The organism is Calyptranema fuscum S582 (genome assembly GCF_055793305.1).
This window is the reverse complement of record NZ_JBSLYH010000023.1, coordinates 1-57,671: the sequence shown is the minus strand read 5'-3', so window position 1 is coordinate 57,671 and position 57,671 is coordinate 1. Positions and strand designations below refer to the sequence as shown.

54 protein-coding genes are annotated in these 57,671 nt (G+C 47.2%); 29 read left to right on the top strand and 25 right to left on the bottom strand.

Translation table 11 applies throughout. From position 1 onward, the window contains the following. Positions 1 to 35: 35 nt before the first annotated feature. The gene (locus ACR6Z4_RS16635; protein ID WP_479718418.1) at positions 36 to 2,159 is read left to right on the top strand and encodes a protein kinase domain-containing protein; all 2,124 of its coding nucleotides are present in this window, start codon (positions 36 to 38) and stop codon (positions 2,157 to 2,159) included. 25 nt (positions 2,160 to 2,184) lie between these two features. Here the strand turns inward: ACR6Z4_RS16635 and ACR6Z4_RS16630 are convergent, their stop codons facing one another. The 14 genes from ACR6Z4_RS16630 to ACR6Z4_RS16565 form a co-directional block, all read right to left on the bottom strand. After that, complete coding sequence (locus ACR6Z4_RS16630) at positions 2,185 to 4,371, bottom strand: ATP-binding protein (protein WP_479718417.1); 2,187 nt, start codon at positions 4,369 to 4,371, stop codon at positions 2,185 to 2,187. A gap of 623 nt (positions 4,372 to 4,994) precedes the next feature. Beyond that, complete coding sequence (gene gntB / locus ACR6Z4_RS16625) at positions 4,995 to 6,236, bottom strand: guanitoxin biosynthesis L-arginine gamma (S) hydroxylase (protein ID WP_479718416.1); 1,242 nt, start codon at positions 6,234 to 6,236, stop codon at positions 4,995 to 4,997. A gap of 440 nt (positions 6,237 to 6,676) precedes the next feature. Next, positions 6,677 to 7,804 carry a capreomycidine synthase gene (gene vioD, locus ACR6Z4_RS16620; protein WP_479718415.1) on the bottom strand — a complete coding sequence of 376 codons (1,128 nt, stop codon included), beginning with the start codon at positions 7,802 to 7,804 and terminating at the stop codon, positions 6,677 to 6,679. A 26-nt stretch (positions 7,805 to 7,830) separates the two neighbouring features. Further along, positions 7,831 to 8,973 (bottom strand): histidine decarboxylase, encoded by a 1,143-nt coding sequence (locus ACR6Z4_RS16615; protein WP_479718414.1) that lies wholly within the window; start codon positions 8,971 to 8,973, stop codon positions 7,831 to 7,833. A 105-nt stretch (positions 8,974 to 9,078) separates the two neighbouring features. After that, positions 9,079 to 9,597, bottom strand: coding sequence for a GNAT family N-acetyltransferase (locus tag ACR6Z4_RS16610; RefSeq protein WP_479718458.1), 519 nt, complete (start codon positions 9,595 to 9,597; stop codon positions 9,079 to 9,081). Positions 9,598 to 9,708: 111 nt separating this feature from the next. Further along, positions 9,709 to 11,358: a protein kinase domain-containing protein gene (locus tag ACR6Z4_RS16605; protein ID WP_479718413.1), complete on the bottom strand. Its 1,650-nt coding sequence runs from the start codon at positions 11,356 to 11,358 to the stop codon at positions 9,709 to 9,711. Next, positions 11,355 to 12,137, bottom strand: a complete 783-nt coding sequence (locus ACR6Z4_RS16600) for a PP2C family serine/threonine-protein phosphatase (protein ID WP_479718412.1) — start codon at positions 12,135 to 12,137, stop codon at positions 11,355 to 11,357. The genes ACR6Z4_RS16605 and ACR6Z4_RS16600 overlap by 4 nt, the downstream gene beginning before the upstream one ends. A gap of 9 nt (positions 12,138 to 12,146) precedes the next feature. Beyond that, on the bottom strand, positions 12,147 to 12,803 hold the full coding sequence (locus ACR6Z4_RS16595; protein WP_479718411.1) for a vWA domain-containing protein: 657 nt from the start codon (positions 12,801 to 12,803) through the stop codon (positions 12,147 to 12,149). A 418-nt stretch (positions 12,804 to 13,221) separates the two neighbouring features. Next, on the bottom strand, positions 13,222 to 14,883 hold the full coding sequence (locus tag ACR6Z4_RS16590) for an RluA family pseudouridine synthase (protein ID WP_479718410.1): 1,662 nt from the start codon (positions 14,881 to 14,883) through the stop codon (positions 13,222 to 13,224). Positions 14,884 to 15,176: 293 nt separating this feature from the next. Further along, positions 15,177 to 15,626 (bottom strand): hypothetical protein, encoded by a 450-nt coding sequence (locus ACR6Z4_RS16585; RefSeq protein WP_479718409.1) that lies wholly within the window; start codon positions 15,624 to 15,626, stop codon positions 15,177 to 15,179. A gap of 385 nt (positions 15,627 to 16,011) precedes the next feature. Next, positions 16,012 to 17,616 carry a hybrid sensor histidine kinase/response regulator gene (locus ACR6Z4_RS16580; RefSeq protein WP_479718408.1) on the bottom strand — a complete coding sequence of 535 codons (1,605 nt, stop codon included), beginning with the start codon at positions 17,614 to 17,616 and terminating at the stop codon, positions 16,012 to 16,014. Next, on the bottom strand, positions 17,613 to 19,064 hold the full coding sequence (locus ACR6Z4_RS16575) for a sensor histidine kinase (RefSeq protein WP_479718407.1): 1,452 nt from the start codon (positions 19,062 to 19,064) through the stop codon (positions 17,613 to 17,615). The genes ACR6Z4_RS16580 and ACR6Z4_RS16575 overlap by 4 nt, the downstream gene beginning before the upstream one ends. 204 nt (positions 19,065 to 19,268) lie before the next feature. Next, positions 19,269 to 20,096 (bottom strand): class I SAM-dependent methyltransferase, encoded by an 828-nt coding sequence (locus ACR6Z4_RS16570; protein WP_479718406.1) that lies wholly within the window; start codon positions 20,094 to 20,096, stop codon positions 19,269 to 19,271. 391 nt (positions 20,097 to 20,487) lie between these two features. Next, a complete protein-coding gene (locus ACR6Z4_RS16565; RefSeq protein ID WP_479718405.1) occupies positions 20,488 to 21,843 on the bottom strand; it encodes a pentapeptide repeat-containing protein in 1,356 nt (451 codons plus the stop codon). A 464-nt stretch (positions 21,844 to 22,307) separates the two neighbouring features. Here ACR6Z4_RS16565 and ACR6Z4_RS16560 point away from each other — a divergent pair, with 464 nt between their 5' ends. Then, complete coding sequence (locus ACR6Z4_RS16560; protein WP_479718404.1) at positions 22,308 to 23,414, top strand: DMT family transporter; 1,107 nt, start codon at positions 22,308 to 22,310, stop codon at positions 23,412 to 23,414. 296 nt (positions 23,415 to 23,710) lie between these two features. Next, positions 23,711 to 25,063 (top strand): guanine deaminase, encoded by a 1,353-nt coding sequence (guaD, locus tag ACR6Z4_RS16555; RefSeq protein WP_479718403.1) that lies wholly within the window; start codon positions 23,711 to 23,713, stop codon positions 25,061 to 25,063. A gap of 18 nt (positions 25,064 to 25,081) precedes the next feature. On the opposite strand, the gene ACR6Z4_RS16550 is transcribed toward guaD, so the two are convergent. Beyond that, the gene (locus ACR6Z4_RS16550; protein ID WP_479718402.1) at positions 25,082 to 26,143 is read right to left on the bottom strand and encodes an aromatic ring-hydroxylating dioxygenase subunit alpha; all 1,062 of its coding nucleotides are present in this window, start codon (positions 26,141 to 26,143) and stop codon (positions 25,082 to 25,084) included. Between the two features lie 465 nt (positions 26,144 to 26,608). On the opposite strand from ACR6Z4_RS16550, the gene ACR6Z4_RS16545 reads away from it, so the two are divergent. From ACR6Z4_RS16545 to ACR6Z4_RS16525, 5 genes are all read left to right on the top strand, one after another. After that, on the top strand, positions 26,609 to 27,391 hold the full coding sequence (locus tag ACR6Z4_RS16545; RefSeq protein WP_479718457.1) for an ABC transporter permease: 783 nt from the start codon (positions 26,609 to 26,611) through the stop codon (positions 27,389 to 27,391). Positions 27,392 to 27,406: 15 nt separating this feature from the next. Further along, positions 27,407 to 28,675, top strand: coding sequence for a cyclic nucleotide-binding domain-containing protein (locus ACR6Z4_RS16540; RefSeq protein ID WP_479718401.1), 1,269 nt, complete (start codon positions 27,407 to 27,409; stop codon positions 28,673 to 28,675). A gap of 362 nt (positions 28,676 to 29,037) precedes the next feature. Continuing rightward, positions 29,038 to 29,793, top strand: coding sequence for a MinD/ParA family ATP-binding protein (locus ACR6Z4_RS16535; RefSeq protein ID WP_479718400.1), 756 nt, complete (start codon positions 29,038 to 29,040; stop codon positions 29,791 to 29,793). 6 nt (positions 29,794 to 29,799) lie between these two features. Further along, entirely contained in the window at positions 29,800 to 30,831 is a 1,032-nt protein-coding gene (glsA, locus tag ACR6Z4_RS16530) for a glutaminase A (RefSeq protein ID WP_479718399.1), read from the top strand. Positions 30,832 to 30,937: 106 nt separating this feature from the next. Continuing rightward, positions 30,938 to 33,244 carry a PAS domain S-box protein gene (locus tag ACR6Z4_RS16525; RefSeq protein ID WP_479718398.1) on the top strand — a complete coding sequence of 769 codons (2,307 nt, stop codon included), beginning with the start codon at positions 30,938 to 30,940 and terminating at the stop codon, positions 33,242 to 33,244. Between the two features lie 30 nt (positions 33,245 to 33,274). Here ACR6Z4_RS16525 and ACR6Z4_RS16520 read toward each other — a convergent pair whose 3' ends face one another. Beyond that, positions 33,275 to 33,577 (bottom strand): DUF2283 domain-containing protein, encoded by a 303-nt coding sequence (locus ACR6Z4_RS16520; RefSeq protein WP_479718397.1) that lies wholly within the window; start codon positions 33,575 to 33,577, stop codon positions 33,275 to 33,277. Positions 33,578 to 33,822: 245 nt separating this feature from the next. Between ACR6Z4_RS16520 and ACR6Z4_RS16515 the strand changes: the two genes are divergently transcribed. Further along, on the top strand, positions 33,823 to 34,914 hold the full coding sequence (locus ACR6Z4_RS16515; protein WP_479718396.1) for a site-specific integrase: 1,092 nt from the start codon (positions 33,823 to 33,825) through the stop codon (positions 34,912 to 34,914). Positions 34,915 to 34,918: 4 nt separating this feature from the next. On the opposite strand, the gene ACR6Z4_RS16510 is transcribed toward ACR6Z4_RS16515, so the two are convergent. From ACR6Z4_RS16510 to ACR6Z4_RS16490, 5 genes are all read right to left on the bottom strand, one after another. After that, complete coding sequence (locus ACR6Z4_RS16510; RefSeq protein ID WP_479718395.1) at positions 34,919 to 35,173, bottom strand: hypothetical protein; 255 nt, start codon at positions 35,171 to 35,173, stop codon at positions 34,919 to 34,921. Positions 35,174 to 35,407: 234 nt separating this feature from the next. Continuing rightward, positions 35,408 to 35,791: an HNH endonuclease gene (locus tag ACR6Z4_RS16505; RefSeq protein WP_479718394.1), complete on the bottom strand. Its 384-nt coding sequence runs from the start codon at positions 35,789 to 35,791 to the stop codon at positions 35,408 to 35,410. Beyond that, positions 35,778 to 38,291, bottom strand: coding sequence for an AAA family ATPase (locus ACR6Z4_RS16500; RefSeq protein WP_479718393.1), 2,514 nt, complete (start codon positions 38,289 to 38,291; stop codon positions 35,778 to 35,780). Before ACR6Z4_RS16500 ends, ACR6Z4_RS16505 begins: the two co-directional genes overlap by 14 nt. An 82-nt stretch (positions 38,292 to 38,373) precedes the next feature. Beyond that, entirely contained in the window at positions 38,374 to 38,571 is a 198-nt protein-coding gene (locus tag ACR6Z4_RS16495; protein ID WP_479718392.1) for a hypothetical protein, read from the bottom strand. Beyond that, positions 38,564 to 38,758, bottom strand: coding sequence for a hypothetical protein (locus tag ACR6Z4_RS16490; protein WP_479718391.1), 195 nt, complete (start codon positions 38,756 to 38,758; stop codon positions 38,564 to 38,566). The genes ACR6Z4_RS16495 and ACR6Z4_RS16490 overlap by 8 nt, the downstream gene beginning before the upstream one ends. A gap of 391 nt (positions 38,759 to 39,149) precedes the next feature. On the opposite strand from ACR6Z4_RS16490, the gene ACR6Z4_RS16485 reads away from it, so the two are divergent. From ACR6Z4_RS16485 to ACR6Z4_RS16405, 17 genes are all read left to right on the top strand, one after another. Continuing rightward, positions 39,150 to 39,431 carry a helix-turn-helix transcriptional regulator gene (locus ACR6Z4_RS16485; RefSeq protein ID WP_479718390.1) on the top strand — a complete coding sequence of 94 codons (282 nt, stop codon included), beginning with the start codon at positions 39,150 to 39,152 and terminating at the stop codon, positions 39,429 to 39,431. A gap of 107 nt (positions 39,432 to 39,538) precedes the next feature. Then, positions 39,539 to 40,066, top strand: coding sequence for a hypothetical protein (locus ACR6Z4_RS16480; protein WP_479718389.1), 528 nt, complete (start codon positions 39,539 to 39,541; stop codon positions 40,064 to 40,066). Between the two features lie 24 nt (positions 40,067 to 40,090). After that, on the top strand, positions 40,091 to 40,360 hold the full coding sequence (locus ACR6Z4_RS16475; protein WP_479718388.1) for a hypothetical protein: 270 nt from the start codon (positions 40,091 to 40,093) through the stop codon (positions 40,358 to 40,360). Positions 40,361 to 40,363: 3 nt separating this feature from the next. Further along, positions 40,364 to 40,642 (top strand): hypothetical protein, encoded by a 279-nt coding sequence (locus tag ACR6Z4_RS16470; protein WP_479718387.1) that lies wholly within the window; start codon positions 40,364 to 40,366, stop codon positions 40,640 to 40,642. Positions 40,643 to 40,646: 4 nt separating this feature from the next. Then, positions 40,647 to 40,808: a hypothetical protein gene (locus ACR6Z4_RS16465; RefSeq protein ID WP_479718386.1), complete on the top strand. Its 162-nt coding sequence runs from the start codon at positions 40,647 to 40,649 to the stop codon at positions 40,806 to 40,808. Between the two features lie 193 nt (positions 40,809 to 41,001). Then, entirely contained in the window at positions 41,002 to 41,649 is a 648-nt protein-coding gene (locus tag ACR6Z4_RS16460; protein ID WP_479718385.1) for a hypothetical protein, read from the top strand. Then, positions 41,646 to 42,296 carry a hypothetical protein gene (locus tag ACR6Z4_RS16455; protein WP_479718384.1) on the top strand — a complete coding sequence of 217 codons (651 nt, stop codon included), beginning with the start codon at positions 41,646 to 41,648 and terminating at the stop codon, positions 42,294 to 42,296. Before ACR6Z4_RS16460 ends, ACR6Z4_RS16455 begins: the two co-directional genes overlap by 4 nt. Further along, positions 42,293 to 42,910: a hypothetical protein gene (locus ACR6Z4_RS16450; RefSeq protein ID WP_479718383.1), complete on the top strand. Its 618-nt coding sequence runs from the start codon at positions 42,293 to 42,295 to the stop codon at positions 42,908 to 42,910. The genes ACR6Z4_RS16455 and ACR6Z4_RS16450 overlap by 4 nt, the downstream gene beginning before the upstream one ends. Further along, complete coding sequence (locus ACR6Z4_RS16445) at positions 42,907 to 43,605, top strand: hypothetical protein (RefSeq protein ID WP_479718382.1); 699 nt, start codon at positions 42,907 to 42,909, stop codon at positions 43,603 to 43,605. Before ACR6Z4_RS16450 ends, ACR6Z4_RS16445 begins: the two co-directional genes overlap by 4 nt. Positions 43,606 to 43,740: 135 nt before the next feature. Further along, positions 43,741 to 45,783, top strand: a complete 2,043-nt coding sequence (locus ACR6Z4_RS16440; protein WP_479718381.1) for a hypothetical protein — start codon at positions 43,741 to 43,743, stop codon at positions 45,781 to 45,783. Further along, entirely contained in the window at positions 45,780 to 47,231 is a 1,452-nt protein-coding gene (locus ACR6Z4_RS16435; protein ID WP_479718380.1) for a hypothetical protein, read from the top strand. Before ACR6Z4_RS16440 ends, ACR6Z4_RS16435 begins: the two co-directional genes overlap by 4 nt. Positions 47,232 to 47,457: 226 nt before the next feature. Further along, complete coding sequence (locus ACR6Z4_RS16430) at positions 47,458 to 47,808, top strand: hypothetical protein (RefSeq protein WP_479718379.1); 351 nt, start codon at positions 47,458 to 47,460, stop codon at positions 47,806 to 47,808. Positions 47,809 to 47,819: 11 nt separating this feature from the next. Next, positions 47,820 to 48,404, top strand: coding sequence for a hypothetical protein (locus ACR6Z4_RS16425; protein ID WP_479718378.1), 585 nt, complete (start codon positions 47,820 to 47,822; stop codon positions 48,402 to 48,404). After that, positions 48,404 to 48,643, top strand: coding sequence for a hypothetical protein (locus tag ACR6Z4_RS16420; RefSeq protein WP_479718377.1), 240 nt, complete (start codon positions 48,404 to 48,406; stop codon positions 48,641 to 48,643). Before ACR6Z4_RS16425 ends, ACR6Z4_RS16420 begins: the two co-directional genes overlap by 1 nt. Next, positions 48,640 to 49,659: a phage tail protein gene (locus ACR6Z4_RS16415; protein ID WP_479718376.1), complete on the top strand. Its 1,020-nt coding sequence runs from the start codon at positions 48,640 to 48,642 to the stop codon at positions 49,657 to 49,659. The genes ACR6Z4_RS16420 and ACR6Z4_RS16415 overlap by 4 nt, the downstream gene beginning before the upstream one ends. A gap of 4 nt (positions 49,660 to 49,663) precedes the next feature. Beyond that, the gene (locus ACR6Z4_RS16410) at positions 49,664 to 50,008 is read left to right on the top strand and encodes a hypothetical protein (RefSeq protein ID WP_479718375.1); all 345 of its coding nucleotides are present in this window, start codon (positions 49,664 to 49,666) and stop codon (positions 50,006 to 50,008) included. A gap of 191 nt (positions 50,009 to 50,199) precedes the next feature. Next, positions 50,200 to 50,958, top strand: a complete 759-nt coding sequence (locus tag ACR6Z4_RS16405; RefSeq protein WP_479718374.1) for a histidine kinase — start codon at positions 50,200 to 50,202, stop codon at positions 50,956 to 50,958. A 254-nt stretch (positions 50,959 to 51,212) separates the two neighbouring features. On the opposite strand, the gene ACR6Z4_RS16400 is transcribed toward ACR6Z4_RS16405, so the two are convergent. Further along, positions 51,213 to 51,419 carry a YqaE/Pmp3 family membrane protein gene (locus tag ACR6Z4_RS16400; RefSeq protein WP_479718373.1) on the bottom strand — a complete coding sequence of 69 codons (207 nt, stop codon included), beginning with the start codon at positions 51,417 to 51,419 and terminating at the stop codon, positions 51,213 to 51,215. Positions 51,420 to 52,243: 824 nt separating this feature from the next. Between ACR6Z4_RS16400 and ACR6Z4_RS16395 the strand changes: the two genes are divergently transcribed. After that, a complete protein-coding gene (locus ACR6Z4_RS16395) occupies positions 52,244 to 52,642 on the top strand; it encodes a phage holin family protein (RefSeq protein WP_479718372.1) in 399 nt (132 codons plus the stop codon). Between the two features lie 102 nt (positions 52,643 to 52,744). Here ACR6Z4_RS16395 and accD read toward each other — a convergent pair whose 3' ends face one another. The 3 genes from accD to ACR6Z4_RS16380 form a co-directional block, all read right to left on the bottom strand. Beyond that, entirely contained in the window at positions 52,745 to 53,671 is a 927-nt protein-coding gene (accD, locus tag ACR6Z4_RS16390) for an acetyl-CoA carboxylase, carboxyltransferase subunit beta (RefSeq protein WP_479718371.1), read from the bottom strand. 694 nt (positions 53,672 to 54,365) lie between these two features. Next, positions 54,366 to 55,088 carry a hypothetical protein gene (locus ACR6Z4_RS16385; RefSeq protein WP_479718370.1) on the bottom strand — a complete coding sequence of 241 codons (723 nt, stop codon included), beginning with the start codon at positions 55,086 to 55,088 and terminating at the stop codon, positions 54,366 to 54,368. Positions 55,089 to 55,447: 359 nt separating this feature from the next. Then, the gene (locus ACR6Z4_RS16380) at positions 55,448 to 55,996 is read right to left on the bottom strand and encodes a hypothetical protein (protein WP_479718369.1); all 549 of its coding nucleotides are present in this window, start codon (positions 55,994 to 55,996) and stop codon (positions 55,448 to 55,450) included. Positions 55,997 to 56,096: 100 nt separating this feature from the next. Here ACR6Z4_RS16380 and ACR6Z4_RS16375 point away from each other — a divergent pair, with 100 nt between their 5' ends. Next, the gene (locus ACR6Z4_RS16375; RefSeq protein ID WP_479718368.1) at positions 56,097 to 56,318 is read left to right on the top strand and encodes a hypothetical protein; all 222 of its coding nucleotides are present in this window, start codon (positions 56,097 to 56,099) and stop codon (positions 56,316 to 56,318) included. A 54-nt stretch (positions 56,319 to 56,372) separates the two neighbouring features. Then, positions 56,373 to 57,671 (top strand): beta-ketoacyl-ACP synthase III (locus ACR6Z4_RS16370; RefSeq protein ID WP_479718367.1); only part of this gene is annotated, 1,299 nt, incomplete at its 3' end.

Sequence of the window (57,671 nt, the reverse complement as noted above, 5' to 3'; positions counted from 1 at the left end):
ATTCCACCGCATCCACCAGCTAAGGGTTTCAACAATTGACCGATGACTATTTCGGTCGATGGCGAATAACGAAGGACATTCAACTGAATCTAGAAACCCAGGTGCGATCGCCACTGAATATGAGTTATTGCCTCAGCCCCCGTTGTCCACAGCCTCAAAACCCCGATGATAGTCGTTTTTGCCAAGCTTGCGGAGCGCAGTTGTTGCTGCAAGGTCGCTATCGAGCCCTGAAACCGTTGAGTCCAGGTGGTTTTAGCAAGACTTTTCTAGCCATTGATGAAGGTACAGGTCGGCAGATCTGTGTGATCAAGCAGTTGTATTGTGCCAACCACAACCCGATTTTTCGGCAGAAAGTCGTTGAGCTGTTTGAACGGGAAGCCCGACGCCTCGAAGATTTGGGACCCCATTCGCAAATTCCAGACTTTTTTGCCCATTTTGAGGAAGGGGGTCAACATTACATTGTCCAGGAGTTTGTGGATGGACAAACCCTGGCAGAAGAATTGGCAAAAAAAGGAGCGTTTAGCGAAGTCCAGATCCGGCAACTGCTTAAGGATGTGCTGCCGATCATCCACTTTATTCATCACAATCAGGTGATTCATCGAGACATCAAGCCAGAAAATTTGATTCGTCGTCGCAGCGATGGCAAGTTAATGCTGATTGATTTTGGTGCCGCCAAAGCCATCACGGAGGCAACCCCCTTTCAACCCGGCACTAACATTGGCACAACGGGTTATGCTGCCCCAGAGCAACTGCGGGGACAAGCAGTATTTGCCAGTGATCTGTATAGCCTGGGGGTGACCTGTATCCATCTTCTGACCCAAATGGAACCGTTTGATTTATATGATGCTAATCAGGCTGCCTTTGTCTGGAAAGATTACCTGGTCAACAATCCTGTCAGCCCAGAGTTGAGTCACATTTTAGACCGATTGGTACGACTTACCGCCAGTGAACGGTATCCATCGGCAATCAGTGTCATGACAGCATTATCGGAGAAGGGGATTGTACGTCGGTCGCACAGTTCGATTCAAAATGCGATCGCTACCAAGCCAGCTTCTCCCTCGATACAATCATCTCAAGCACCCTCTCAAGCACCCTCTCAAGTATCATCTCAAGCACCCTCTCAATCATCTCCCGTACCATTACGGGCGATCGCGCCGGACATACACTATACCAATCTGCGTCTGGTGGCAATTTTGCAAAATGGGCAGGGTGCCGTCTGGTCAGTAGCCTTTAGCCCCAATGGTACGGCAGTAGCCAGTGGCAGCGGTGGCATTTCTAAATTAGGGTTTATTAGCGGCGATGATGATAGCACCGTCAAACTTTGGGATCTGGCACATTGGCACGTTGTTAAAACGCTGTCGTCCCATGGCGATCGCGTGCGGGCAGTGAGCTTCAGCCCCAACGGGCAACTGCTTGCCTCTGCCAGTGAAGATAAAACCATTCACCTCCATGACTTAACCACCGATCATGTAACCGTGCTGAAAGGGCATCCCGATCCCTTACATTTTCTTGCGTTCAGCCCGGATGGTAAAACGATTGCTGCCAGTAGTGGTGGCTATGATGCCTACCGCACTCAGGTTGAAGGCAAAGTGATGCTATGGAATGTTGCTACAGGTAAGATCGTTCAGTTTCTGTTGGCAGGTGCCATTGTTAATGTTCCGCTTGCCTTTAGCCCTGATGGCGGATTGTTAGCCTTGCCCGTCAGCCTGTGGGTGAGGGATAAACATTGTCCTGTGATCAAGTTGCTCCGGCTGAAGACGCAAAAAACTTATTACTTGCATCCTCCCCCGAGTTTACAAGCCAATTCAACCACCGCCCCTCATGTCTTTCATGCCTTAGCTTTTAGCCCGGATGGTAAATTCCTTGCCAGCAGCAGTTCGTTAGGGGTGCAAATCTGGGATGTAGAAAATCGAAAATTAGTGCGACAATTGCATCAAACCTCAGATCGGGCGCAGTATTCACGCCTTGTATTTAGTCCGGATGGCGAGATGCTGGCATGTGTTCGGGCTGGACGGTTATATCTTTGGGATATGAAACCCCCGCTCAAAACTTATTCTCCTCCCAGCATTGGCTTTTTATCGGTGGCAATTAGTCCCAATGGACGGGCGATCGCCGCAGGACGCAAAGATGGCACGATTCACCTCTGGCAATGTATTTGAGTGGTATCACACAACAACTGCTACTTTATTGGTAAATCGGTAAGTGAATGACAAATTCTGTGCCCTGGTTGGGGCGCGAGAAGCAATCGATCTTCCCGCCATGTTTTTCGGTAATGATTTGATAGCTAATCGACATCCCCATCCCCGTCCCTTTACCAATAGGTTTCGTGGTAAAGAACGGATTGAAGACGCGTTCTCGGACATCATCAGGGATACCTGGTCCATTATCTGCGATCGCAATTTTTACCCATTGATCAACCATAGACGTGCGAATCGTAATCGTTCCTGGATACGGATGATCAGACTCTTCCATCTGTTGCAGATTGAGTTCTTCTAACGCATCGATGGCGTTGGCGAGAACATTCATAAATACTTGATTCAGCTGCCCAGCATAACACTCAACCGGAGGAATGGATGCATAATCTTTGATGATTTGAATTTCAGGATGGCTGGGTGTTGCTTTAATTCGATGTTGCAAAATCAATAATGTACTATCGATCCCTTCATGAATATCTACTGCCTTAAATTCAGCTTCATCCAAACGCGAAAAGTTGCGCAGGGATAACACAATTTTCTGGATACGCTCCGTGCCTACATTCATCGAGCGTAATACTTTAATTAAATCTTCTTCGACAAACTCTAAATCAATCGCTTGTCGTTCTGCTTGAATCTCAGCTGGCGCATCGGGAAAGTATTGATGATACAGCTGAATCAGATGCATCATATCTTGGGTATATTGCGTCACATGGCTAAGATTGCCATGGATAAAGTTAATCGGGTTGTTGATTTCATGAGCTACCCCTGCCACCATTTGGCCCAACGCCGACATTTTTTCACTTTGCACCATTTGCGCCTGGGTGCGACTTAAATTGTCGAGGGCTTGTTGTAACTCAGTTGTCCGGGCGACGACCCGTTCTTCTAAATCTGCATTAGCTTGTTCTAGTGCTGTAAACGATGACCGCAATTGCCCTGCCATTTGATTGAATGATATCGATAGCTTGTTGAGTTCTCCAATCGATGACGGCGGCACTTCCTGGTCTAAATCTCCGGAGGCGATCGCTTGACTTGCTTTGCCTAAGTGTAAAATTGGTTCGGCAATCCAGCGGGATGTATAAAGCCCTAACAAGGTTGCGACAATCAAAGCAATCAGACACAATAAGATCGTTGTGCGAGTATTGGCTTCAATCTGGGCAATAAAGTCAGATTCGGGCACCGTGACAACCACCAACCAATCCAACCCATACTCGTCTGTCCAGGGCTTGATATAAACAAATTGGCGATCGCCATCAAACTGAAAATTAAATTGTTTAGCATCCTGAAGGGCATCAAACGAGCCAAATTGTTGCGTCACCTGCTTGGCTAATGCCTGGATCAAAGGCGATTCGCTGTTTGTTGCATTGATCCGCTGAACTTCATCATTTTCCAGCACCTCATACATAGGCTCATCTCCAGAATTGGCAACCAACATGCCATCCCGTTCCATAATAAAAATTTGGGCAGATTCGCTCACATCAATGTCTTGTAAAAATTCATTGATGGCAGACAACAGCAAATCTGTTTCAACGACTCCAATCAGTTGACCATCGGCATCATACATGGGAGCCCCGGCAATAATCGAGACATAGCCATCAAAGCCAGCTTCTATCGAAACAGGACCCCAGACGGGTCTTCCCGTTTCTACTGCTTTGAGATACCACGGTGCTGTCAGGATATCGTACTCCGTTTCGAAAACTTTTTCCTTGAGATTGCCCTGTGAATCTGTGGCATAGGTTAAGTCTTGTAAGCTTCCTGCCGGGTGCAGTGTCACAACAATATCGTGACCTTGGAGCCAACGCCCTGCTCCTGCCAGGGTTCTGTCGGTGAGGGAATAGCCAATAAAACTAAAATTCTCAAACGTCTTGATTTGATTCCAAAAATAGCGTCCAGCCGTCTCTACATCCCTGGGATCAAGTATCCCTTGTTGAATCGCATCCAGGTTCAGTTGATTAATTTGGTGAGGTAATGCTAAATAACTATCCAGATGCTGATCGACCCGCAAACTTACTTCTTCTTCTAGCTGTTTTGCCAAATCATTAATCGCCCGCTGTCCGTTTTTAAAGGACAAAAATCCGACCAACCCCACAGCCGTAAAAATTTGCAGCAGGAAAGGAACGACTAGAATGAGACGAAGCGGAATTTGACGGGTGGGTTTGTTCGTGCGATTAAGATTCATGGATACAAGTGGGGAGCCAACACTACGTCATTGTGGGTAAACCTTGGCTGGCAAGACATGCAGTTTTGAAACTATAGCTCTTTGGGGAAAAACGGTTTTCCAAACTAACGTTCTTGCTGAATCCTGAGAAGTGAGTAGCCATCATCTTTAATAGCGTCGAATTGTACACTATTTCTTGCATGCAGGAGAAGCCGTGCTGTTTTACTATTCCCTATTTTTCAGGGTAATCTAACGGATCACTTACGTATTCATCTGGATTCGTGAGTGATCCGTATGGTACGGTGCCCAATCTTTAGGGTCATTGTTGATCTGCCCTACGAAATTGGGTGGGGGTGCCGCGGCACCCCCACCCAATTTCGTAGCTGGATTAAGGATTGTAGATGATTAACCTGTAATGCTGTTTAAGCGAGCGACGACGGTGGCGCGTATGGATCGATCCCTGACCGCAATATACCGTAATCTGCTGATAACCGTTTGAGGCGAAATCTTAGGAGATTTCTGAAAAATGTTACCCCTTGTAAGAGCGAAGCGTTCGTTAAATCGTTTTTGGTCAATGGCAAAAATTATTGTCCGAATGCTTCGCCCCCTACGGCTTGCTGGGGTGACCGTTTCTAGAAATCGCCTTATTCTGGAAATCGGCTCTGGAACACTTGAATATAGTAGAGCCAACTAGAAAGAATACTCAGCTTACCCTGCGAAGGGAAAAAGATTCCGCCCGTCCAATTGTTACATCGTTTGTAATTGATATCATCCAACAGAATCTGGTGAGCTTTCGGCAAATTCCAAAACGGAATAAAGGGTATTAAATGATGAATCAGGTGGAAATTTTCGCAGTGAATACTGGTAAAAAATGCCTCATACCAGGGACTCAGGCGATTTCTAGACATATGTAAATCTAGATTGCTTTGAGTAACTAAGGGATAATGCTCACTGGCTTCAATAAACCATCCCAATACCTGAAATGTGGTGACGTAAGGAATCAACCAAAACCAGATTAAAGTTTGTCCATAACCAAAGCCGATGGTAATAGAAACCAGCAGACTTAGATAGACGAACAAAATAATTTTTTCCTGGTAGTTGTTCTTGGATGCAAATAATCGATGTTTCACCAGATACAACAGGTAGTGGGGTACTTTGAACAGACATAAGGGTTGAATGATATGTCTGATCAAAAACTCCCTTGCTGTTAAGGTTTGATCAAACAAACCTTGCTCATAGTAGAACTTTAGATCTGGATCTCGTTGGGGATCACCAAGATAAGAATGGTGCCCTATACAGTGCGATCGCTTGTAATCTGCCATCGGCTGGAAAATCAAATATCCAGATGCAAATGTTCCTAAAACATCATTCAAGATTTTGTTTTTTGCCAGGGTTCCATGAGCACTCTCATGCAACAAAGTAGCCAGGGCACGTTGTCGGGAGCCAATGCAAATTAGGGCAACAGGATAGAACAGCCATGTGATTTGGCTTGTGATCCAAACACAAGTCAGAATTACAGCATAATCTTCTATCAGAGCTAAGCAACCATGCCAATTATCCAATTGGCTCAATACTCGCAGTTGGTTTCTAATCTCTGAAGAAAACTTGTATTGTCTATATTCCTTTGTCTGAAAACTTCTACTGGGGTTGGGCTTTTCGGTAGATAGATTCATAACAGTAAATACGCTATTGATCTGTTCTCTCAGGAAGAATGCTTCAGCAGTTTTACTAGGTTTTCCTAAAAATTCTGCAAGGTTAGGGATGAAGACAAATTCTTCATTCAGTAAAAACTCTGATTGATCCGTATAATTTCTGATGACCTTAAAAAAGGTGAAAGTTTCTGTTGGATAAATGGCACTCGCACAACATAAAATTCTTCCAGCCATACCCTTAATCTTTATCGGATGGGTTAGCCGTCTCACTTAAATGACATAACAACAATACTTCGTGAAAATACTCAATTACATCTATCTATGATCACAATAAACTTACAATTCATACGGATATGAACTTAGATTTTTGGCTATCAGATAACGGCTTAATGAGTCAAACTCATCGCTATTTGAACCCACTTCAGGTGGGTAGGGTGAGCGATCGCAAAAAAAACAGGATAGGTATTTAGTAATACACTAAATATCCATCCTGAATTTCTGAGATAGAGAGTGGTTTTTGCAGCGTGATTTTTAGTAGCGTAGGTAACGCCCGCGCTACTAAAAATCATTATTTTTTAGGATGACTCTAAAGATCGTGGATTAAAAACGATCGAGTATGGAATCGTTTGAATGGGCGATCGCCGTTCGCCCGTACAATACAGCCTCGACGTTATTTAGTTTCCATTCCTGAGCTCTTGCGATAACGCCGTTGATAACCGTCGCAGTCCTTCCTGAAAATTTACGGTTGACGTGCCAAATCCCAGGCGGGCATGGCTAGGATGTTGAAAACACGTACCCGGAGCTAACAATACTCCCTGTTGTGCCATTAAGGTCCGACAAAATAGTTCGGTATTATCCACATTAAGAAATTTAGGAAAAACAGACACTCCTCCTTGGGGAGGAACCCATTGCACCTGAGTTGAATGGTGAGTCATCCACTCTGTCAGGAGTTCTAAGTTAGTTTTGGCTTGTTGAAACCGCAGGTTGAAAAAGTAGTCGGCTTGGGCAATGAATCGCTCGGCAATAAATTCCACCAAGGGTGATAGGCAAATGGTCGTGTAATCCCGTAGATGGACACACCGTTCTAACACATCGCTGGGAGCGAAGCACCAACCCACCCGTAACCCTGGTAAACCATAGGCTTTAGAAAGAGTGCCAAGAGAAACGGCTCGTTCGTAAAGAGAACGGGCATCGGGTAGGGGCGCATCGCCATAGGCGATCTCAGCAAAGACAGCATCCCAAATTAGGTAAGCGCCTGTCGCCGAAACGATATCGATGAGTTCAAGTTGTTGAGCGTGCGTCAGCGAAGCCCCTGTGGGGTTATTGGGAAAGTTCACGACCACCATACGAGTGTTGGCACTGACTAAAGACTTTAATGCGTCCAGATCCGGGACAAAGTGCTGTTCAAACCGCAGGTGCCAGCGTTTGACCTGACAGCCAATCGATTCAGCAATATGGACGAGTGCCGGATAACAAGGTTCGATCACCACTACTTCATCACCCGGTTGCAGTAAGGCGTGCATTAACAGATAGATCGCCTCGCTAGACCCGTTGGTTGCCATCACACTCGCCACATCTCCATTGCCCCAACGGTGAGCGATCGCCTCTCGTAAGCCCCAACCTCCCAGCGTTTGGCTATCATGGAAGACGATGTCATCCAGATCTGCCAGAGTAATGCCAAGCTGCGATCGCAATTGGGCTAAGGAAAAATCTTCTACGCCACTACTACTCATATCAATTTCAGCTGTGAAGTAGTGTTCACGCAGCCAATTTTCCAATAAAGCAGGTGCTATTTCAGTCATAAAGGGTATTCCATTTGCAAGTATGGTCAGCGATGGTCAGCCAGGTCAGCGATGAAGTGATCTACTTTTTGCTGAGAAAAGTGTTGCATCACCACAATATGAGCCAGTGTGCCTTCAGTTGCTAGTTGCCACTTGTCACAAATGGCTGGCGTGGGTTTGGTAAATACCACCGTGTTGGAAAAGGGATTGAGCATGGGGTTGTATCCTAATTGATCAAGGCGATCGCGCAAGTAGTGAGCATTGTTGATACAGCTTGCTACTTCTTCAGGAAAATGCTTACCTCGTGTTTGCAATGCATACCAGAGAAATAAGGGTGCCAACCCATTCCGCACACCTAAAATGGTGGTATCTGTACAGCCAATATATTCAACCGCTGCACCAATAGGATGAATCAGCGATCGCGGGGCTAACACAATGCCATGAGGAACGGGAGCACCCACAAACTTATTGCCACTAATGGCTAAACTTCCAATTGGCAGGTGTTGAAAACTAATGGTAGGTGCGCCTTCGATAAACGGCAGCAACAGCCCACCCAGGGCACCATCACAATGGAGATGAAAGCGCATATTCAGCTGCTGTAAGATCTCGACAACGTGTTCAACATTATCTACAGCGCCTTTCATCGTCGTTCCTAAATTGAGATTGACAATAGCACTGACCTCTTGTCGGGCTGAAAGCTCTTGTTTCAAATGCTCATAGTCAATTTCACCCGAAGGTTGTGTATCGATAATGACGTGGGGAATTTTGAATAGATAGGCAGCTTTGTGAATCGAGTAGTGACTGGCTTGAGACGAGTACAAAATACCGTCTGGATAACGCTCTCGACCCAATACCATGCCGTAAAAATTGCCTTCAGTTCCCCCACTGGTGACATATCCCCAATAGTCTTCTAGATCGTAAAGCTGAGCAAACCAGGCAATACAGTGTTGCTCAAATGCTTTCGAATGCAGATCCCAGTCTGTTTGTGCAAACGGATCACCGGCATTGATCAAACTATATTGAAAGAAATCTCGCAGTGATGCATAGTCATAATTCAAGTTGTCTGGATACCCTGCATAGAACTCTGAGCGTTGAGCAATCCACTGCTGAAATTGATTCAAAATCGTCTGGACGGGCGTTTCAGATTGTAGTTCAAACGTCCAATCGGTCTGTTGAGATGTACCTGACATAGCTCACACATGCTTAAGGATTGAGGATGAAATAATACCCAGTCTGATTACTCAAGTGCAAGGCGCTTGAGTAATCCATCATTCTTGTTTTGAAAGGCGCACTTTTCACAACCCATTTGAGATTGCTATATTATGCAGTTCATGGTAGATTAACGGGCGTTTGTTAACAATCGCTCTGCGATTTTGAGTCATGCCTAACCCTTCAAGTACCCGAATTGAAGCAACATTAGGCTCGTCAACATCTGCTACTATCTTCTCTAATTTAAGACTATCAAAAGCGTAACGCAGGACAGAAAATGTCGCTTCCTTGGCATAACCATGCCCCCACAGTTGAGGGCGCATGCCAAAAATGAGGCTGGGTGCTTCTTGTGGTACATGAAGTAGCCCTGAAAATCCGGCGATGCGATCGCTTTGATGCTCAGCAAAGAGCCAGATACCATAGCCATGATGCGTAAAACTAAGAAGGCTTGCTTCGATGAAGGCTCGGGCTTCTTCAATAGAAATTTGACGATCATCGAAAAGAAATTGTCTAATATCTGCCTCAACCCAGAGCGAGTGAAGAGCATCAAGATCACTGATTTGGCAAGGTGTCAGGCTTAATCGTTCAGTGTGAAGTGAATGCATCTGGTTGATGCCTCCTAATTGTTGCAGATACCCATCAAAGTGTATTTGATAGATAAGGGATTTCAACCCTTTTTTTCAGCAACAAACGTTAGACGGGAGATTCTGCTGAAGTTAAGGTTTGTTTTTATCGAGAACTCGTAGCCAGAAAAAACAAATGATGACCAGACCGATACAAAGCAAGGCACCAAAAACGGTCGATTCCAGTGCTTCACCATCAATCTGAGTATGGCTCAAAGCAATGGGCGTTGCCAATACCAGGCTAACCATACCCAATATCAGGGCGGGTTTGAGCCACGGTTTAGCCGATCGCTTGGCGAATGGCTGGGTTGATGTCTGGGATGGTGCTGATGGTGAGGATGGTGTTGAGGGTGAAGAAATGACAGGTGTGCGGGTTTGGGACTGAGTTGCCAGCGGTTTTGTCACCGGAGCCGGGGTCGCAATCGAAATGGCAGGGGTCGGCGTAGCAACGGGTGAAGCCGGAGATGGTGGGCGTTTGGCTGGGGTTGGCGGAAACAGCGATCGCCGTTTTAGGGCTTTTTCGGGTAGATAGGTTTTGAACTGTGCCAGTTGTTCTAACACACTATTACTGGTACTGGAAAGACGAATCCTGATCGTTTTTAGTACGTCAGATTTAGTGTACTTAAGGGTGATCGGAGTCGGTTGTTTGAGTCGCTTTTTTAACGTTTCTGTTGCCGTCTTGAAATTAGGCAAACCGTTCGCTTTACGTTTGAAGGATGGTTTCGTCACCATCGGAAAGATATCAACACCCAATGTTGCTTTGCGTTCGCACCAATAGCACTTACCGTAGGTCTGACTATAACAATGGGTTTTGACCTTCGAGCAAACAGTCAGTTCTGCGATCGCACTTCTCATCGCTTTGACCCATTCTTCGGGGGTTGGGCGCAATTCCGGTTGAGTATGTCCCTGGTTGAAGCAACGCAAGAAGCAGTCTTGAATAGCAGGATGAACCACCCCCAAGGGAATGGTCAACGGTCCCGATTGAATCAAACTATTGGCAGCATAGGGCCAAAATCCCTGACGCAATAATTCATTGGGTTCTGGAGAATCCCCGGCCCCTGTCCATTTGCCTTTGAAGGGATGGTCGCCAAACAACAGCAGAAAAATAATCACACCCAAACGAAACCGATCATGAATCGGCGTTTGTTCTAAGTGGGCTAAATCTTTTCCCAGCAATTCAACCGGGGTAAAGCCTTCTGACCCCACCGGACAATAAAACACTTCCTTGGTTTCAGGATGACGGACTTGAAAGGAATCCGTATCAATCACCGCAGGCAGGGCTTGATTGTTAACTAAAATGTTTTGCGGTTTGATATCTCCCAGCACATAGCCTGCTTGATGAATTGCCCAGACGATCGACGCAATGTTCATCGCCGTTGTATGCAAGTATAGCCAGTTGAATCCAGGCAGGACTTTTTGCCGACGTTGGGGATTGTAGACATCCAATAAGCCCACACTATTGGCGATCGCAGGCATCAAAAAGCCAACAAGTTTACCATTGCCATCTTTGAGCAGCGACTGGGGCCAGGCAAACGAGATGTGATGGATCTGGGCATTAGGGTCAATCGGTGGATGGGCGACCATGACATCGAGTTTGCGCATTCGGGCGGGCGATGGCGAATAGTAAACCTTTGCCAGATAGCCAGTTTGACTAGTCCGCCATACCTCTCCTTCGCCACTGCTGGCAATTTGTTGCGTTAATGTAATCGATTGACCTGTGCTGACGCAGGTGAGAACTTTCATGGCAAGAGACACAACAACAGGGTCTTATCATCATTGGTGCGATCGTTGAGGCGTTCCGATTCTAAAAACTGAATCAGATAGGCATCATCGTGTTCGGGTTGCGGTGTTTCCCACAGATACTCTTCCAGAGGCTTAAAAAATGGTGGAAAGGGTGTCCAGTCACTCAGCCGAATGGCAACTCTTTCGAGCGCATCCGTTGAAGCACAAATAAATTCTTGTGGTCCAGTTAGCAGGCGTACTTGCATTTCGTCTAGAGCAGTTTTTGAAGTGACGAAGGTGGTTTCATTCACAAATTCGCCTTTATCAGGTTTAAATAACAGTTGATAGTCCTGGTGTTTACAGCGAACGACCATAAACCCATCCCCAATTTGCATGGCAGCAACCCAGTTGGGAGTGGCAATAAAGGCAATTAACGTACACGCTAACTCATTGACCGGACATTGGTCGAGCTCGGCTTGTTTTTCTAACGCAGAAATAACCCGTGTCAACGTTTTAGTAAATAGTTTATTAACCAGATCGGGAGAGGGTAGATCGGGCAACGATAGCCAGGAACGCTGTCGTTGTTGCAACCATGCCTCGGTGCTAGCTAAAAACTTGAGGGCGATCGCCACTGCAATTTTAGCGCCCTGTTCAGAATACTGAGCGCTACCCGCTCCATCGGCAACTGCCCCTATGACGATGTCGTTTAGGGTTTGACTATTGCCATAGTCTTGACAGGGAAGCTGTTGTTGTTGATGACTGGTGCCAATGACCGAACGAGCGATCGCTTTCCAGGCCACAAAATCTCCTTACGTTGTAATTTGTCCCCAGCCCACGGGTGGCAGTGCCATCACCTCGCCCACCTTGGCACTCGATACCCGTTTCATAGACGTGCTGAGCCAGACAAACAAGGGTTGAAAATCAATGCCATCCAGCAATACCGGCGGTCGTTCGGGTGGAGCAATTTGGCGCAGAGTTTTCAGGTCTGCCCCTTCCACACCGACAGCAAAGAAACAGAATTTACGTTCCATTTCGCCCAGTCTGACCAACTGCGCCGCATTATGCCAGCCATCGGTTGGCGCACCATCGGTAATCAGGAAAATCCAGGGACGATAGTACTGAATGCCATTGGCTTTATACACTTCTTTGCGACCTTCTAGCAAGCTAACGGCATACTCGATCGCCTCGCCCATGGGTGTATAACCATCGGCGACCAACTGTGGCGGGGTGAGATGATCAATGGTGACAAAATCTTGGATCAATTGCACGGGTCCAAAGGTGACGATCGCCACTTCGACACTTAATGAGGCTTTTGTGTCTCTTTGAATATCTTCCTTGAAAACGCCTACTCCCCGGCTCAATTCCTTAATCGGCTGACCCGACATAGAACTAGAGGTATCGAGCAACAGAATCACCGGACAGCGATTCTCTGGGTTTTCAACAAATTCGGGTAATCCTACAGGCATTAGATCCTCTAACTGGGTTCGATTTTTCCTAAATTTTATCGCTTGTTTTAGGGATTAAATTTGAGCTAAATCGGGATCGCCCCACAGATAGTGTTTTATTGCCAAATAATTCATTCAAAAATGCTATTAGTAGGATTGATTCAAATTTTTAATAGGATATAAACCGCTCTCAGAATCCCTCTCTCCTGCGTAGAGCTACGATATAGGGCGTAACGGAGTCTCGTGCGTTGTCCAGTAGTTTCTGACGGGTGATGTGCCGCGCGAAGCGCGGCACATCACCCGTTTTAACCATTAATGTTTAATTGACAGACCACTAATGTTGCAAACACGAAATTTTGCAACATGGGGGTTTGGGGGCTGCGCCCCCAAGAGGGGGTTTTACCCCCTCCACCCCCTCTATAACTTTTAAGTTGGTGTACTAGAACGGCGTTGGCGTTATCAAATGTAGGGTCTGTCCCGTTTGGGGATGGACAATGCGTAATTCTCTGGCGTGCAGATAAAGCCGATCGCTCTGTCCTTCTCGTCCATACAGGCGATCGCCCAAAATTGGGGTTGCCAACCCTTGGGGATGGGCAGCATGAACTCGCAGTTGATGCGTTCGTCCCGTACTTGGGATTAATTCGACCCGTGTCCTATCGCTTTCTCTAGCCAACACATGAAATTGAGTCTGACTTGGTTTACCCCGCTGAGTATCCACTTTTTGGTAGGGGCGATCGCTCGGATCTGACCAGAGTGGTAAATCGATCACCCCCCGATCTACAGAAATCTCGCCGGATAACAGGGCTTCATAGACTTTCGTCACCTGTCGCTGTTGAAATTGCTGGCTGAGTTGGCGATGGCTTTGGGCATCGCGCGCAATCAATAAAATGCCAGAGGTATCTTGATCTAAACGGTGGACTGCCATCAAGCTGGAGCCATGCGATAGGTGCAACTGGAGACGGCTAAGCACACTATCCTGGCGATCGCGATATCGACCCGGAACGGAGAGAAGCCCAGCAGGTTTGTTAACAGCAATGACCTGGTCATCTTCATACACAATCGAGAGTGTCAGATCGGTGGTCGGCTGAACCCAGGACGGCGATCGCTGCGATACGCCAGATAACAAAAATCCCATCAACGGCTGACAGCGGTCTAAACAAGCGCCATAAAACTGACCCTGCACTTTATCGCCATTTGCAGTCGTAGACCCCCACCAAAACTCTGCCATTGCTACAGGTTGCAAGTCATGGGTGGCAGCATAGTGCAGTAGTTTGGGCGCACAACACTCACCTGTGCCCGTAGGCATCACCCCTCCCGGCATCAACTGCTGAAGTGAAATGGAGGTGCCTAAAAAATTCGTCAGTTGGTAGTTGGCGTGCATTTGGGCTTGCAGCGATCGCGACAGACTTTTGCGTTGCTGCTTCAAATCTCGTATCTGACATTCAAGTTGGGCAATCACCTGTTTCAGGGGGTTTAAAACAGCGTCTCGCTGGCGTTTTAGTTGTCGTTGTGCAATCCCATCGATTTGGCTTTCAAGCGTGAGTTGTGCCAGTGCGATCGCTAATGCGTCTTCAGATAAGGTTTGATAAAACTCCTGGCGTTGTTGATGACGTTGTGCTTTACGTTGCTGATGATGGTGACGCAGCGTATTTAATTGATGCTCAAACTCCAGCGATCGCTGGTGATAGTCTTGCCATTCTGGACGCTGTTGCAACGTCATTAAAGTTTGGTTAATGTCGTTCAGTCGTGCCAGGGTCAATGCTTCATCAAACGCAACGCGATCGCGCCCCGGAATTGGAGGTACCCAGCCTGCAACGCAGGCATTGCCGTTGAGTAACCCCGAAAATGCTTTGAGAACTCGTAAGTCTCCGGTCGGCAATTTGACCAACAATACGCCATACATTTTGCCTTCGTTGGAGTATCGTTCATCATTCGATAACTGTCGCATCAATCCCTCAGCGATCGCCTCTGCCAAACCTGTACGAGGCAGTTTCAGCACGGCTCCGGTCTGAGAACATTGCCCGCTATACCAATAGGTTGGGGGAGATTGCGGATCAACTGTCCCACCCAAAAAATCGGTTAGATCATACATGGTCGTCATGCGCTGACTCAACCCGACCATTTGCATCGGGTAGTCCTAAAACAGTCATAGTTTTTTGTGGCGCGGGCAACGCCCGCGCCACAAAAAAATCATGACATGAATACTACTACCTTGCATCGTGGAGCAATTGAGTAGAGGGTTAGGACATTGGGGGTGTGGGGCTGCGCTCGGTTAAACGGTTTGGAGAACGCGAAGAAATTGGCAGAGCAGCGGCACACCGTGCCGCTGCTCTGCCAATTTCCTATGTCAACCCAGTGGTGTAAGCGATATCGGGCGACCTCTTTTTATCCCGGTTATCCCTGGGATTGATTGTCTTGGGTGTCTTGAGGGGTTGGACTCGGCTCATCGCTGGCTTGGGGGGTCGGACTGGGACTCGGCTCATCGCTAACTTGAGGCGTTGGACTGGGACTCGGCTCATCGGCATTGACGATCGGTTCACATCCGGAGATGCTTTCAAACTCGGCATTCGTGTCCTGGTAGGTTTGCAGCCGCTCACGAAACGAGACAATCATTTCCCGATAGTCGGGCTGAAGTTCGTTGGAATTGAGCAACAAATCAGAAAACTGAAGTGCCTCGCTCCAATTTTGCGAGCAATAGGCTTGCCGCATTGCCAAATAGTTGCTTTGAGTGTCTGAAGGTTGTTGAATGTCTGACTCTTGTGCCCTTCCTGAAACAACGGACACACTGGTAACCATCAAGACGGTTCCTACAGTCGCAAAGGCTATCTTAAAAGGTTTCAACATAAATGAGTGTGCAAAGAAAAAGGACTGCCCCAATCAATTGCGGTCGCAGCGATCGCCACACCCTGTATTCCTAAATATCCACTCCCATTATTACTCAGATCCGGATAGATAGGGTTCATTTTTTGTGCAGATTAAACTTTATTAGAAATCAATTTATGCCTATGGCACTGTGCGGGTTGATGCAGTCCAGTATTGTGGGGCGCGGAGCGTCCCACAATACCGTCGTTTCTGGACTGAACCTCGCGGAGATTACCGCATCCAGCTATGAAATTTGGCGGAAGTGCCGCGCACTGCGCGGCACTTCCGCCAAATTTCACAGCCCAAACCAATACGCTATGGTGCGAACCTTAAATTTTGTAACAGGGGAGGTGGGGCACAGACAGGTTTACTGCCAGCTCAAGGGGCTAGAAGCAAGGCTGGGCAACTCGATCACAAAGCGCACCTCGTTTGTATCGCTTTCCGCATAGATAGACCCACTTAAATAGGTAATTTGTTTTTTCGCCAACGCCAACCCTAACCCTGTTCCTCCCTGGTTCCAGCGATCGCTACCGGGAATGCGATAAAACTTTTCAAAAATTTGCGAAAGGGCATCAGCTGGAAGTTCGACACCGGAGTTGCTGACCACCATCCGCAGGCGATCGTCTACCCAGTTCGCACTCAGCGTAATGGTTTCACCCGGAGGCGTATACTTACAGGCATTGGTTAGCAATTCGCTAAAAACACGAGTCAAGATAGAAATGTCTGAAACCAGCGGCGATGGACTGGACGGCAGCACAACTTGCAACTGTTGCTGGCGTGACTGCATTCTTTCCTGGTAGGCTCCTGTAAGTTGCGGAATCCATTCCAGTAGGTTAATTGGAGTTTGCTCGATGGCGATCGCAACCGCATCCAGGCGCTGCATTTCTAATAAGTCGTTCACCAGATCCAGTTCTTGATCGCACTCTTCATGCAAAATTTTGAGATAGCGGGCAACCCGTGCTGATTGCGAACTCCCTTCATCGTTGGGTAATGAGAAGACCGTCTGATCTAAATTCCGTTCCAACATATGAATGGATAATTTAATGTTGGCTAAGGGCGATCGCAACTCATGGGAAACCATGCTTAAAAAGTCGTCTTTTTGTTGATTTAACCGTTGCAGTTCTTCTAACTGCCCTTCTAAAAGTTGGGCGCGTTGCAGTGCCAAGGTTCGTTCTTTCAACAATTGCCGCTCTGCCACATCGCGAAAAACGACCACAACCCCCGTGATAGTGCCGGAGTCATTTTGCAACGGTGCCGCACTATCAGCAATAGGAATATATCTGCCATCTTTCGTCACTAACAATGCTGGATTGACTAAATAGACGGTTTTACCCGTTTGCAACACCTGCATCACAGGGTTCTCAATCGGCAAATGAGTTTGTTCATGCAGCAACAGAAAAATATCGAGCAAGGGGCGGTTTATTGCCTCTTGCAATTTCCATCCCGTTAGCGATTCCGCGACAAGATTGAGAAACTTCACCCGCCCGCTATCATCTGTAACAATTACCCCATCCCCAATCGTGGTAAGAATGGCTTTAACTTGTTCGTGTTCTTCTTTTAAGCGAACTTCTTGACCGTACCGTTGTAAAGCTGTGCGAATGGCAATGTATAAGTCGCGCTCTTTGATGGGCTTGAGAATATACCCAAACGGTTCGGTTTCGGTTGCCCGATCGACTGTGGCTTTATCGGAATAGCCTGTCGCATAAATAATCGGAATACGCAGTTCGTTCCAGATGACCCGTGCCGCCTCGGTGCCATCCATTTCCCCTTCCAAGCGAATATCCATCAGGATGACATCCGGGCGTAACGCTCTTGCCTGCTGAATAGCGTCTTCTCCAGAAGCAACCATCGCAGGCACCTCATAGCCGAGGATTTCTAGACAATCTTTGATATCTCTAGCGACTACCCGTTCATCTTCGACAATCAAAACTCGGATCAGGGATGTTGGAGTAGCATTTGCATCATCGGTCATAGCGCCCCCCCTGGGAACGTGATCCAAAACTCTGTACCCATTTGAAGATTAGTTTGAATCTTACCCTTCAGTTGAATGACAAAATCTTGAACGAGTTGTAAACCCAATGTTTTAGGATTTTGCAGATCAATCGGTTGAGAAATTCCTACCCCATTATCGCGCACGACCAAAACTAACTCAGTCCGTTGCGGTTCAGCCCGAAATTCTACGGACAGTTGTCCTGCTTGAGCGTTAGGAAACGCATATTTCAGCGAGTTAGACACCAGCTCGTTAATAATCAGCCCGCAAGGAATTGCCTGATCAATATTCAAGGTAATTGGTTCAATCTCAGTTTTGAGGGTGATGTTGTTATGACTGACGTTATAACTGCTGAAAAGATTGCTAACCAGACTGGGAATGTAATCGGCAAAATTAATTCGGGCAAGGTCTTTAGAGCGATAGAGTTTTTCATGAATCAGGGCGATCGATTCGATGCGGTTTTGGCTTTCAAGCAAATAGCTAGCCGTCTGTTGATCGCGCAGTCGTCGCCGTTGCAGCCGCAGTAAGCTGTAGACGATTTGTAGATTGTTTTTAACTCGGTGATGAATTTCTTTGAGCAATACTTCTTTTTCTCTGAGTGATGCTTGAAGCTGGTCTTCAGCTTGTTTGCGATCGTGGATATCGTGACCCACAGACTGGAACTCTATAATTTGCCCCTGAGCATCAAATAATGCCCGATTAATCCATTGAGTCCAGCGGATCTGCCCTTGAACAACCACCCGGTTTTCGATCGTGATGACGGGGTTATCGATACTCATGGATGCAACAGCCCGGTCTACCTGTTCCTGGTCGTCTGGCCAAATTAATGGATGATAGCAACTGCCGACAATCTCGTCTTGAACTAACCCGAAATAGCGGCAGTAGGCTGCATTGACAAAAACCAATGTGCCATCGGGTAAAAATCGGGTAATCAGTTCGGTTTGATCATCGACAATAGCGCGATAGCGCGCTTTGTTGTGCCGCAGGGTTTCTTCAACCTGTTTGCGCTCTTTGATTTCTTTTTCCAGTTCGCGGTTGGCAGCTTCTAACTGAGTCGAACTGGGCAATGCTAGCGCGTGCGGAATTAAGGGAAAGAGAATTAATGCCGTTCCAACAGACACCCAGGCTGTGATGGCTTTAATTGCCCCCGACAGCCAATACGCAGGATGCCAAAGAGTCCAGACATCCATTAAATGGGTTGTGCCACAGGCTGTAATGAACGTAGCAAACAGGATAAATATCCAAATGAAAGGTAAATCTCCCCGCTTTCGAACAAAATAAAACAGCATGATTGGGATGGAATAATAGGCCAGGGCAATTAATGCATCGGATAGCCCGTGGAGCCAGACCAAACCGGGCTGCCAGAGATAGCAATGTCCATGCGGGATAAATACATCTGAGTCGAAGAAATTTCTGATCAGGTCAAGCATGAAGAGTACTCCAGTGCGATCGCACAACCCGTCGTTTTAATTATTTACTTTACTTTTAGAAAGAGTGATCGTCAGCTAATGACGTTTTGTTGCGCAGCCTCAGGTTATGCAACAAAAGATAATTCTTTACTATGACTTTTGGGGATCACTTACTTATGCTATGTCTGAAATGAAAGTTCTGCTCTGGTGTTTCTCACCTATGCATCACGATGTTTTCCTGGCAACGTGAAATGCGGAGATATGGGATAGCTCTAGCTTGCCACCAAACTCCTGATCAATTACCTGTCGCAAGCCCTTGAGTAAGTTGGTGCGGGTCTGCGGTTCCAATTTGAGGTAAGGCGAGTAGGTGGTCAGTAGCCGTAAGTATTCATCGGTGCTATAAGTGACCTGACATTCTACCTGTCCGGGAATCACCGTTTGAAAGTAGTCTGATTCGCGGACGAACTGCCCCAGGCTATTGATGATGTCTTGTTGGGTTGCCCAATCTTCATACCGTGCTAAAGCCGGTGCATGGGCTTCGTAGATGGGGCGTAAACGTTGATAGACGTGATAATGCGGTTGCAGTTCTTTGTTCCATAGCAAAATCAGTGAACCCTGGTGTCGTAAAGCGTTAGCCGCTTTGGGATAGCCAATTTCTGCGGGAATCCAATGAAATGAGGATGCGGCTAAAACGGCATCAAATGCTTCAGGTTCAACCGTCCATTCTTCGAAGGCAGTGTTGCGTATTTCAACATCAGGATAGGCTTCACAATTCTGTTGGGCAAGTTGAAAAAAGTCTGGATTGGGTTCTAAACACAGCATCGAACAGCCGAGTGAAGCAAATGCAACGGTTGCTGTTCCGGGTCCACACCCCACTTCGAGCAATCTTGAATGGGCAGAGAGTTGGGCGATCGCAACTACGTGTTGAATGACGGCTTCAGGATAGCGGGGTCGTACCTGGTTGTAAGCCTCTGCCGCAGGCGAATACCAGCCTTTTCGCTGCTCTAGATCTTGACGACCATAGCTACAAATACTTGGGTTGACATCTTTCATATCCTAGCCCTCTGTAAATAAAGCGTCATTACTTAATATCGTGGATTTAATAAAACCGAAGATTTATTTTTGGCAGCGCGGCGGAGCCGCGCTGCCAAAAATAAACGTCCGGGTTTTAATTAATGTGTGATCCTTAATATCGGGATGACGTTGAACGTGAGACCAAAGGTTTCACGTTCAACGTCATCCTCCCCAATCAGCAGAGCCGCGCAGAGCGCGGCTCTGCCACAACACCTATGATTGATCCAGTCGTGAAGCACTATATTCAGCCCTATATAGCAGCCGAGAGGCTGGTTGAACGGGGTGCAAGGCTGGAACCCCTGGCTGGGGGCGCAGCCCCCACACCCCCAATGTCCTAACCATCTACTCAATTGCAATACCAAAGCTGCCCTCAGCACCCCTGAGTTGATGCCGAACCGTCGGGCATCGTTGCCCCACACAGGTTGGCACTACTCAAATCGGTATCGCTCAGATCAACGCCCGTGAAGGTCGCATTACTCAGATCCGTATTGACAAACAATACATCTTCTAAATTGGCTCCGGTCAAATTGGCATTTTGTAAATTTGCGGCACTCAAATCGGTAACAAAACGGTAGGACGTCGAAGGGCCAAATAACATCATCAACCCCAAACCCGCCAAATTAAAACCATAGGTATTGACCAGCTGGGGAGCTTTATCACTGAGATTGGCTTCTGTTAAATTAGCCCCAGATAAATTTGCACCCAATAAATTGACACCTTCTAGATCTGCCTGACTCAAGTCTGCTTGACTCAGGTTAACCTCTTGCATTGCCGTCAACTCTGCCTTAATCCCGACCAAATTGGCTGATTGCAAATTTGCCCATTGCAAATCTGCCGCGCTCAGATTGGCATCCTGGAGATTTGCCTCGACCAGGGTGGTGAGCGGCAGTCGTGCGTTGGAGAGGTCGGCTTGGCTTAGGTTTGCCTGAGTGAGATTTGCACCTGTGAGATAGGCAAATTTCAACTTTGATTCAGCCAGGTTTGCGCCGACTAAATTAGCACCTTCTAGATTGGCTCTATCTAAATCTTCGCCAGATAAATCTGCATGACTTAAATCACACCGGGGGCAAGCATTGGTATCGAGCAATTGGGCGATCGCCGCTGCTCCACTCAGGGGTGGCTCCGTGACCGCAGAGAGTTGGCTGGCGATCGCGTCTGCCCGTGATGCGGGGGATAGTTGCATCAGTTGTTCACCCAGGGGAAAGCCATTTTCGGCATCACTAAAAATGATGAGTACGTTGCTGCGATAGTCAGCATTATCGGTGGGCGCTGCGTTGGTCAGGTAATTCAACGTCAGCACGGTTTTATCATCTCGCTCCCATCCGGTTAGCAGTCCGCTTCTGCGAACGCTCCAGACCCGTACACTCACCGCAAAGATCTGGTCGAATGGAATGGTAATGCGTTTGGTATCGTGCTGATTATCTAGATCGGGAATGGGATCACCCACTTCCCCATACACCGTTAATTGATTGGCTTCGACATGAATTTTACAGCCATCGGTTGTGCGAAAGTCGTCTCGCAATAGCTGGCAGGCGGTGGTGATACCGGGACGATCGATCAGCAGGGTTGGCCAATCTTGCCCCTGACAGCGGCTATTGTAAGGCGATCGCGTACACAACAATAACAATTCCCGCTCGTCTTGAGCTTGAGAGGCCTGGGCGATCGCACTATAACTTCCCAGCAACGGGACTAATCCTAAAACTGTAACCCAGTGTTTGATAGGCATATTGATCCTTGTGTTTGAACTGTTTTTTAATTCACGACTGATGCAGATCCGTTATATTGATGACCTGATGCAATCAAGTTAAACGTGATGAATTAAAACGCGATGCATGGCACAGTGTGTCAATCCATCCCATCCTGATTTTGAATCTGTAGCACTATATAAGATTTTTTGACATTGCTTAACAGTGGGATGAATTTGAAGGTAAAACCTTTGGTTTTACCTTCAAATTCATCCCACTGTTAAGCAATGCCTATTTTTTGTGAATGTAACTGAATCCAGGGATGAGTTTTCATCCCTGCCTACATTCCTCTGCAAGTAGTCTAATCGGATCAACGAGTTGAACTCAAGAGGGCTAGATCCTGTTCAAGTGGTAACAAAGATAGCCTTTTGCAACATCACTGCCTTCTAGGATGAGGAGAACGCACGGTCTGTGCGCGTTCTCTCAGGCAATGGAATTTCCGTATATGCAGTTAAACCTACAGAAAACAGACCTATCCAAATCGCCTCTATTCCTGATTGCGCCTTTCTTTTTCTTGGGCACTGCCATGGTGGTGATGAAGTTCATCATTCCCAACACCACCCCCTTATTTCTGGCAGCCTTTCGCTTACTTCCTGCGGGAGTATTGCTATTATTGCTTGCTGTTTTTTTGAAACTGCCTCAACCCAAAACCTGGAAGGCTTGGTTTTGGATTGGTCTGTTTTCGTTGGTCGATGGTGCCATGTTCCAGGGATTTTTGACAGAAGGTTTAGTCAACACAGGTGCAGGCATTGGGGCGGTGCTCATTGATGCGCAACCGTTGATTGTGGCAATTTTGTCACGCTTTTTATTTGCTGAATTGATTGGCGTTTGGGGCTGGCTGGGTTTGGCGATCGGGATGGCTGGCATTTGCCTTTGTGGTTTACCAGAACAATGGATTTATGGGGGCTTGAATCGGCTGGGAATCGTGCTACCGTTTGCACCGATTCAGCAAGGTGAATTAGTGTTACCCGGTGATGTCAGTGGATTTAGCTTGAATCTAGAAAGCTTGCTGCATAGTGGTGAGTTGTTGATGGTATTGGCAGCGCTTTCGATGTCTTTTGGCACCATCATTATTCGCTATGTCAAACAGCACGCTGACCCAATTGTGGCAACGGGTTGGCATATGATTTTAGGCGGTTTACCGTTGATGCTGCTGTCCTTGCTGTGGGAAACTCAACCGATCGCCCAGCTTCAATCTGGCGACTGGTTAGGATTGGGCTATGCGACCCTGTTTGGTACTGCCATTACCTATGGGATGTTTTTCTATTTGGCTGCTAGCGGTAATATCACCAGTGTCAGTGCGTTGATTTTTTTGACGCCTGTGTTTGCTTTATTGTTTAGCGGCTTGTTGTTGGGCGAACAGTTGACGCAGATTCAATGGGTTGGCGTTGTGTTCACGTTAATTAGTGTGTATCTGGTGAATCAGCGAGAAGAAATTGCCCAAAAAGTGGCGTTGGTGACCCGTCGGGTGCGTGTAGATGCCAATGGTATGGAACTGGCACAAGACCCTGTCGTAGCAGAACCCTCTAAACCTGATGCGATCGCAGACTAGTGTTGCAAACACGAAATTTTGCAACATGGGGGTTTGGGGGCTGCGCCCCCAAGAGGGGGTTTTACCCCCTCCACCCCCTATAAAACTTTTAAGTTGGTGTACTAGTAGACGACCTCTTTTAGAGAGAGCGACATGGAGCCGTCGCTCTCTCTAAGGAATGGGAATTAAATAACTCCGATGATTTGTTGTAGGGGCGAACGGCCGTTCGCCCCTACAAGCGATCCAATATTCGATCTTATTTACTTCACGATCCTAAAAGAAGTACAAGACCCATTTATCTCACCCCGTATTGACGTATGCTTACTTCGATTACTCCATCTCAGCCAGCGGCTCTCCACGCGTTTCGCAGCTCTGTGATCGACTTTGTTGCCGATCCATTTTATGTGCCCGAAGTCGAAAGCATTCGCTACTTTGCCGATGGGTTATTGGTGGTCGAACGGGGCAAGGTCAAAGCGATAGGAGCCTATGATGACCTGAAGGATTTGTATGCGGATATTCCCATCACCTCGTATCCCGGCAAGCTGATCACACCGGGATTTATTGATCTGCACATTCATTTTCCCCAGACTGGAATGATTGCTGCCTATGGAGAACAGCTATTAGAGTGGCTCGATCAATACACATTTCCGACCGAACGCAAGTTCCAAGATAAAGCGTATGCTCAACACGTCGCTACCGTATTTATTGACGAGTTATTGCGGAATGGTACCACTACCGCAGTCGTTCTGGCTGCCGTTTATCCGGAGTCGGTGGATGCGTTATTTGAAGAAGCTAATCGTCGTCATCTCTGCATGATTGCGGGAAAGGTGATGATGGATCGCAACGCTCCTGATACCCTGACCGATACGGCTGAAAGTTCCTATACCGATAGTAAAGCTCTGATTGAAAAATGGCATCAAACGGGGCGATCGCTGTACGCCGTTACACCCCGATTTGCACCAACGTCTACGCCTGAGCAATTACGTTTTGCCGGTAAATTGCTGGCAGAATTTCCAGGCACTTATTTGCATACTCACCTCTCTGAAAATGTCAATGAAGTTGCCTGGGTGAAGCAGTTGTTTCCCGATGCCAAGGGCTATTTAGATGTTTATGATCAAGCCGGTTTAGTCGGAGAGCGATCGATTTTTGCCCACTGCATTCAACTGACTGATTCTGAATTTGAACGCTTATCGGCAGCAAAATCTGCGATCGCCTTTTGTCCGACGTCTAATTTGTTTTTGGGCAGTGGTTTATTTAAGATTGAGCAAGCCAAATCCTCCGCCTTCCCCATCAACGTCGGGTTAGCCACCGATGTGGGGGCAGGCACCAGCTTTTCTATGCTGCAAACTGCCAATGAAGCGTATAAAGTGGCACAACTGCGCCATCAAAAACTATCTCCCTTCAAAGCCTTGTTTTTAGCGACTTTAGGCAGTGCAAAAGCCCTTCACTTAGACGATCACATTGGCAGTTTTGCCATTGGCAATGCTGCCGATTTTGTCATCCTTGATCCTCGTTCGACGCCGATCATGGCATTTCGCAATCCTGCAACTCGTCCAGCGTCGTTAACCGAATTGGGCGATCGCCTGTTTTCCCTGATCATGATGGGCGATGATCGGGCGATTCAAGCCACCTATATTTTGGGAGAACGAGCCTATGAGCGGACGGGATAAGCCATGCCTTCCCTGGCATTAATTAAAAGCTTCAATGGGGCGATCGCTTTCAGCCAGGTGTGATAAACCCTGCGATCGGGTTTGTTCGACCTCACCGTGGGTTTTGAGCAAGGCTGCAATTTGCTTACGAATCAAGATTCCTGGGCGATCGGTAAACATGTGTTGTTCTTTGTTGAGGCTCAGCGGCACATCATAATCGGTTGATTCTAAAATCCGCTTGTCTTCGAGTGTGACGGCTCGATCAAAGGCAATCACGTCAGCGGCGCAAGTATCTGCTTCGGTGTCATTGCGTAGGCAAAACTGCACCATTTGTGACATGGAATCATTAATCGGCGTCATCGTATTGACGACGATGTGAGACAACCCATTGGCGTAATTGATTCGCAACCGAATGGTAAAGGGCATGATCCAATCCATATCCAGTGTGCGATAGGTTTGGGTGTCCTCCATTTTCAAATTCTGTTGTTGCAGTTCTGGATTAACCACCCCTAACGTTGCCTGCACATGAATGCCGTAATCGGTTTCAGTGATCTCTAGTGACTCGGGAATGGGATGGTCTTCGCTGCCAAAGGTGCCTGTATGCACAAAGGTCGGGTGTGCCAGATCCAATTCATTTTCCATCACCCGCAATCCGGCACACTGCCAGGGTTCATAAAATTCTTGGATCAGGCGATAGCTTGGATCGGTAGCTTCCGGAATGGTTGGAATGTCTCTCAACGGCTCACCCAAACACACCCAAACATAGCCATAGCGCTCTGTACATGCATAAGCATCGACTTTGTAGCTCGGCGAAATGGCACCGTCTTTCGACTGCGGCATCTGCACACAGGCACCCGCGGAGTTGAACTGCCAACCGTGATAGGGACAGCAAATGTTCCCCGCCACAACTTTACCCAACGATAGCTTGGCGGTGCGATGACAGCAGCGATCGCGCACAGCGGCGGGCTGACCGTCGGCATCCAACCAGATCACGATCGCCTGACCCAATAATTCAAACGCCTGGGGCCCATCATGCAACTGTTGCATCGGCACAACGGGATACCAAAACCGCTGGAAAACAGGCTGCTGCGTCACTAACATAAAATCTACCCATGCAAAGAGAACGAGGCACTATACCCATTGCCCTGAATTTCAGGCAATATCACAGTCTGATCTAAATTGGAGGATGAACCTTTCGGGTTCCGATATGTTTAGCATATGAAACAATCAAGTCTTACCCTCATCCCCCAACCCCTTCTCCCATTAGGGGCGAAGGGGAGCCGAATACTAAGACATGGTTTCAAAGTCCCTCTCCCGCTCTGGGAGAGGGATTTAGGGTGAGGGCTGACAGGACTGAGACACACTAAATATAGACAAGGGTTCATCCTCCAATTTAGATCCACAATCTGCGACCCTAAATTTCAAGGATCTGGCAAAATCACCGAGGCATCCAAAAAGCGCTGTGTTTTTGCATACTGTATACACCTCAATCTATTTAGTATAAAGAAGACCGACGAAATGATTTTGTAGTATTAGATACGAGGTGCTGTTGATTTGGGTGATGTGTTGAAACGATATCTTCAGGTATTGCAGCTATTTTGGGCAACGGCGATCGCCGCTGAGTTGGAATATCGCATGAACTTTGTCATTGCCGCACTCAGCAGCCTATGCAGTTTAGTGGGCAGTTTGTTTGGCTTATTTTTGTTTTACCAGCATGGCTACACCTTTGAAGGGTGGACGTGGTCAGAAGCCCTGATTGTGTTGGGGGTATTTACCCTCTTACAAGGTTTTGCGGCGACCTTTCTGGCTCCAAATCTGAGTCAAATCGTGCGCCATGTGCAGGAAGGGACACTCGATTTTGTCTTGTTAAAACCGATTAACTCGCAATTTTGGTTGTCTGCCCGGACGCTATCGCCCTGGGGGTTGCCCGATATCATTTTTGGGTTGCTGTTGATTGGCTATGCCGGGGTCAATCTCCACCTCAATTGGCATGCCTACGGGCTGGCATTAGTGCCCCTGTTATTTGGCTTTATCTGCCTCTATAGCCTCTGGTTTATGTTGGGGTCTACCAGCATTTGGTTTGTCAAAATTTATAACGTTACTGAAGTGCTGCGGGGCTTACTGGAAGCCGGACGGTTTCCTATGGCAGCCTACCCAGCCATGTATCGCTTCTTTTTTACCTTTATTGTTCCGGTTGCCTTTTTAACTTCGATTCCGGCTGAAATTTTACTCAATCGTACCGATTTAAGCTGGTTAATCGGCAGCGGCGGATTGGCGATCGCCCTTTTCCTGTGCTCTTATTTTTTCTGGCGCTTTGCCCTGAGATTCTATACCAGTGCCTCTTCTTAAGAACCTGGATTTCGTATGTCACTTGCCGCGTTTTTACAGGGAATTTTGGGAGCCTCCAGCCTGTTGTTGGGGGCTATTTTGGGTGTGATTTGGCAACCCAGCCGCACCTTCTCAGCCGCCATTATGGCGTTTGGCAGTGGCACGTTACTCTCGGCGATCGCCTTTGAAATTACTACAGAGGTCTATGAAGCCAATGGCTTGCCCACGTTGGTGATCGGATTTATGGCTGGGGGAGCAGTGTTCACACTGATCAATGGCTACCTCGATCAAAAAGGTGGATTTTTACGTCATCCTGCTTCCAGTCGGCGCTACCTGTTTCAACAACGTCAGGAGGCAGCCTCTGAAGTATTAGATCGACTGGCACAGGTTGAAGTCATGCAAAATGTGCCTCCTGCGGAAGTGCAGGCGATCATTCCGCTGCTGAAGTCCTGTGTTGCCGAAGCCGGAGACATTTTGTGTAAAGAAGGGACGCCCGGAGATTCGCTTTACATCATTCTCAGCGGGGAAGCGGAGGTGATTAAGGGACAACAGCCGATTACCGTGTTGCTGCCGGGAGAAGTGTTTGGCGAAATGGCAGTGTTGACGGGCGCGCCCCGGTCTGCCACGGTGATGGCTCGTACCCCGATGGAGTTATATGAGCTGAAGCGAGTCGATTTTAATGCCGTCTTAGCCCGATCGCCCCATATCGCCAGGGCATTGAGCCTGATTTTGGTGCGGCGATTGCAAGAAACAACGGAATCTCAGGCAGAAGCCGAACAACGACGACAGCAATGGCGACAAGAAATTTTGGATAGCACAGAGTTAGATTTGCCCTTGCCCGAACAGCAGGCAATGTTGCAGCAACTCACAGGCAGTACGGCACCGTTAGCGATCTTATTTGGGTCGCTGATCGACAACGTGCCGGAATCGCTGGTCTTAGGTATGACGGTGGGGCAGAGTCATCTGGGTGCATCGTTTTTGTTAGCCGTGTTTATCTCCAATTTTCCGGAAGCCTTGTCCAGCTCAATCGGGATGCGCAAGGCAGGCACTCCTGCTCGCCGGATTTTAATGCTTTGGAGTGGGGTGGTGGTTCTGAGTGGATTGGGAGCGATCGCCGGACATCTGTTGCAAAACAATGCACCCAGTCTGGTGATGGCACTAACCCAGGCGATCGCGGGGGGCGCAATCCTGGCAATGATTGCCAGCACCATGATGCCAGAGGCGTATGAATTGGGGGGTGGCTCTGTCAATTTCTCGACGATTCTGGGATTTTTGATGGGGTTTTGGGTGTCGATCCCGCGTTAGGGAGCAAGCGATGTTCACTCGCTGACATAAGGATATGAAACCCGCTTTTACCCATCAGCCAAGTCGCTAATCCTGGCTGATCCCCTGCTAAAGAGATTTCTGCTCAAGAAAATACCTGAATTTCCGCGTTTCGACTTCGCTCAACGCTCGGAGTCTGTGGGCTGAGCGAAGTCGAAGCCCAAATCAACGGGTAGATTTATTCCTGGAAATCTCCCAAAGTCAGGGCTTTCTCAGATCTGGGTAGAAAAATAATGCGATCGCCATCCAAAGAAATAACAAAATGTATCAGAAGCTACATTTAATCAATATTCTCTCCAGTTACGGTTTGCTAGTAGTAATTCTCAGTTTTTGGATGTGTATTAATGCCAAAAGTGGTTTCCATTCATTCCTATCGTGGTGGAACAGGTAAGTCAAACTTCACCGCTAACATTGCTACCACCATCGCGTTACAAGGAAAACGGGTTGGAGTTGTCGATACTGATGTGCCGTCGCCTGGGATTCACAATATTTTTGGGCTAGAACCGGAAATGACCGGCAAAACCCTTAACAACTATCTCTGGGGCGACAGCCTGATCGAAGATGTGGCATACGATGTCAGCTCAAATGTGGGCGTGAGCGGAGATGGTAAGTTATTCCTGGTTCCTTCTAGCGTCAAAGCCGATGACATCGCCCGTATTCTCAAAGATGGCTATGATGTCAAGCTGCTGAATGATGGATTTCGCAAACTGGTTAAAAATTTAGAACTCGATTATTTATTTATTGACACGCACCCCGGTTTATCAAAAGAAACCTTTTTAACGATCGCCATTTCTCACTATCTCTTGTTGATTCTGCGACCCGATAAACAAGACTATCAGGGCACCGCTGTGACGATAGATGTGGCACGGCAGTTGAAAGTGCGGAATATGCTACTGGCTATCAACAAAGCCCTGCCCAGCATGAATATGGATGCTTTGCAGCAAAAGGTCGAAGAAGCCTATGACGTGCCTGTTGCAGGAATTTTTCCGTTGTCAGAAGATGTCGTCAAGCTTGCCAGTGAAGGCGTTTTTTGCGTTCGCAATCCAGACCACCCCATATCGCACGAATTTCAAAAAGTTGCCCAACGCATTATGGAGTAAACGGCTATGGTTGACTCTGGTAACTTGCAATCTTTGGCAAGCTCGATTGCCGCCGTTGTGTCGCCATTTCGCACCTACCTGAACGACCTGTACGACAAATATCGCTTGGTTAATTCTGGTACGGTCGCAGACTACATTCCTGAGCTGGCACTAGCCGATCCCAACTGGTTTGGCGTATGTGCCGTCACGGTCGATGGGCAGGTGTATGAGGTCGGAGACTGCGACAAAACCTTTACGATCCAGTCCATTTCTAAAGCCTTTGTCTATGGTCTGGCGTTGGAAGATCATGGGCGCGAGTATGTCAACAGCAAGGTCAGCGTTGAACCCACCGGGGAAGCATTTAACGCGATTGTGCTGGATGAGACAACCAACCGTCCCTATAACCCGATGGTCAATGCCGGGGCGATCGCCACGTCAGACTTGATTAAGGGTAAGAACAGCACCGAACGGCTGAAGCGCATTTTGGATATGTTTAAGCGCTACACCGGACGCGAACAAGATATCGATGTGCCGGTGTTTCTGTCAGAAAAATCGACGGGTCATCGCAATCGGGCGATCGCTTACTTAATGCTCAACTTTGGCATGGTGAGCGACAAGATTGATGAAACGCTGGATCTCTACTTTCAGCAATGCTCAATTTTGGTCAATGCGACTGATCTGGCAATGATGGCAGCTACCCTGGCAAATGGCGGGATCAACCCCGTCACCGGCGAACGGGCGATCGATGAACGCTATGTTCAAGACGTCATCAGCGTCATGCTCACCTGCGGGATGTACGATTCGTCAGGTGAATGGGCGTATCGAGTAGGAATGCCTGCCAAAAGTGGGGTTGGAGGTGGCATCACTGCCGTTGCTCCCGGCAAATTGGGGGTAGGTACTTTCTCTCCTCCCCTGGATGCCAAAGGCAACAGTGTCCGGGGCATTAAGGTCTGTGAAGATCTGTCGAGAGATTTTGGCTTACACCTGTTTAACGTCGCCAAACCCGATCGCGTTTTAACCGAATGGCTGGCAGGCGGCGATCGCGTCGATAGCTGGTAAGAACGGTTGAGAGCGATTGCAAATCAGTCCTGTAATTCGTAATGATTTTTGGGTGCGCGGGCGAAGCCCGCGCACCCAAAAATCATTACCCGAGATCTATTGTCGTGTGGCTATTGAGGAGGGTTGGGGGCTACGCCCCCAACCCTCCTCGTCGTTTCAACCGTTGCCATTGGACTCGGCATCCACGGTAAAATACGTAAGCCTGCGATCGCAGGACGTTTTTTGCTCTATGCAACCCAAACCGTTGAAAAAAAGCTCCCCTCTCCTTCCAGATAATTTGCCATTGCGGGTGGTGTTGATTCTGGCATTTGTCGGTCAGATTGTCGGAACGGTGGGTCTGGTAGGGTATCTGTCGTTTCAAAATGGGCAAAAAGCGGTCAATGTGCTGGCAACCCAACTGCGCCGAGAGCTGACGGCTCGGATCGAACGCGAACTTAAAGGCTATTTTGAAATTCCCCACGAAATTAATCGCCTCAATGCCGATGCTCTGATCCACGGTGATCTGGATATCGTGGCGGCTGCCTATGGGGAAAGCCAACTGTATCAGCAAATGAAAATTTCACCGAATGTGGCATTAGTCTACTGTGGTAGCGCCCAAAGCGGTGAGTTTTTCGGGGTATTGCGATCGCCGGATGATGGTTCTCTGCAACTCACCTACAGCAACCAATCCACGAATTTTTTACGGCAATATTACAGTCTTAATGTGCATGGCGATCGCACCTATTTTTTGCGTCAGGTCGATCGACCCTACGACTCTCGGCAACGCCCCTGGTTTAAAGCGGCAGTCACGGCACAAAGCCCCACCTGGACAGATATTTATATTGCATTTACGACGGGATTGCCCAACATTACTGCCAGTCTGCCTATTTACGATCGCTTTGAGCGTAAGCTCATTGGGGTGTGTGCCACTGATGTTGTATTGCCCGAAGAATTTAGAAATTTTTTGCGAAATTTAGAGATTGGCAAGACGGGGCAAGCCTTTGTCATCGATCGCAAGGGGGATCTGATTTCAAATTCTACCGATGAGCCCTTGATGGTGGGCGACGGCGAAACTGCTAAATCACTTGCGGCTGTCGATAGTCAAGATCATCTGGTGCGGGGCACCGCAGACTTTTTGGTTCAGCAGTTTGGTAGTTTTTCAGCCATTACCCAAACCCAACGGCTTGACTTTCGCCTCAATGGCAAACGCCAATTTTTAGAAGTGGTGCCGTTTCGCGATAGCTATGGCTTGGATTGGCTGATTGTCGTCGTTGTTCCCGAAGATGATTTCATGGGACAGATCCACGCCAATACCCGTAACACCATCGTTCTATGTGTGCTGGCGTTGGGGGTGGCGATCGCCATTGGCATTCTCACCGGACGCTGGCTCACCCGACCCGTATTGGAAGTCTGCCATGCCTCCGAAGAAATTGCCAAAGGCAACCTATCGCAACAGGTGAATCCCTATCCCATTCGGGAGATGCGTAAATTAGCCGATTCTTTCAACAGCATGGCTAATCAATTGCAGACATCGTTTGCAGCCCTGCGGCAAAGTGAATCTACCAACCGCGCCATTGTCAGCGCTATTCCCGACCTGCTGATTCGGGCGACAGGAGATGGCACCTACATCGATATTGTGGGCAGCGATCGCCTGATCGGAATTCATAGCCTTAACCAATTTCTCCCCGGTTCAACTGTCACAGAGTCTCTGCCGCCCGAGGTCGCGGATCTGCGCTTACAATACATTCGCCGAGCTTTAGAAACAGGCGAACTGCAAGTGTATGAACAACGCATTCGGGTCAACGACAAACCCCAGGATGAAGAAGTGCGAATTTTGGTGTTGGGTGAAAACGAAGTCTTGATCATGGTGCGCGATATCACCAGCCGCAAACGTGCTGAAGACGCCTTACGGATTGCGGAGGAGAACTATCGCAGTATTTATGAAAATGCCTTAGAAGGCATCTTTCAATCTGATCCAGATGGCTACTTCATCAGCGTCAATCCGGCGATGGCACAGATTTATGGCTATGATTCACCGGCGGATATGGTTGCCCATATCACCGACATTTCTACCCAGGTCTATGTTGAGCCAGCTGACCAGATCAACTTCAGGCGGCGCTTAGCGGAAGCGGATCACGTCAAAAATTTTGAATATTGCGTCTATCGCAAAGATGGCAGCACGACCTGGATTCAAGAAGATACCCGAGCAGTACGCGATGATAGCGGTAATTTGCTGTATTACGAAGGCATCGTTCAAGATGTTAGCGATCGCAAACACCGAGAAGATGACCTCAGACGCCAATTGGCTGAGTTGAAGATCGAAATCGATCACAATAAACGGGCGACCGAGGTGGCTCGGATTACCGAAAGTGGTTACTTTCAGGAGCTACAAGAAGAAATTTCTAGCGTCAATTTAGACGAGTTTTGGAGTTAATGCTTTCCCAGTAGCGGCTTAAGCAGCAGATTATTCCACAACGATGTGCTTCAGCGATCGCGGATCTTCCACATATTTCGCGGCGTTGCGAATCTCAAAGGCAATGATCTTGTCTTCCACATCGTAGTTGATCGTAACGTCCGGTCGATCTTCACTAAAGTCTTCGACAACGGCATCGCGGAAGACGATCTGCAATACGTCAGTGGCGACGTCATAAATGACTTTCATAGATTCTCCTCCCCATTGATTCAACGCGTCACTGTGCGGTCTGGCAGTCAGCCCATGACCTGTCATCCCACCCGCATCCGTAGATGCAATTATGCTTGCCATCATACTGATGTATCATCTCTTTCACTGTAGTCCATCTTGCCGATTTGGGCTGACCCGCGATCGCGATCGGATCGGTTATCCTCTGCCATTTACCCTTAAGCTAATTTTCAAATGACCCTTTAATGCTTAAAAATGTTAAAAAGCCTTGATTTTTCAAGGCTTTTTGATTTGTATAGTTTCTTGAACTGCGGCTATTTGCAGTTATTTACTGCCAATCAAGAGACTATTTTTAAGCAGAATTTAAGCAGATGGATGTTCTAGGTAGAATTGCTCAAGCTAACGGCAGATTAAAGGCTCATAGAGTAGGAGTAGCAATTCAGCAGATAGGTGAAAAACTCTATTTGGTTGCGACCTTTCCACCCAAACCTGGTTCTTCAAAGACCAAACCTTATCAGCAACGAATAGCACTGGGGATAGGTGCTCATCCTAAAGGTGTATCTTTGGCAGAAACAGAAGCGAGGAAAATAGGAGCGTTACTGGATTGTAAAGAGTTCTCTTGGGAACCCTACCTGGTTGCTCGGGGTTTAGTACCTCAAACCGTAGGAGATTGGATTAGCCAGTTTGAACAGCAACATCGTGACCAGATCTGCCAAACGACCTGGAACACAGAGTACAGGAATGTATTTAAGCAATTGCCAACTGACTCACCTTTAACGGTTAGTGTGTTGCAAAAGGCAATTTCACAGACAGAACCTAACACCCGACAACGAAAACGATTTTGTGTCAGCTTGAAGAAGCTTGCAGAGACAGCAGGTTTGGAAGTTGATTTTAAACAACTACAAGGAAACTACTCCTATAGAGGGGTTGACCCTCGATCATTGCCGACGGATAAGCAAATCGCAGAGTGGTTTCACAAAATCTCTAATCCCTCTTGGCGGTGGGTCTACGGGATGCTGGCAACATTTGGGCTAAGAAACCATGAAGTCTTCTTTCTGGACTTAGAAGATTTTCTCAACGGTGGACACATGGTAAAGGTTAAAGAAGGAAAAACAGGTGAGCGAATGGTCTGGGCATGTTATCCAGAATGGGTAGATTATTTCTGCTTGAGAGCCCCACAAATTCCATCTGTATCAGGTCGCAACCATTCAGACTATGGTCACCGAGTTACTAAACAGTTTGCATATTATGAATTTCCATTTTCAGCCTATGATTTGCGACATCGTTGGGCAGTGAGAACATTAGAGTTTGGATTGCCGACCTCTCTATCGGCTCAACAAATGGGGCATTCTGTAGCAATTCATGAAAAGGTATATCACCACTGGATTACAGCTGATACCCATCAGAGGATGTTTGACTCATTAATGATGAGAGCCGATCGCCCCCTTCCACCGCAGATATGACCCATCATTTCTCTATCCCGCAGGCAAAGTCTGCTAACCAGTGGTTCACCACATACACCACTTCCGATCGCCGTCTTTCCCGCTCCTGGATGCGATAGCGCTGTAAAAAATGGTCGAGGGGCCCCTTCTCGGGGTCAACAAGCCACCCCAGTACCGTCACAACAGACACCTCAAACGCCGAAGCCCAATGACCATCAGCCACATATCCCATCCAACCTTTAAGAGAACGCTTATACCGTCCCATTTTTTGTGGAGTCATATAAGTCCTCTTGACTTTGCTCAATCGCTTTTTGGCACCTGGTAGAGTGATAGCGGTAAGTCGGACGGATTGCGTAGGGGCTGATATTTCGCCAATGAATCCGGTGTTTGAGGATTCCCTGTGCTCGAAGACTTTGCAGGTGATCACGCGAGCAGCTCAAAATCGCACACATTTCAGTCGTGGTTTTCCAGTCTGAAGAGGCGCTTTGTGCCCGAGCTTTGCGTTTTTTTCCCATCACTCTTTACCTCCAAACGAGAGCACCAATTGTCCCAGCCGCTCTCGTTTGAGACGCCGTTTAGTTGCCATTGCTTTCAGGTCATAACGGCAATGGCAGACAGTACACAGAGCTTTTAAGTTCTCTTGCCTGCAATCAGAAGGGATGTGGTTGAGATGAGCCACCGTTAAAGTCCATCGCTGGGGATGCTCTGCAATTTCTGCCCACTGTTCACACGTATCCCGCCAATTACCACCAACCAGCCGATCGATGAAGTCGTAGAGGCTCTCACCTGGCATCCGGCAGTCTCTGCCACATTCCTCACATTTCCAGCCAACTTCAACCTTGATAGCCAGTGCGATCGCATCCCAATTTTTGGGATAACGGCTTCTATCCATTGGCATCAGATTTACCCCCTTGCTTTAACAACTTGAGTTCATTGGGCTGATACGTTCGGGTGATATACCAGCTATCCCCCTTCACTACAACGCCGTCGGCTGTTAGCTCAACGACCATGACAGGTTTTCCCGCGAAGCGCCCCACCAAAATTTCAACGCGATCGCCCACTGTCAAAAGAGGACTACCCTGATCACCCCTGATCATCTTTTTGCCCTTTTTCTGTACTACATCAGGGGGGGTGATCAGGGGGTGATCAGGAGGTTTATATTCAACAGTTGAATAGTGTTGAATATCTTGTTGAATAGGCGAAACATTCTCTATATTTGGGTTTGATCCCTGTGTGCCCCCACTATTCAACAAAACCACCCCCTCAGAAAGGTGATCAGGGTGATCAGCCTCAGCAAGAATCTCGCTATTGCAAGGGTTTGAACCCTGATCACCCCTATTCGACAGGGTGTTTTTTGGCGTTGTATTACGTGTAACATGCACAGGGGGCTGATCACCTTTTGCCTGATCATCAGAAAGAGAAGATATATTTTTTGTTGAATATCCCTCTTTATCGCTTTCACTGTCTGGGTTTTCGCTATTCAACACACTATTCAACTGTTGAATAGTGTTGAATAGCGCTAAGCGGTAGGTATATCTACGCCGCGTCCCCTCTTTACAAACCTTAAACTCTGCCTCATCTGTTGCCTGTAGCCTTGAAAGTTGCTCATAGAGAGACTTTTGAGGAATGCTAGTAGCTTCATGAATTTGTTCTAAGCTTGCTACTCCAACCTGCTTTAGGTAATCAATAATCTGCTCTCTCTGGGTGGGGTTGACTCCACCAGGTTTCCATTGCCCCAAAAGTTTCCATGTCCAGGTATTACCGTCCAAAACCACATTCAGGTCGTGCTTACCCCATCCGTTCTCGACCAACAAGCGATAATTGCGATCGCTTGCAGCAATGATGAGCGTGCCCCGGCAAACTGCCCGGATGGCGCTACTACCCCTCACGGTGTCAAAGATGTCGATCGCGTTGGCATTGTCTACGTTCACCTTGCCTGTATGGTGAACTAGCAGCACACAGCAACCCAAATCTTTCGCCATCTCCTGAAGTGGTTCAAGAAGCTGACTCATCTCTGCCGATGACTCGCTGATATTGGAGTCCTTAATTCTAGAGAGGGTGTCTAAAACAATTAACCTGGGGTCTAACTCTTCTGCTAGTTCTCGGAGGTGCCCAATTTCGGACAGTTTGAATTTCTGCATCCATGCGACAGGTAAGCCACGGCTCCAGCCCTGTGCAACTTCCCGTTCTTTCAACTTTGCTTCACCATCTTCCAGGCAGACATAGATCACCGTGCCCTGTGTGGTGGGTCTACCGAGAAAATCACTGCCCTCTGCCACTGCCTTTGCCAGTGTCATGGCTAACAAACTTTTACCCGCGCGTGGACCGGCTGCGAGCAGAAACAGTTCATCAGCCGTTAGCAACTCATCGACTAACCAGTCGGTATAGTCAGGTGCTCGATCCATTAGCTCGTCATTCCACACCAGGCGCGCCCTAAGCGGGTTTTCTCCTGATGAATGAACTTTAGATTTAACTGCCGTCTCTGCTGTTTCAGTTGCTTTGCAGAAGGCTTCTAGACTAAGCCCCTGATTCAGAGCATCGGATACATCCCATCCTTTTTTGGGGTTCTCACTACTGGGTACCCTGGCTATTTTGCAACGTTGCCCTAATGCCTCAGCAACTTTCAGCGCTCCCTTTACCCCTGGCTCATCCAGGTCGTACCAGATGATGACGGTTGCTCCGGTTATGCGATCGCATTCACCTAATGGAGGAACATTGCCTGCGCCGCAAGTAAAGGAACAAACTTGTATGTTATTTTTCAGTTCAGAATGACGTACAGCCCAACCCAACATCATGGCATCCCACTCACCCTCACATAGCCATGTTTGGGTGGGTGACTCTGGCTGATGGGTGATAAACACCTGTTGGGGAATGCCGTATTGTGACCAGGGTTTATAGTCTGGCAAGTTACAGACTGCCTCATCCCACGGTGCAACTCGCTTTTTTAACCAATAGGCGGTGCCATCAGAGTTAGGCAGGGGGATGGAAATTGACCATTGCATTTTTTCACCCACCCGCGATCGCACTGCACCCAGACGGTAGTGCACCATCATCTCTGGTGTGATGCCCCGGTTCATCAGCCATGATTTAGCCGATTCGCCATACTGCATCAGTTTTTGATGCGCTTCGCGCACCTTTTGCGGCGAAACGGTGACAGTTTTGCCCGCCGGCGATGGGATAGGCTGTGCCAGTGCCGCTGGAATTTGCTGAGGTTTAGGACTGCCCAAAGCCTCACGAATTTGTTGAGGTGTACACCCCCGATGACACTTGTAAGCCCCCTCTGCCCCTGGCACCAAGGCTAGATTTTTGCCCCTAGTTTTACCCTCTAACGCGCAACAAGGGCAGATTGCTCTACCCTTATTGTCGAAATCGACATAATCTTTAATGTTGAATACCATTGTCCCTACTCCATACTGAATGGCTGGGTTGTGTGCCCACACAAAAGGGGAGATGCTGATCGCGTCAGCATCTCCCCTTCAACTATTTACGGATGAAGCTTAAAGACTGAATTTGGGCTGCACATTGGTTGCGAGCGCCTACACCATCATTGCTTTCCCGATCGGTATCGAGTTGAAATGACAAATTTTGAATTTGCTGATATGCCGTGATCAGAGAAGCCTTTAACGCCTGTACCTGATTCTCTAACCGTTCAATCCTTTGCAATACGTCATCACTCATGAGTGACTCCTTTCCCCTTAAACACTTGGTTAAACACTTGTTGCCACGCTTGATCGATAATTTTCTGTTGCGCCGGTGTACGGCTGGGTGCTGGATCATTTGCCAAGATGTCCGCCGCTTGACTTGCCAAATTAGGGTCAAGCCCTGCCCTCACCATCTGCTGTTCATAGATTTGTTTAAGTTCCATGGCTAGTAAGAACTCTTTTATTGCTTTAGGCTCAAACCATTGAGGTATCTCAAACAGGCTCAGTCATATTGCCTACTTCCCTGGCATTCGCCATCAATGCCTGCCAAACTTGATCGTTTCCTCGCTCATCCGGATGACATCGAGGAGATTCTCAAATGTTCTTACGCTTCACTTATGCCAAGGGCACCCATAACTGGGTGCCCTTTTTGCGTTTGGCAGTATTTCACCTCCTTGAACATGCGATATCCGTGTTTTGGCTTTTGGAAAATTGCCAAAAGCGCTAGATGATTGGGTATGCAGTGCAGGGATAGACCGCTCAGTCAGAATCCTGCACCGATGTCCAGCCGGAAGTAAGAAGTTTTCTTCCGGAAGTTTACTTCTGATATGATAGGTGAATAAGCGTGAAAAGAGAACAACAACGTTGAAAAGCTTGATAGAACGTGCCAACCTAACCCAACGTCAACTCAGTGAACAAATTGATGCAACTGAGCGAACTATCAACGATTGGATTCGTGGGGTTTCATTCCCCAGGTTGGATCGAGCTGCTGCGCTAGCAAAAGCTTTAAATGTTTCTCTCAATGAGCTTTGTGAAAGTTTGGGAATTTCAGTGGATGGAATTCCTTCCGATAGCCAAAGCGCTGAGCATGGTGACGACATGCCCAGCGCTAATTAAGGAGGTGATGTATAGACCAATAAGCCTGATTGTGCTTAGTCCCTGGGGATAGCTGCTATCTATCCCCAGGATTTTGTACCCCTACGAGATGAGGTAACAGATCCATTATGGCTAACTTATTTCCCGTCAGTCTGTTGACTGGCGTTATTTTTGTGGCTTCTTCCCTGGCTGTGCCAGGGCGAGCTACCACACTGCAAGAGTTGTTTGGCATGGATACAAGCAGGGGCACTGTACGTCGATCGACCGTGCAACGGGTCAGTACCAGTCCCCGGCAGCCACAACATCAAATTCAGCAGCTCACCCCCATCACGCGCCCCGGTCTGAGGTATGCCAATGACCTGGCTGGCAGCATCGATGCCAATGGCTACTACGATCGCCCTTTTACACCAGAGCAGTTTTGGGGTGTGAGCTTACCCGACGGCGATTACAGCGCCAAGATGTTTTGGGAAGGACACCAGGTTAGCCCGGTCAGGCGGCGGTTAGCAGACGGCACTATTTATTTTGAGTTGCCACCTAACACTGTCAGGGTTAATACCCCTAATGGACGGCAATGGTGGGATATGGCTGAATCGAATTCGGTAATCTTTGAAATTCGTGAAGGTCGGGTTCGTCGTCAGCGCTACAGCTTTGAGTGACAAGTTTTAAGGAATCAATTCATCATGCAAAACAATAAAACTTGGATTTGGGAATCCAACGATGCACAAGGTAACTTCTCTGACCTGAATTCTCAACATGAATATCAAGTTGGCAATCTAACAGATGCTGTGGAAGCAGAGACAAACGCAATTGATAACGGTGAGGAAGTCATGTGGTTAGATGCATCCATAGACCCTAACTTGGTCTATGAAGTTGAGCCAGGTCAACAGTTCGCTCGCTGGGAATCCTCTGAGGATGGTCAAGGTGTTGATTATCCACGTCGGAGGGATTGAACGATGGGATGGACATTTTTTGCCAATCAAGCTGAACCTGAGGATCAAGGTGGTTTTTGTGATACGGGTTCTGAAATTCACTACCAGAATCAGTCAAAGGATGAAGCACTCAATCGTGCGGCGATCGCCGAAGAAAGTGGGGCAGATTCAGATGTTCGATATGACTACAATGTAGGGAGTCCCAATAATCTTCCAGATGACACTCGTTTCAATACGACTATTCTGGAAGTTGATGACCAAGGATTTTATTACCCTCCTCAACATGGACCAAAAAAGGGTTAGAACCATGACAGAAACTCAGAACAAGTTAGCGATCGCTGTGGCAGAAGAAACCTCGATTCGCGCCATTCGCCGCCGGACAGGGTTCAGCAATAGTCACATTCTTGCCTACCTCAAGGCACATGACAAGTGTTCCGATAGACCCAGAATCATAGAAAAAGCTGCTTAACCCAATTTTTCTCAGCAACATTGCTCCCTACAAAAACCCCGGCAACTGTCGGGGTTTTTCATTGGAAACTGTCACAGTGACACTGGGGACGAATGGGGCATTTATTCTCAATAGCTCATGGGCACTATAAAAGAGAGCACTTTTAACATAGGTAAGAGTGGTCAATGTCAGTTTGAAGGGTTGGTATAAACTTATGCATTATCTATTTTGGTTGCCTAACCACAAAGCATGGCTGAAAACTTTGAAATTGCTTTTCCCAACGCTATTAGGCACAGGAGTTTTAGTTGGTTACTTTTGGGTCTTTATAATTGCATCGATTGCAGTTTTCATTGGTGCCAGGAATGATCCTAGTATGTCCGTTCCGGCTTTGCCTACAACCTTTTTACTTTTGGCAGGATTATTTATACTGGCTAGCTTTGTCTGGTATCTCTTACTGGGTTTTGTGTGGAAATGTAGTTTGAAATTATTTTGGTCTAAACCCCCTAAGTGGTTGAGACCCGGAAACTCTTGGAGAAAAGTTTTAAGCAACTTTGTCATTTGCACTCTTTCAATGTTCCCAAGTATTCTCATCATCTGTATTCAAGTCATTCATATTGCTTTAACTCCTGATAGTTATGATGATTTCAGACTTAGATCTGGGAAGCTTTCCGATCAAGATATTTTATTGCTCACAGCATTATGGTTTGTTACCGCTACGTATTTAAATCACTGGGGAAGCTGGAAATCCAAGCAAAATAAATCTTCGAATTTAAATGAAACTGATATGAATTTGAATACACTTAAAGGAGACATGGGGCTACATAAAATGAAGCGACCAAAACCAGATAATTCAAATTCATGAGCTGGACTAGCAACGGTTTTTTTAGAAATGCCAACATAGTCAATCTGTTAAACTCTGCCAATGGGAATGAATTGATTGACTTGTATCAGCCTGGAACTTTAAACCCTGCTAGCTTGGCTGAAAATGCCAGATATTCAGGGTTTGTAACAAGCCTGAGACTTGTGGTTGACCTGACCTCAATTGCTGAAATTGAATTTCCTGATCGAGAGATTGGGATGAGCAATGATGAATACAACTCTCTGTTGAGAGGTATGAGCGTTGCCAGTCCTAAAAAACAGTTGAATTTGTTTCTCAGAACGTCCGATCGCCCTGCGACGAAGGTAGGCAGTATCTATCTGTTCAACCGTAGACCTTATTACACGGTTGATTTGCTCAGGTTTCTAACTGATGCAACTGCGTTTGATGTTGCCTCGGATGCAGCGATCGCTGTCCAGGTCGTTAGCGTTGGGTTTGGTGTTTTGACGGGCGAAGATAATATTTCTGTGATTGGTTCAGCCGTAGAGGAAGCAGAGAACACGGCTCCCACGCTGAACATTACAGTTGTGGGAGGTGGAAGCAACGGAAGTGGTGGAAGTACAGGTAATGTCGTTTTCACTTCTTCTGGAGATGTGGTTATAGACAGTCAAGGAAATCCGGTGACAGTATGACAGTTTTACACTCTGATCTAACGGGACCAGAATTGCACGGGTCTAAAATCTCTATGGGGTTTCCCGATAGAGCACCGCTGTACAGCGGCGAGACTATGTTTGATGGACAATTGTTTTGGGTTGCGACGGGAACAACAATTTCGAGCTGGAGAACTTGTTTCCCTATATCCACATTTTCTTGGGTTGCTAAAACTTCTGCTTATCAAATCCCTGCAAATTCAAGTGTCACGAAAGCAACGCTTTATTACTACGACTGTCATCAAGCTGATGCTGATGCTAACGCCAATTCATTTGAAGTTTTACATAGTTGGAGTGTTGGGGTTGATTGGCGTGAAGGATGCCCGATCAACTTCACAGATTACATCCAGCAAAAAGGGACTGGCTGTTATGCATTTTTACTCAGCGGTAATGATGCTTATGGTCTAGCCGATCAGCCTGCTAGATATCAAACCTTACAGGTAAATTCAGCGCTACCCAATAATGCTGTCCAATCCTTTACATTCTCTGTAGATTTCATGGGCTGGAATGGAGTTCAGTACTCTTCCGTGGTTGGGTTTGAAGTAAACGATCCTTTTGCTCAGGTACTAATTGGTGTTACTAATGCAACTCCATGAAATTGTGTTTTTTTCTGGGTGTTTATCAGGATCAGAAGCTTGCCAAAAGATGTATTAACAACATCTTAAATGTGTATACCATTAAGCATGAAGTTGATCTGATTTGTTACTCAGATGGTGTAGAAAACACCATATTCAGAGAATTTTGTCTATCTCAAGAGGTTCACTATTTTGTAGGGAGAAGGATAAAAAACTCTTCCTTTGGTGGAGCCTGGATTGTTAGGATGCTCAATACTTTCCTTGATTTCAGCGATGCTGATCTATTAATCAGGGTTGAACCTGATAGCTGGATTCAAAGACGATTCTCATCCATTCCACAAGGAGATGTATTTGGTAATATTCGAAGTAATCAAAGCTTTTCTTATGTGCAAGGTGGATGCATGGGCATCACCCGATCAGCCTGCTTGAAAATTCTAGAATCAGGTTTTTTAACTGACTCTCTCTACACTCATTTTTCATATAACCGATATCAACCACCGTATTTACAGCCCAACGAAGACAGATCGTCTGACGATTTGATTGCTGTTGATGTCATTCTTTCTCACGCCGCACAAAGAGCACGATTGACATTAACTGAATGGGATGAAGTCTGTTGCTTTACATTTAGACAAGATTTAGACAACACTTTACTGGGAATGAGCCATACTGAAATCTTAGAAAAGTATGCTGTTCTTCACCCTCGTAAAGAGATATAAAAATGCGCGATCGCGTCAATGAATTTAAGTTTTACCCAGCTCAATTAAGAGGGGTAATTGACTTTCGATATCGGCATGTCAAACCGAAACAAAAACAGATGTTGAACTTTATGCCATCCAAACGGAAGGGAAGAGATGGCTAGAGAAGGAAGAGTAAGAAGTTCGCTGGAAGACGTTGGTTACACCTCGCAGGTCATGGGCGATAGTGCCTATGATTCGATGAGGGAATTAGCAGGGAGTGGAGCGACCTATATCCCCCCTGATGAAAATTTTCCTGCGGGTTATTTAGACCCTGCTGAGGGGGATCCACTGTATGAGCTTGATCGCTTCGAGAGAAGCGTTCAACCTTTTGACTTTACAGGAGATGCAGTCAGAGCGACCCGTTACACTACCAGCTGTAATGGATGTGATTGTGTTGCCTGCATTACAACCTACTCCCTGCCATTGCAAGTTATTTCTGAAATCTGCAATAACTACCGCAATCCTGATTGTCCCCCCGTTCCTCCCCCTCCCCCTCCTTCTCCTCCTGGCGCGCCTGGTCCGTCTGTCCCTCCTCCTTCTAGAAATCAGCATCCTGAAGGATGGGCAAATTGCCGATATTTTGTTCTGTTATCAAGCGTCAGTTCCACAACGAACTATCTAAACTTGGAAAATCCTCGGGTTGCCCGATGGTCAAGAGTTGCAGTTAGGGCAACCGATGTCATCATTCCCGTGTACGGTCCAATCGTCGATTTAGAATTTGTAGAACGGGGCGATGGGCTTTATGACCTGTATCTCGTCTGTATGGGAACAGGTGTATTGATCATCAATTTCTCAAATCAGACAGGTCAACCGGGCAGTCTATTTTTGTACAACCTTGAAATGCAAAATTGGCTGTATTCCATTTACAACGAAGAGTCTAGAGTTGTGATAAGGACTCAAGGTTTACCTATTCATCGGGCAATTTGGAGTCGTGGTAGAGGGCTTTTCCCCCGTTTGGATGCTGCTGGAGGATTTTTCACGTCTACCGATGTACAAAGGGTGTTGATCAAGCAATCAACATCTCGTGATTGGTACATTGCAGATATTCGACCAGCCGCCAGTATTGCCCCTTTCTCCTACCCTAGCGGCAACATAGCAGTCTATGGTAGTCCTTGCCCAGTTCCTCCTCCTCCCCCTCCTCCCCCTCCTCCTCCCAGGTGCCCTTGTATGAGTTGTGGAAATGACGGTTGTAGTTGTGATGATATTGCCACGTTGATCGATCGTAAGTTGCGACCGATTTATAAAATTTTGGGGTTTCCTCAAGGTCAAGACAATCCCAAAATTAGGTTTGATCCTGAAGAAGTTCTTAAGGCAATGGGTCAGTCTATCTACAGTGGTGATGAAACCCAGGAAGTTGAGGTTTATGACATTAAAGACTTGGTAGGAGCTTTAAGTTCATCTCTGTTTAGTCGAGCTGGCTATCATCGACTGCCTGCAAAGGTGCCACAGAGTCTTACTGGTGATAGAAGTAGAAACGACCTGATAGACATTCCTGATGCAATGTCTTGGCAAGAATGGCTTGTAAAACAGCTAGATGCCATTCTTGGACAGTTTCCAGTCAAAATCAAAGTCAAAGACGATAGTGGATCGATTACTGAACTTGAATTAAAGAACTTAGCTGAAGCGATCGCTGAACTGAGCGGGTTGAATTTGAGCATTGCATCTGATGCAGACTTCGCGGCAAATTTGGCATTGAAAGCCGTTGTCGAAGCAACCAAAGCAGGAACCGCTGCTATCATCGCCCAAGACTATGCCAAGGCTAATGCTCAATACTTAGGTTACAAAGGTAATACGGTGATGAGAGATATTAAATCTAGCATTACCCCTGGAAGAACAAAGAAGGATGAAATCTTAACATCTAGTAGTCAAAAAATTCCTGGATGGCGATGGGAAGGTGATGACAGCTTACAGGCAACCTTGAATCAACTGCTAATTGGCGTAGGGATATTAAAGGCAGCATTGGTTCAGTCATGGCAGCCTGGTGAACCTATAACAGGAGATGCTATTCGCCACGATCTTGACCAAGATGGTGTAGATGATGATGAAGCATGGCAAGAATTTTTGGCTGAGAGACGCAACCCGCCCGCCCGCAGGCGAGTAGAAGGAGTTCCAGACATCGATCTTACCGATTTATCAGATGCAGATACAGCCTCATGAACTTTTCAACGATCGACGTAGCATTTTCTGTATTAGAGTCTACCCGTGTTAGACAAACTGTTGGGGAACGGGTCTTTAATACCAGTATTGATCCACCCAGAGATGAGAATGGGGTGGTTGGTTTTTTAAGTGGTTTGCTGGGTGGATTGGGGCGATTAACTGGGTTTATTTGGAGGACTATTAGTTGGCTGTTTAGCCTAATCAACTGGGGTGAGTTATGGGGAACAATCCAAGAGGCAACCTATGCAGTCCTGTACTTTGACTGGAATCAAAGTGATGCAACCGTCAGGCAGCAAATATCAGCCAATAACAACTCAATGGCTCAATTGCTGGGGAGATTTGCAGGTAGTGGGATAATTCGACTCGCATCCGTTGGAGTAGCTGCTGGAGTGGCACTTCAGTATCCCGTAGTTGCCGGAAGGATAGCGTTAGAACTTGCTGAGGACGCATCTGGGCAAATTAGGGGAGAGTTTATTGGACTGCTACAAAGTATGAGACAACTTGCAATCGAAAATGCTTTGCTCAGTCTTGTACTAGGTTTTAGAAACCGTAGATGGTTTGGGCAAGATCCACGCCCGGATGATGGACCCTATTGGAGTTTTGCTGAAGGGATAGACCAAGGTGTTCAGGCTATTCCAATCGACGCTCTTAGAAACCTTGTAGTAGGTTTTTTGGAGGGCGCTGAAGACGCCTTTTGGGATGTAGGTTACATCGTTGCAAACACGCTAGATGATATAGTTGCCGGCTCAAAATTTGCCAACCATAACGACCTGGGACCGGAGAGAACCGTCAAGGTCGAACTGGATAATCGTACACAAGAAGCAATTGTTCTTGCTGGTCCTCAACAAATAGTTCAGCAATCAGTAGATCAGGCGATCGCAACCCATCAGATGGTTTGGAACCGGGATGTGGGGCAGATTGTAGGAATCCCTTCTGAAAGTTTTCCGCGCGCCCGACACATGGTTAGGCACCTGGTCATATGCTTTAAGGACGTCCGCCGTCCTCCCTGGCGACGGGCAGACGGTTCTAGAGCCAAAGAAGTCATGTACACCATCCCTGATGCCAAACGAGGACTATCTTGGGGTGAGTTGAAGTCGGCTGCAAGAGCGTTCACTTGGGGACCCTGGAGAGCAACCGCTAATTTAGATAACAACCGTCAGATGGCGGTTTATGGCTCATCACCAGCCGAAGCAGAAAGTCAACTTAGATCACTGTTACTCCTTTCGACTACGAATATTGTCACTCTCTCCATTTCAGAGGAACGAATTACTAACCCAGCATTGGTAAAACATCCCACCCAGGTTTACCCAGCCTATGCAAATCTGGTAACTGCACCAACAGACTTTCAAGGTGGTCCAATATCAGGTAGTACAGCTTACCGCAGAGAAAGACGCAGAATTCTGCTGTGGACTGATTCGGAACCCGACGATCTGGGTTCACTAGGGTAATTTTCAATTCATAAGAAATTTGAATCAGTTAAGCTCCGTAGTGTACGTAAACAGACGTGCGAAGGAATTAGGATTTTGCGGCACCCTAAGGGGGGTGGACATCCTGTGAAACCATTTGAAACCGTTGAAAACGAAGGATTAAAGCCGTTGAGAACTCCGCAAAATTCACGAGTCTAATACCTCAATCTAGAGCCAAAATAAAAGTCATGATTTCTTATGAGAAGCAATGGCAGCAGTAACGGATCTCACATGGGACCAACTTGAAGCGGCATTGGGCACCCAAGGGGCTGTTTCTTGGAATGCGACAGACGGCATCGTTATCAAGGTTGGCAAAATTACAAGTGACACCTACACAGGTATGTCTGAGGAAGGTGTTGTTGAGTTTATGCACAAATTGCGAGAAGCCTGCTCATCCGCCCAATCTACAGTCAATTTGAATAAGTCTGTAGGAGAACGATTAGCAACGTTTCCGCCTGCTAGTTCGGGTGCTCCTGTCAGTGGTTATGTCACCGTTACTCAGTCCATTGTTTCTCGCATTCCGCTCAACATGAACACCATTATTGGATCTGTGATTTAGGAGTAATCAACATGGCTCGTAACCGTGGTGCAACCACACCTGTATTCGTAACCATTGGAACAATGAAATACGGCTTCAATGCTGGAGCAAACTCTGCGGCATATCGAACTGCCTTGGGACACACGCTTTACACTAACCAAGCTGGCGTTTTCTTTGGTGCCAATAGTCCAAAACCTAACCGCGCCGCTAAAGTTTTCACGAGCGGTACAGTGGCATCCTATTGTGACCCAGCCGAGGAAGCTGATTTAAGGGCTGATGATTGGGTTGTCACCAGGTCAGGACGTAGACGAGGGATTAAAACAGCCGGACGTACCCGAACTGTGTTTGTTGAGATGCCTGGTAGTTATAACTATGCCTGGAACATTACAGCCGCAGAGGCAAGCAGTCTTGCTACAATTCTGGGTTTCACGTTGGCGACAGGAACTACAGCAAATTTAGTATGGGGTTCTTCTCCCAAGCCACCACGGGCAACTAAGCGAGTGAGTGGTTCTAGCACTTCTAGTTTTATCGAGCCTCGCCCCGCTATCATCAATGCTGCGATCGCTGATGGATGGTCTGTCTCTGGTGTTGATTACGATCTGTTGCCGGATGTCTGATGAATAGGCGTTTAATCTTGCCAGGTGATCCTGAATTTAATTCAACCCTGGCAGCTCCCCCTCCTAATTGGCGTGAAGTTGCTGCTAGAGATGGCAGCAACTATGCCTTCGTTGTTCAACCGGGCAGTGGCATTGCTCGACCTGTGACGATGGCAGAATTAAACGATTATCTTTATGGGGGTGAGTATGACGAACGATTAGAGGAAATTGACCAGGAAGAGGATCTAGAAGACGAATGAGTTGGGCGAGTGTTGCCACGATAGAACTAAACAGTAACTGGCAGTTCACACCCTCCGTTGTAGGGGAACTGTTTAGAATCCATCATGTCACCTCATCACCTCCACTGTTTCGTGGGCTTGTCTGTCAAGCGAACGCCGGATCTTTGGGTGCTGAGCTGTTTGAAATTCGCAGTCTCTACGCCAAAACTGAAATAGACGTCTTTGAGTTCATTGCTCCATCTGCCTTTAGCTCTCGTACCCTTGGGTTTAAGAGGACTGACAATTATTACAACCCTTGGTCTATAGAAATTGAGGTTTGGACTGGTTTTTTTTCTAAATACCTAACTCCCTTACCAGGTGACTTAAAGCCTGTTCTGAGAAGCATTTCAGGCAATACATACACCGATGAGTTAGGTTGGCTCTGGTTATTGCTTAATGGACAAACGATAGGAAATTCCGGTTCTGGAGCAGGAACAGCTGATCAAAGAATGGAACTGTTATTTAAATCTCTCTGGTCAATTAATACGCTCGCAGTATCAGGGGGAAGAGGAACAAACGCCAATGTAGATTGGAGTGGCAACAAAAGACTAACGTTGCCAGACGCCAGGAGCAGAACTCTAATTATCGGGGGGCAAGGAACCGGACTATCAAACTATACGTTGGGTTCACTGGCGGGGCTTGAGAATGAAACTTTGAACCTGCTACAAATGCCCAAACACTCTCATTCGGGAAGTGCGATAGCATCTGGAGGACTGCATACTCACACAGCGAGCACAAACACAGAAGCAAACCATAGTCATGGGTTAGCAGGTAATGCAGATGTTCCTGTCACTGGATCAGGATATCGTGTGACGGGTGCAGGAACTGATAGACAAACAGGGCTTGCTGGCAGCCATAGCCATTCAGTAACAGTTGTTTCCAGCGGATCTCATAGTCACGGACTGACGATCGCAGAGGATGGAGGGACAACCCCTCTTAGCAAAATTCAACCTTCATTAGTGTGTAATTGCTTAATCGCGACAGGGAAAAAGGCTTAGGATTATGGACCCTCTCCAATTAGTCATCACTGTTGTAGGGCTGTTGCTCTCAGGTTTGGGAACCTATGTCACTACTTCCGGCTTTTACCAAAAGCAGCGTAGAGAGGATATGCAGCGGTTTGCCGATTCCAAAACCAAAGAATATGCCGCTGAAAGAGACTTTGAACATCTCAAACGGAACTATCAGCAACTACAAGAGTCTCTCGGTTATTTGACCAAAGAAATTCATGAGAGACAAGAAAGATTGGACGATCGGTTTAACAGAATGGAGCGCATCACCACAGCGCTATGGGCAAAGGTCAGTGATGGATCAATCTCTGATATTTTGGGGGGTCATAGACCAGAATAATGAGTCTATTTTTAGCTAATAAACCCCTGAATTTAAGCAAGCTTTAAGCAGTAAATTAATTAAAACCTTTGAATCCATTGCTGTATATAAACTTAAATTTTTTCAATAAAGGATCGGTTATCCTCACCCCCCGACTCAACCCCCACACGTCAGCATGAAAGAGACCCATCGATTGGTATGGAGGGTGACGTATGACAGGTTCAGTCAAAGAAAAAATTTCAGAAAACTTAGAGAAAGCAAAGGCAGAAGGCAATCTGCGAACCGAGCGTATTCGAGAAATCGTTCGCACAGCGATCGCGCAATCTGTGGATGAAGTCAAAGCCGGATCGGGAGAAGTCCGGTCTATGGTGCAAGAGGTGATCGCCACGGTGCTGTCGGTGCTGGGCGAACGAGGACAGAATGCTAAGGCAGAAGTAACTGCATCGATTGAAGGGGTTGTGGATGGTATCAGCCAGCGTCAACGCGATGAGATTGCGCAACAGCAAGCCCATGTTAACCAACTTCAATCTGAGGTCGATGCCCGAGAGCAACAACTAGATGCAGAGATTGAGGGTGCTCTGGTCGAAATTCAAGCGACCGCTGCCACCGAGACTCCCCATGATCTGAAATCGGTAATTGATGCTGCAATCAATGCGATCAAGGAACGGCAAGGATTTGCCTTAGTGCAACGGCAATACGAGAAGATCAAGCTTCAGCTAACGGCGTTGGACGAAAAGCTAGAGACTCGCTATGGCGATCGCTACGGCGAAGTGAAGCAATCGCTCGATAAAGCTAAGGTCTGGTATGAGACGACGAAGGCAGAATCAGAAGCTAGAGGCATTGATCCTCTCCAGCAAAAACAAGCTGAACTGGCAGAAAGATTCAGCGAGGTTGGCTCTGCCACGGCTCGTAAAGAACGGCTGATTAAACAACAATTGAAAGAACTCTGGCAAACCATTACTCAGCCGTAACGTGGCTTAGTTGTGCGATCTGATTGAATCCACAATCCTAAATCAGCTGAAGATCGGCGCGTTGCGAGAGGTGCACCTCTCGCAACGCATTAGGATTGCTATAGTCAAGGCGCATGTCCTCCGGACATGCGCCTTGACTGATGATTAAAATCCCGATTTCTGTAGAGTAGAAATCGGGATCTATCAAATATTAAAATCCCGATTTCTGTAGGGTAGAAATCGGGAGGATCGGACAAGGGTTGCCGATTTAATAGTTAGCTAGCACCCGGTGCTTGTCGCCGTTGCTGCTCTTGTTCTTTTTCGTCGAATTTAGCGATCGCCCATAGCCCGTGAATAACTCCGGGAACCCAGCCTAACAGGGTTAGCAAAACATTGATTACGAGAGTTGTACTGATACCGTATGTTAGAAAAATACCTACGGGAGGGAGCAAGATGCCTAGCAAAATTCGCAGAAATTTCATAATGTTCACTCACTTTGTTGACAACAAAATAGACGGGATTAAACATCGATTTGCCAAACACTTACATTAGAAAGAATATGCATTCCAATGAAGGCTTTTAGCATGGCTCACTCGATCTTCCTTTCTTAATTATAGAAATGAAAAACGAGTTTTTACCAAATCGATCAGGTCTTTGCTAACGGTTGAGCTTGCATCACAACGACTCGATAACAACTCTCAAAATCTTTGTGGTTCAAAGGCTTTGGTCTTTTTCTTAATGAGAATGAGTGTTGGGCAATTCTTAGCTACGTTAGCAGTGTTTATCTGAATAGCTCTCTATCAGTTTCAGATATATCTCGACACGATGACGTCTATCCAAAGAAATATCTACGGATTGAAATTTTTTACAGAACGAGGCTAATGGTTCGGTGGAATAAGGGATAGCAACGTACGGTAGTTAAATTGCATGGATCGTTGCTGATTAATCTTCTAAATAGTTGGCATAAATAGTTAACAATACATCGCTATATCCCACGAATGATTTGACCTCTATCTCTATCAGGTCAGACAAACGCTAATAAATATTGTTAGATTAGATGAAGATAGACTTAGTAATTTCTGGAATGACAATAAAGGCTCAATCAAACGCAATGAAATGCCGATTCCAGGTTGTCAAAATATAGTTCTTAAGCAAGATGTGCTTCGCCAAATAAAAGGTTTAACTGGGAGCATGGCGATCGCAGTTAGACTTTGGTCAATCTAGTCTATTGCTTTATTTCTAGCTACCTCGTTAGCCCAACAAGGCAGCTTCAATTCACTGATTAAATCTCTATTTGGAGGGTGATATGATTGGATTCTTTTTAACCACACTAATTACAGCACTCAGTCTATTGATCGTAGACCTGGTTGTGCCAGGGGTTGATATCTCTACATTCCCAGCCGCTTTAATTGCAGCGGTCTCAGTTGGCTTTGTTAACGCGTTTATCAAGCCTATTCTGTCAGTCCTCTCGTTGCCCGCTACATTCCTGACGCTGGGCTTATTCTCCTTCGTCGTTAACGGCATTTGCTTCTGGTTAGCATCTTTGCTGGTGCCCGGATTTAGCGTGCATGGGTTGCTAGCGATCATCTTAGGTCCAGTGCTGTTGTCCTTTGCCAGCACATTCCTTAACAAGTATTTTGCAGAAAAAGGGATTGGTCAATCTCTACCGGGACAGAATTCTAAGCCCGTGATCGAGGCAGACTGAGATTAAGGCTCATATAGGTGCCACGGCGCACCAATATAAAAGTTGGGGCGAGAAAGCAATGCTTTCTCGCCCCCAACTTTTATTTAGCCCGTTACCAGGGCTTTAATCGGGGATAACGGGTTTGAGAGACTTTGTTTCGGGTAGATGATGCACCAGGTGAGAGGACGATGTGTAGGGTTGGTGCAAGCGAATCAGTTGTGCCAGTGTTTTCTTCAGTTGGGTGCGCGGAACAACGATATCGACAAACCCGTGAGATAGCAAATATTCAGAGGTTTGGAAGTCATCGGGAAGTTTTTCTCGCAAGGTTTGTTCGACCACACGCCGTCCGGCAAACCCAATAGTAGCTTGTGGCTCCGCAATAATAATGTCTCCCAACATAGCAAAGCTGGCGGTGACACCACCTGTGGTTGGATGCGTCAAAATCGGAATGTAGAGCAATCGCGATTCTCGGTGTCGTTCCAGGGCACCTGAGATTTTTGCCATTTGCATCAAACTCAGCATCCCTTCTTGCATTCTGGCTCCACCCGAAGCGCAGACAATCATCACTGGTAAGCGTTCGCGAGTGCCTCGTTCGATTAATCGGGTCAGCTTTTCGCCGACCACTGACCCCATACTGCCACCCATAAAGCGGAAATCCATCACACCCAGGGCAACCGGCAGATTATCGAGTTGTCCTAATCCAGTAACGGCAGCATCGACTAACCTGCTTTTTTCCTGGGTGTCCCGAATGCGATCGCTATAAGACTTGCGATCGCGAAATTTCAACGGATCCACAGGTCTGAGGTTTTCGTCGATCGGTCGCCAGGTATTGGCATCGATCAATTGCTCAATCCGTTGAGCGCTGAACACCTGCATGTGATAGTTGCATTCCAGACAAACCATCTGGTTTGCCCGCAAGTCCTTGGTGTAGGTCAATACCCCACAAGTTTTGCACTTCGTCCACAAGCCATCTGCGATCTCTCGCTCTTGCCGTTCTTGGCTGATGGGACCTGATTTCCGCCGATTTGCAAACCAATCAAACAAGGACATGGGTTTTCTCGATCAAAAACTAAAAATTATATAGCGTTGCTTTAACTGATTTTTAATTATGGCGCTATCTTTGATGGCGCAAAGCATCGCCACCTAACAGCTAGCAAAGTGTCACTGAGGCTATGAATACTATTGATGAAACGCAGTACTGAGATAAACTAGACTACGGAAATGATCTTATCAGGTCAGGAGACTCTCTAACTTAAACACGGATGTGCCGAGGAGACATCGGTGGATAAAGGGAAAAGCGATCGCCCAGTCTAAAATTCTGCCAAAGCCTTGTAATACATAGGGTATTGATAATAGCTATGGCTACCCTACCCGCTACACAGCCGTTTTTAATGATAAACGTCACACAGTCTCAAGAGAACCATAAGGAGCATGGCTCTTGCTTAGGAATGGGAATTAAATAACTCCGATGATTTGTTGGAGGGGCGAACGGCCGTTCGCCCCTCCAAACGATTCAATATTCGATCTTATTTAATCCACGATCCTTAAGTATGAGAATTTATTTCAGCGCAACGTGACATAAAAAATGGAGTGTTCCTAACCGGAACACTCCACTTTTAGCTCCTTTCTCGATACCTGTAGCACCACGCGTTCAGAACTCGACGAGTGATGTGTTGAAACATTGTGCTCCGCGCAATGTTTCAACACAGTATCAGTTCTTATGCGATCGCATCTGCCTGACCTGTTAAGGCTGCTCGGTTTGCAACGAGCTAATTTGTTGGCGCAGCAAATCTGCGGTTTCTGTTTCACCTGCTTGTTCGTACAGGTCAGCGGCTTGTTGATAGTCGGCGATGATGGCAGCTTTTAGTTCTGGCGATAGTTCTGGTGGTTCCTCTGGGTTCATCGTGTCTGCATTCTCGGTGTAAAACAATCCCCAACGAGCTTCGGCACGATCTGCATAGGCAGAGGGTTGTTCAGGATCAAGGGCGATCGTTTCGGTAAATGCATCAACGGCTGCCTGATAATCTCCTTGCATATAAAGCTCCCACGCTTTGCCGTAGGACAATTCATAAGGAGTAGAGGGTTGAACTGTGATCGTATATTGACCCCCCTCACCAGAAAAAGAGCGCGCAAAAATCTTGTATTCACCCGTGACTGGCAGGGTCACGACGATCGCAGAATTGAGTGTTCGACCGTAGTCATCGTTGAACGCAATTTGCTGATCGTCCGGACCCCACAGTTCGATCACGGAGTCGATTTCATCGCTGTTCATGCGAATGGTAATAGACTGCCCCTCCGTGCCAGAGAAGGTATATTCATTTTGTGCAGGTTGCATCGTGCCCTGTTCTTGCAAAATGATTTCGGCACGCGCTGGCGCAGCAACCAGAAACAGTGATGCACTTCCCACCATGGCGGCACTAGCAAACAGTAGCCCTAAACGATTCGCTTGAAACTTCCAAATTTTCATAGAAAATATGACCTTAAAGTTTAGTATCTCAGTTGGCAAGACGATCTGCTGACGAGAACTATCCTGGCAACTGGGTTGACGAACAATCTGTGAAAACGATAGCGCTAGTCACCAAGCTTAAAACAAGAGGTGTGGAGGCTGCACCCCAAAAAAGAGGGAGTTTTCAAGAGTTTAAATCCCTTTTTGCGAAATAGGGTTCGCTGAAATAGTGACTTCACATTCTTGCCGTTGATTTCCTGACCAGGGACGAGAAATAAAATCCTAGTTTTATTGTGGCGTGGCTTCGTTACACCACCATAAAACTGTTTAAAGGGGTTATGAAATTTGATGGGAGTGCCACGCAAAGCGCGGCACTCCCATCAAATTTCATAATCTTGATCCCAGGCTCCGGCATTGGCGATGCCATAGTGAGATCGGAGCGATCGCAAAGGTTGATCTAACACCGTATCGGGATCGATATAGGCATCGATTTTTGGGTGTATTGTCAGCCCCTGTTGAACCCCTTGTACATATTTGCGGCAGACCTGAAAGGGATTGTAATAGGTTGCCCCCAGAGCTTTGCCGCGCAATGACAAACTCAAAAGTTCTAAAAACACGCCAAAGCTCTGAGCATAGTAATACCAGGGTCGATGCCAGGTAATTGCCGTCAGCAAAAAACCAATCAAGCGCAATTCTTGATCTAACTCAGTGCTGTAACCCGTCACCACATGCATGATGTCGTGGCGCAGCATATCGCACCAGGGGATGCGAATCATGCCGACCCAAAAATCTTGATCGCGGACGAAGGTTGGATTGGCCTGGTAATACCGTTCTAACCCTTGCCGTAAGGTCAACGATTCATCGGCAGTCGGGGAAACAACAGAAAAAGGCTGGCTAACAGGGCTGTTCATGGCTTGGCGACCGTGCATCGTTGCCCTATTGTGCAGAAGAAATGCCTGAACCTGTTGATTTTAGGAGCAGTTTGTCGAACTGTCACAGTGCCTGTTTCGGATTATCAATTCGGTTGAATTGCCCAGGAAACTGCTTCATGCCTTGATTTGCAGGAGTTCTAGGGATTCACGAGGTGAATGGCGATCGCTTTACCTCAAGCCAATTTTAGAAACCGTCACACTGGCACCGCTTCACCCCATAGCCGCTCACTACAGTCGAGTGACATGCCATTCCGGACAGTTTTTCGCTTCAACAGTTCCCCTTCCAAGTTATCAAATTCAAGTCATTCGGGTGGCTTGAATTCAATTGTTATCAAAGCATTATCATTCCCTTCAAAAAAATTAGAGGTTTTCTATGAGCCGTGTGTTTATTAACAGCATAGGCAAGTTTTTGCCGGGTGAGCCGATTAACAATGACCAGATGGAATCTTATTTGGGGCAAGTCAATGGACGACCGTCTAAAGTCAAGCATCGCATTCTTAAAAGCAATGGCATTCAGCAACGCTACTATGCTTTAGACGCACAACAGCAACCAACGTTCCTGAATCGAGAAATGGCAGCTGCGGCGGTGCGAGATGCCTTGTCTCACCTTGATTTAGAAGCGTCTGCGGTGGATCTGCTCTGTGCGGCAACTACCTGGTCAGATGTGTTGGTTCCCGGATTTGCCAGCATGGTGCATGGAGAATTGAGCGAACTTTCACCGATTGAGACACTGACTACCCATGGGGTGTGTTGTGCAGGCGTTTCGGCTCTGAAATATGCAGCGGCTCAAATTGAATTGGGCGAAAAACAAGTGGCGATCGCGGTTGCATCTGAACTGGCATCACGGTTATTTCGTAACACCAACTTTGAGGCAGAAGATAGCATCAAAGCAGGAAAATCTCTCGCATTTGATACCGAGTTTTTGCGGTGGATGCTTTCCGATGGAGCCGGTGCATTCCTATTACAAAATCACCCTAATCCCCATGGACTGAGCCTCAAAATTGAGTGGATTGAACTGATTTCCCATGCCAATGCCTACCCCGTGTGTATGTATGCGGGTGCAGCAGACGAAACTGCTCAACACAGCTGGATGAATTACCCGTCCTACGTTGCAGCCGCAGAAGCCGGAGCCATTAACCTGCGCCAAAATATTCGCCTGTTAGACAACGTGATCAAATTGGGCGTAGAAGGATGGTTGCGGTTGATTGACATGGGTCGGGTGCGTCCCGAAGACATTGACTGGCTACTGTGCCACTATTCCTCTCACTTCTTCCGGGGACAGATTGTGGAACTGTTGGAAAAAGCCAACTGCATGATTCCCGAAGAAAAATGGTTTACCAATCTCTACACCAAAGGCAACACAGGCTGTGCCTCGATTTACCTGATGCTAGAAGAACTGTTTTACTCTGGCAAACTGCAACCCGGTCAAAAAATCTTCTGCTTCGTCCCCGAAAGCGGACGCTTCACAACCGCTTACATGATGCTGACCGTGGTAGGGGCAGAGGTGAAGGGTGAGAGAGATGGAGCGGTGAAGGGTGTGAGAGATGGAGCGGTGAAGGGTGTGAGAGATGCAGAGGTGAAGGGTGTGAGAGATGGAGAGCTGAAGAGTGTCAGAGGTGAAGCGGTGAAGGGTGTGAGAGATGAAGTAGGTAAAGAAGATATTTCTCCCCTA

Coding starts and splice junctions, on each gene's coding strand:
- ACR6Z4_RS16560 (WP_479718404.1), top strand. CDS start 22,308: ATGCAGTTAAACCTACAGAAAACAGACCTATCCAAATCGCCTCTATTC.
- ACR6Z4_RS16610 (WP_479718458.1), bottom strand. CDS start 9,597: ATGCATTCACTTCACACTGAACGATTAAGCCTGACACCTTGCCAAATC.
- ACR6Z4_RS16430 (WP_479718379.1), top strand. CDS start 47,458: ATGGCAGCAGTAACGGATCTCACATGGGACCAACTTGAAGCGGCATTG.
- ACR6Z4_RS16510 (WP_479718395.1), bottom strand. CDS start 35,173: ATGACTCCACAAAAAATGGGACGGTATAAGCGTTCTCTTAAAGGTTGG.
- ACR6Z4_RS16550 (WP_479718402.1), bottom strand. CDS start 26,143: ATGTTAGTGACGCAGCAGCCTGTTTTCCAGCGGTTTTGGTATCCCGTT.
- ACR6Z4_RS16445 (WP_479718382.1), top strand. CDS start 42,907: ATGAAATTGTGTTTTTTTCTGGGTGTTTATCAGGATCAGAAGCTTGCC.
- ACR6Z4_RS16400 (WP_479718373.1), bottom strand. CDS start 51,419: ATGAAATTTCTGCGAATTTTGCTAGGCATCTTGCTCCCTCCCGTAGGT.
- ACR6Z4_RS16475 (WP_479718388.1), top strand. CDS start 40,091: ATGCAAAACAATAAAACTTGGATTTGGGAATCCAACGATGCACAAGGT.
- guaD (WP_479718403.1), top strand. CDS start 23,711: ATGCTTACTTCGATTACTCCATCTCAGCCAGCGGCTCTCCACGCGTTT.
- ACR6Z4_RS16420 (WP_479718377.1), top strand. CDS start 48,404: ATGAATAGGCGTTTAATCTTGCCAGGTGATCCTGAATTTAATTCAACC.
- ACR6Z4_RS16385 (WP_479718370.1), bottom strand. CDS start 55,088: ATGAAAATTTGGAAGTTTCAAGCGAATCGTTTAGGGCTACTGTTTGCT.
- ACR6Z4_RS16405 (WP_479718374.1), top strand. CDS start 50,200: ATGACAGGTTCAGTCAAAGAAAAAATTTCAGAAAACTTAGAGAAAGCA.
- ACR6Z4_RS16465 (WP_479718386.1), top strand. CDS start 40,647: ATGACAGAAACTCAGAACAAGTTAGCGATCGCTGTGGCAGAAGAAACC.
- ACR6Z4_RS16575 (WP_479718407.1), bottom strand. CDS start 19,064: ATGCTTGACCTGATCAGAAATTTCTTCGACTCAGATGTATTTATCCCG.
- ACR6Z4_RS16425 (WP_479718378.1), top strand. CDS start 47,820: ATGGCTCGTAACCGTGGTGCAACCACACCTGTATTCGTAACCATTGGA.
- ACR6Z4_RS16450 (WP_479718383.1), top strand. CDS start 42,293: ATGACAGTTTTACACTCTGATCTAACGGGACCAGAATTGCACGGGTCT.
- ACR6Z4_RS16515 (WP_479718396.1), top strand. CDS start 33,823: ATGGATGTTCTAGGTAGAATTGCTCAAGCTAACGGCAGATTAAAGGCT.
- ACR6Z4_RS16495 (WP_479718392.1), bottom strand. CDS start 38,571: ATGAGTGATGACGTATTGCAAAGGATTGAACGGTTAGAGAATCAGGTA.
- ACR6Z4_RS16570 (WP_479718406.1), bottom strand. CDS start 20,096: ATGAAAGATGTCAACCCAAGTATTTGTAGCTATGGTCGTCAAGATCTA.
- glsA (WP_479718399.1), top strand. CDS start 29,800: ATGGTTGACTCTGGTAACTTGCAATCTTTGGCAAGCTCGATTGCCGCC.
- ACR6Z4_RS16440 (WP_479718381.1), top strand. CDS start 43,741: ATGGCTAGAGAAGGAAGAGTAAGAAGTTCGCTGGAAGACGTTGGTTAC.
- ACR6Z4_RS16380 (WP_479718369.1), bottom strand. CDS start 55,996: ATGCACGGTCGCCAAGCCATGAACAGCCCTGTTAGCCAGCCTTTTTCT.
- gntB (WP_479718416.1), bottom strand. CDS start 6,236: ATGGCTGGAAGAATTTTATGTTGTGCGAGTGCCATTTATCCAACAGAA.
- ACR6Z4_RS16535 (WP_479718400.1), top strand. CDS start 29,038: ATGCCAAAAGTGGTTTCCATTCATTCCTATCGTGGTGGAACAGGTAAG.
- vioD (WP_479718415.1), bottom strand. CDS start 7,804: ATGACTGAAATAGCACCTGCTTTATTGGAAAATTGGCTGCGTGAACAC.
- ACR6Z4_RS16435 (WP_479718380.1), top strand. CDS start 45,780: ATGAACTTTTCAACGATCGACGTAGCATTTTCTGTATTAGAGTCTACC.
- accD (WP_479718371.1), bottom strand. CDS start 53,671: ATGTCCTTGTTTGATTGGTTTGCAAATCGGCGGAAATCAGGTCCCATC.
- ACR6Z4_RS16630 (WP_479718417.1), bottom strand. CDS start 4,371: ATGAATCTTAATCGCACGAACAAACCCACCCGTCAAATTCCGCTTCGT.
- ACR6Z4_RS16410 (WP_479718375.1), top strand. CDS start 49,664: ATGGACCCTCTCCAATTAGTCATCACTGTTGTAGGGCTGTTGCTCTCA.
- ACR6Z4_RS16395 (WP_479718372.1), top strand. CDS start 52,244: ATGATTGGATTCTTTTTAACCACACTAATTACAGCACTCAGTCTATTG.
- ACR6Z4_RS16580 (WP_479718408.1), bottom strand. CDS start 17,616: ATGACCGATGATGCAAATGCTACTCCAACATCCCTGATCCGAGTTTTG.
- ACR6Z4_RS16415 (WP_479718376.1), top strand. CDS start 48,640: ATGAGTTGGGCGAGTGTTGCCACGATAGAACTAAACAGTAACTGGCAG.
- ACR6Z4_RS16490 (WP_479718391.1), bottom strand. CDS start 38,758: ATGGAACTTAAACAAATCTATGAACAGCAGATGGTGAGGGCAGGGCTT.
- ACR6Z4_RS16615 (WP_479718414.1), bottom strand. CDS start 8,973: ATGTCAGGTACATCTCAACAGACCGATTGGACGTTTGAACTACAATCT.
- ACR6Z4_RS16505 (WP_479718394.1), bottom strand. CDS start 35,791: ATGCCAATGGATAGAAGCCGTTATCCCAAAAATTGGGATGCGATCGCA.
- ACR6Z4_RS16460 (WP_479718385.1), top strand. CDS start 41,002: ATGCATTATCTATTTTGGTTGCCTAACCACAAAGCATGGCTGAAAACT.
- ACR6Z4_RS16585 (WP_479718409.1), bottom strand. CDS start 15,626: ATGTTGAAACCTTTTAAGATAGCCTTTGCGACTGTAGGAACCGTCTTG.
- ACR6Z4_RS16590 (WP_479718410.1), bottom strand. CDS start 14,883: ATGACGACCATGTATGATCTAACCGATTTTTTGGGTGGGACAGTTGAT.
- ACR6Z4_RS16500 (WP_479718393.1), bottom strand. CDS start 38,291: ATGGTATTCAACATTAAAGATTATGTCGATTTCGACAATAAGGGTAGA.
- ACR6Z4_RS16605 (WP_479718413.1), bottom strand. CDS start 11,358: ATGAAAGTTCTCACCTGCGTCAGCACAGGTCAATCGATTACATTAACG.
- ACR6Z4_RS16595 (WP_479718411.1), bottom strand. CDS start 12,803: ATGCCTGTAGGATTACCCGAATTTGTTGAAAACCCAGAGAATCGCTGT.
- ACR6Z4_RS16455 (WP_479718384.1), top strand. CDS start 41,646: ATGAGCTGGACTAGCAACGGTTTTTTTAGAAATGCCAACATAGTCAAT.
- ACR6Z4_RS16565 (WP_479718405.1), bottom strand. CDS start 21,843: ATGCCTATCAAACACTGGGTTACAGTTTTAGGATTAGTCCCGTTGCTG.
- ACR6Z4_RS16540 (WP_479718401.1), top strand. CDS start 27,407: ATGTCACTTGCCGCGTTTTTACAGGGAATTTTGGGAGCCTCCAGCCTG.
- ACR6Z4_RS16520 (WP_479718397.1), bottom strand. CDS start 33,577: ATGATGGCAAGCATAATTGCATCTACGGATGCGGGTGGGATGACAGGT.
- ACR6Z4_RS16480 (WP_479718389.1), top strand. CDS start 39,539: ATGGCTAACTTATTTCCCGTCAGTCTGTTGACTGGCGTTATTTTTGTG.
- ACR6Z4_RS16470 (WP_479718387.1), top strand. CDS start 40,364: ATGGGATGGACATTTTTTGCCAATCAAGCTGAACCTGAGGATCAAGGT.